Source organism: Marinococcus sp. LNHM4E3-1, from assembly GCF_056034405.1.
In genome coordinates, this window is sequence record NZ_JBQLID010000004.1 from 111,985 (window position 1) to 169,655 (window position 57,671).

Consider the following 57,671-nt stretch of genomic DNA (forward strand, 5'->3'; position numbering starts at 1 on the left):
TCAACTCTTGCAGCGGATTCAATATTGGGGTCAATTGAACCGTAGCCGGTTTTTGCCGACTGAAACATTAAAGGAAACGCCACGACCGCAGCGGCAACAACAGCGGCGACCGGCGTGAAAATAATCGAATTTTGAAATACTTGTTCATACACGCTGCCAATCCAGCTGCTCGTTCCAAAGACGACGATAAGTAAAAAGCCGGTCACCGAAGGAGGCAGCACGAGCGGAAGCATCAGGAACGTTTCTGCTGCCAGCTTCCCCCGGAAATTTCTGACGGCAAAAACTCTCCCGAGCATCGCCCCGACAATGAAAACAAGGACAGCTGCGATGCTTGCTGTCAGCAGAGATAACTGTATCGGAAACCAAAACATCAGGCACGCTCCTTTTATTCCGGGTCTGAAAAGCCGTACGAACGCAAAATATCCTGGGCTTCACTGCTTTGCAGGTATTCCATAAATTCCCGGCTTTCTTCTTCGTTCCCGCTTCCTGCCACAGCCCCGCCGTAATAGTGAATGGGGGAGTACAGGGAAGGATCAATTTCTTCAAGCACCCGTACGTCAGCTTCGCGCGCGTCTGAAGCATATACAAAGCCGACCGCTGCATTGCCTCTTTCGACAAGAGTTAACGCGTGCCGCACATCTTTAGCAAAAACCACCCGCTCCTGCACGCGCTCCCATTCCTTCATGGAAGTAAGTGCTTCCCGGGTATATCTTCCGGCGGGTGCTGCCTCCGGCGTTGCCACCGCTATCCGGCCGCTTCCATTGAGCACGCTCTGAAGCTTTTCTTCCGCACTGTCTTCAGGCACCACCGCCACCAGCTTATTTTCTGCAAAGGCAGGATCCCCTGTATCCACCATTATATTTTCCTCTTCAAGATCGTTATAGTGTGAAGCGGAGGCTGACAAAAAGACATCCGCCGGACCGCCCCGCTCAATCTGCTGCTTCAGTGTGCCGGAGCCGCCGTAGTTAAACGCCAGGGAAATATCCGGATGCTCGTTGGCGAAGCTTTTCTGCACCTCAGTAAGAGCATCCTGCAGACTGGCTGCCGCTGAAACCGTCAGCTCGGGCTGCTCTTCGTTCTGTTCTGCCTGCGGACCGCCGCTGCAGGCCTGCAGGAGAACAGCCCCGGCCCCTGCCGCTACGAAGGGTTTCCAGTTCATGTTGTCCTTCATCTCCCTTCGATGGATTGGTTTCAGGTTATCCGAGCAGCTGTGCATACCACCGCTTGGCTTCCTGGACGTCGCTCGTGCCGTGGATGAGCGCCCGCCCGTCCTGAAATAAAACGATACGCCGCGTTTCAGTCTGCACCGACAACAGATAAGGATTTTTGCGCACGCTCCAGTTCCTGCTTTCCCAATCGCGCTCCAGCCGTTCGAAGTTCAGCTGTTTGCTTTCCCCCGGGCGGATCTGCACTGTATCCCTGCCGCACAGTACGCTCGTTTTATTTGAATGTTCATATGTTAACGCCGGATATTCCGCTTCTTCACCACATGAGAGGCATCCAGGATCCTTACTGCTCTGCAGGCCGATGGAAAACTGCTGCTGGTTCCAAAGATCAAAATAGTCCAGAGTCACCGGGAGACTTTCTCCGTCACCGACCAGTATTTTTAAGGCTGCGGCCGTCTGCTTTGCCGCTACTGACTGCACAGCCGGAGCGATTACTCCTACTGTGTCGCACGTCTGCCCCTGCGAAGGGATCTTTTTCCATACGCAGCGAAAGCAGGGGCGCTCTCCCGGAAGAAACGGGTGCACCATGCCGATACTTCCCACACAGGCTCCGTAAATCCAGGGCTTACGGTATTTTCTCGCCGCATCGTTAATCAGCAGACGGGTATCAAAATTGTCCGTCCCGTCAACGATAAGATCTGTCTCTGCAGCCTTTGCTTCGATCCATGTAAAATCGACATCCACCACTTCACCTTGCACATGAACCCCGGAGTTAATCTCACGCAGCCTTTTTTCTGCCGCGGCTGCTTTAGGCATCTGCTCTGCGGCATCCTTTTCCGTATACAGCTGCTGGCGCTGCAGATTGCTGTACTCCACGTAATCACGGTCTGCGATCGTCACTGTACCAACGCCGGCACGCACAAGCATCTCCGCTGCCGAAGCCCCGAGCGCTCCTGCACCGACAATCGTCACAGAGCTTTCGTTTAATTTTTTCTGGCCCGCTTCACCAATCGGCGAAAACAGCTGCTGTCTCGAATATCGCTCATCCATGCTTTCTCTCCTTTTCTTCAACTATTTATAGCTGCTTCTGTTTTCTTTCTCTGCATATGAATACGTGTCCGCGAAACGGTAAACAGCGTAAGCCCCGCCCAGACAATTAAAAAGGCTGTGAACTGCTGGAAGGAAAAAGGCTCCCTAAATAAAAAAACACCCAGCACCAGCATAATCGTCGGCGCAATATACTGCAGAAAGCCAAGCAGGGAATAGCTGATCTTCCGCGCCCCCGAGGCGAACAGCAGCAATGGAACAGCCGTAGCTGCCCCCGCCCCGAAGAGCAGTGTCCACGTGCCTGAATCATAGGTGGAAGCCGTTTCGCCCGAAAAGAACATTAAAAAAATCAGGGCAAATGGAGCTGCCAGAAACGATTCCAGCGTCAAACCTGCCCATGCGCCGAGTGCTACAGTTTTTTTAATAATACCATAGCACCCAAAGGATAATGCCAGGATAATCGAAGCCCACGGAAACTGCCCGTAGGAAATCGTCAGCACGAATACGCCGATAAACGCGAGCACTACCGCAGCTATTTCCATACGTGCCAGCCGTTCTTTTAAAAATACCGTCGCCAGAGCTACGTTCACAAGCGGGTTAATATAGTAGCCAAGGCTCGCCTGGATCACATGGTCTCCGTTCACTGCAAAAATAAAAGTAAACCAGTTGATCGTAATCAATAAAGCGGCACCGGTGATCGCCGCCGTCGTTTTCACGGAATGAAAAGCATGCGTTATTTCATTCCATACTCCTTTGTAGCGCCCGATCAGCACAATAAGTACAGCCATGAATAAAAACGACCAGATCACCCGGTGGGCGAGCACATCGATCGCCGGGACCTCGTTAAAAAGCTTCCAGTAAAGCGGAAGAAATCCCCAAAGTACATAAGCTGCCACTCCTGCTGCAATGCCTGTCTGCTGCTCTCTCATCTGCATCTCCGTCCTCTCTCCCCGTCTATTATAGCGGACAATGGTCCCCCACTGCCAAACAAGAACGGCTGAAGCCATTGGAATTTTTCCACACACAAACAAAAAAACAGCTTCGAAGGGTCTCGAAGCTGTCCACTGTTACTTTTTACGCTCTCTGTTTTTCCATAAAATGATCGTAAACGCGGAAACGACTGTCAGGCCAAGCGCTCCCATAAACACCATGCCGGGAATATTCGCGCCTGCTTCTTCTGCTTCCCGCTCTTCTTCCTGTTCTGCTTCTGTAAGAGCACTTTCGCCTGTCCGTTCTTCCAGGTTATCCTGTCTTTCTTCGAGGGAAGTGTTGCTGTTAATACTGAAATTAATGCCCTGCTGTTCAGACTCCCCTTCCGCATCAGTTACGGTGTAATTTAATATATAGTTTCCATTTTCCAGAATGCTCTCGATCTCTGCGGAGACTGTCATTCCGTCTTCGCTGATCACTGGTTCTTCTATATCAATTTCATCGCCGGTTTCTACAAGCAGATACATATCTTCTACACGGTCAATCTCTGTATCAAAGTTGAGTTCCACCCGCTCGGGTACTTCCAACAAAGAATCTCCATTTTCCGGACTCGAGGATTCCAGTACGGGCGCTGCAACCGCCTGGTAAGGGGAGGCAATGAAAAATAAAACCGCGAGAAGACCAAAAATTCGATATTTCATAGGACTTCTCCTTTCAATAATAGATCACTCTACTCTTTATATCATGATATAAAGCCAAATTCGAACCATATCATTTACGTTTTTGTGTCAATTTTATATTTCCCGGGAAATATCCATCTCTCTATCCTTCCACCTGGTACAAAAAACCCGGACGCGGCAGGCGCATCCGGGGAAGGTGCTTATATTCAGCTTTGTTCTAAACGGCGGATCCGGTCTTCAAGCGGCGGGTGCGACGAAAAGAGCATCGCAGCTGCCGACGGCTTATTGTTGATTTTCAGCGTCTGCATGGATGACTGTTCCGTATCCACCCGGTCCACATAATTTTGCAGTGAGCGGAGAGCATGGGCCATCTTGTCTTTACCGGCAAGATCTGCCCCGCCGCGGTCGGCGTGATACTCACGGTAGCGGGAGTAGGCAGCCACAACAATACTTCCGAGAATCGAAAAGAGGATCTGAAATACAATAATCGCCAGAAAGTGAATAATCGGGCGCATATTTTCGTTTACGAACCTCGATACCGCAAAGGCGACGACCCGTGCCAGGAACACCACGAACGTGTTCACGATTCCCTGCAGCAGGGTCATAGTGATCATATCGCCATTTGCCACGTGGGCAACCTCATGGGCAATAACGCCTTCAACAGCATCATCATCCATCGATTGAAGCAGACCAGTTGAAACGGAAACAAGCGATCTCTTTTTGGTAGGCCCTGTCGCAAAAGCGTTCACTTCAGCGGACTGGTAAATCCCAACCTCCGGCATATGGGTAAGCCCTGCGCGCCGGCAGAGACGGTGTACTTTTTCAACGACCATTTTTTCAGCCTGGCTTCCCGGATTATCCGGGTCAATTACTTTGACGTTCATCGCTTTTTTCGCTATGAATCTCGACATAGCCAGTGAAATAAATGCTCCGGCAAAGCCGATAACGGCACTGATAATCAACAGCGGCACCAGATTCAGCGTACCGGCACCATAGTCATAAGCACCCAGGTTAACACCAAACAAACTTAGTATTGAAAACACGATGACAATTGTTAACAACACCATCATGTTCGTTAACAGAAACAGCATGATTCTTTTACCCATGGCTTTCTCTCCTTTTTTTACTCTTCATTTTCTTTTACACGAGTATTTATACGCAGGTGTACCCCGGAAGGTTTCATCCTTATTTATATTATTACACATTAAAATTTACACGAAAAGAAAGATCCCTCGTATGTTTACAAGTTTTTCTTAACAGGTATAAATATTAAGAGCATGTTTTCATTCAGAAAGAATTAACACAATTGGAATTCTGACGAAGGAGGACGCCATTTATGGCACGAAACGTTGCACAAAAGCTAATCGAAGAACACCTCGTCTCCGGGGAGATGACTCCAGGCGAAGAGATTGGAATGAAAATCGACCAGACACTCACCCAGGATGCCACTGGAACAATGGTGATGCTTGAGCTTGAAGCGATGGGGGTTGAACGGGCTCAGACAGAAGCTTCCGCCCAGTACGTAGACCACAATATCATTCAGGAGGATAATAAAAACCCGGATGACCATCTGTTTCTTCAAACAGCAGCAAAACGCTTCGGCATGTATTTCAGCCGCCCGGGTAACGGTGTCAGCCACCCGGTACACATGCAGCGCCTTGCCCGTCCCGGCCGCACCCTTCTCGGGTCGGACTCCCATACATGTGCCAACGGCTGTATGGGGATGCTTGCCATGGGAGCAGGCGGTATCGAAGTAACGATGGCAATAGCTGGAGAGCCATTCTTTGTTAAAATGCCCCAGGTTTGGGGAGTAAAGCTTACCGGCAAGCTTCCGGACTGGGTCAGCGCCAAGGACGTTATTCTTGAGCTTCTCCGCCGCCATGACGTGAAAGCCGGCGCTAACAAAGTCATTGAATACTACGGACCAGGCCTTGAAGATCTGAGCGCTATGGATCGTCACGTTATTGCGAACATGGGAGCCGAGCTCGGTGCCACCGCAAGCGTATTCCCATCGGACGATGAAGTGAAGCGTTTCATGGCAAGCCAGAACCGCGAGGACGAATGGCAGGAGCTGAAAGCTGACCGCGGTGCCCAGTACGACATCGATGAAGAAATCGATTTGTCCTCTCTTGAGCCGCTGATTGCCAAACCGTCGAGTCCGGGCAACGTTGTACCGGTACGGGAAATCGCCGGCGAACCTATTTTCCAGGCGTATATTGGTTCATCCGCAAACCCTGGATACCGAGACTTTGCGATTGCTTCTGAGATCGTCAAAGGGAAAAATGTGCATGAAAATGTAAGCTTTGATATTAATCCATCTTCACGGCAAATGCTGACAGACCTCGTGTCCAACGGCCATATTGCCAATCTCCTGAGCGCTGGCGGCCGGCTGCACCAGGCAGGCTGTAACGGCTGTATCGGCATGGGACAGGCACCTGCCACCCACAAAAACAGCCTGCGGACGACTCCGCGGAACTTCCCGGGACGCTCGGGTACGAAGGAAGACCGCGTATTCCTGTGCAGCCCTGAAATAGCTGCTGCTTCTGCGCTTTACGGTGAAATTACCGACCCGCGGACCCTTGATATGGACTATCCTAAGGTAGGTGAACCTGATGAGCCAACCGTTGATTTCCGGCTGCTGCAGGAGCCGCTTCCTTACGAAGAAGCAAAAAATATAAAAATTGAAAAAGGCCCGAACATTGCTACCCTTCCGGAAATGGAAGAGCTGCCGGACCGCATCGAAGTACCAGTACTGCTGAAGCTTGGCGACAACTTCTCCACCGATGAGATTCTTGCCGGCGGAGCGCGCGTGCTTCCGTACCGCAGTAACCTGCCGGAAATCAGCAAGTTTTCATTTGAAATTACCGATGAAGACTATTACAACCGGGCAATGGAAATTAAAGATGATACCGGTCACGCTATTGTCGGCGGATCCAACTACGGCCAGGGCTCAAGCCGTGAGCACGCAGCCCTTGCACCCCGCTACCTCGGTCTGCGTGTTGCCCTTGTCCAGGACTTTGCCCGTATTCACTGGCAGAACCTTGTGAACTTCGGCGTGCTTCCGATCACGTTTGAAGACACTGAAGACTATATGAAAATCGACGCCGGCGACACTATTGTGCTTGAGAACCTGCGTGAAAATATCCAAAATTACAACACGTTTGAAGCCACTATTAAAAACAAAAATGAAACCATTACCGTGCGCCATGAAATGTCAAGGCGCCAAATTGACATGATGCTTCGCGGCGGTTTGATCAACTGGGTACGCGCAAAACAATAACAGTACCGGCGGGGCAGACGCTTCTTTTCAGGAAGCGCTGCTCCTTTATGTTTGATGATTAAGGGAGGCCTTCATTGATGGAAAACAAAGTAGAAAATCAAAGAACTATCCTGCTGACCGGCGCCACCAACGGCATCGGCAGAATCGTCGCAGAAAAACTGGCAGCTGAAGGGCACACCCTATTGCTGGTGGGACGCAAGGAATGGAAAGGCGAAGAGCTGATTACCGAATTGGAGCAGAAAACCGGAAACACAGGACTTCATTTTTATCAGGCTGACCTTTCCCTGCTGCAGGAAATCGAGACACTTACAGAGAATATAGCACGGGACTACGGCCAGCTTGACGCCCTGATTAATAATGCCGGCGCCGTCTACTCTTCCAGGGTTTGGACGGAGGAGCATCTCGAGCGCACTTTTGCCCTGAATTACCTCGGGGTATTTTATCTTACTGAGCTTCTCCTCCCTCTTCTCCGGAAGAGCTCTGACGGCCGGATTGTAAACGTTTCTTCTGCTGCACATGCAATATCCAGGATGAACTTTCAAAATCTGCAGGGGGAGCAGAAGTATAACGGCCTGAAGCAATACGGTCTGGCGAAGCTGTCCCTGCTGCTGTATACGTATGACCTTTCCCAAAGGCTACGCTATGAAAATATTAAAGTGAACGCTCTCCATCCCGGCAACATTTCCACCGGGTTCGGATTGAATAATAAAAATGCCTTTTACCGGGGACTGAACAAATTCACCAGTATGTTCGGCGACTCCCCGGAGGAAGGAGCTGACCTGGAAGTGTCGCTTGCTTCAGGTGCCCGCGGCTCTCAGGTAACCGGTAAATACTTCACGAAAAAAGGAATTACGAGCTCTTCGAGTGATTCCTATTCCACAGCCAATCAAAGAAAGCTGCGGGAAATCAGCGAAGAACTCGTTTATCACTACACTGGAAGAGAGCTTCAGAAAGAAGCCTAAAAAATATCAGCCTCATGGAATGCCTTCGCGGGCATTCCTTTTTTCGCTTTTCTGTCTTTCCGCCTTGTTTTGCCCTGTTTTGAAGCGGGTATTTAACCTTCATGTGCATGTACTTATGCACCATTCTATTTACCTGAGGAGGAATTCCCCATCGTACAGGCGAAGGCAAATGCCGCAAAAGCTGACTTCACCGAACGTTTTACGTCTCTGCGTCAGCAGACGATGAAGCTGACCGAACCGTTATACACCGAAGATTTTATGATTCAGGCGCATCCTGACGTCAGTCCGGCGAAATGGCATCTGGCCCACACGACCTGGTTTTTTGAGCAGTTCATTCTCAAGCCGTACGCTGATCATTATGAAGAGTTTTCAAAATTCTCCAACGGCTTGTACAACTCCTATTACGAAACGCAGGGAAAACCGTTTCCCAAGCAGTACCGCGGACTGATTTCCCGTCCGACGACTGAAGACACCATGGAATACCGGCGTCATGTGGAAGCGGCGATGGAACGTTTTCTCAAAGAAGGGCCCTGGAACGATGAGATCGCTGAATTAATGGAAACCGGCCTGCAGCACGAGCAGCAGCACCAGGAGCTGTTAGTCACCGACACAAAATTCAACTTTTCGATGAATCCACTTAACCCTGCCTACCTGGAAAATGATTCTTTTGCTGAAAAGGGAGAGACTCCTGAATTGGAATGGCACGCCTATGAAGACGAGTTAACGACTATTGGCACAGATAATCTGCATTTTTCCTTCGATAACGAACGCCCGGAGCATAAATTTTATCTGCACGCCTTCTCTATCGCCTCCAGACCGGTGACCAACGAAGAATATATTCGTTTTATTGAAGACGGCGGCTACGAAGATCCTGAGCTGTGGCTTTCCGAAGGCTGGGGTATTGTCCAGAAGCATGACTGGAAGGCACCGCTCTACTGGCAGAAACAGGGCGGGATCTGGTTCTACTTTACGATGAACGGCCTGAAAGAAGTGCGCCTTCATGAACCTATTGCCCATATCAGCTACTACGAAGCAGATGCCTATGCCCGCTGGGCCGGAGCGCGCCTCCCTACCGAACAGGAATGGGAGTACGCTTTCCGCAGCTCCGAAGCAGACGGTACGTTTCTTGAATCTGAAAGCTATCATCCGCAGCCACTCCAATCGGCTCCCAATGCCTACGGAGACGTATGGGAGTGGACACGCAGTCCTTATTCCCCGTATCCAGGCAACCGTCCGCCGGAAGGGGCCATGGGAGAATACAATGCAAAATTCATGAGCAACCAAATGGTGCTGCGCGGCGGTTCGTGCGCAACTCCGCAGTCACACATCCGCTCCACCTACCGTAATTTTTTCCCGCCGGAAAAACGCTGGCAGTTCAGCGGACTGAGGCTTGCCAAGGACGGAGTGCAGAAATAGCCATGGCTGACTATACTGTATTGGATTTAAAGCCTTCGCTCTCCTCCCTGGCTGAAGACGTTCGCACCGGACTGGCTGCCGAGCCTAAGAGTATCCCCCCGAAACATTTCTACGATGAGCAGGGAAGCATGCTATTTAATGAAATTACCCGGCTGCCGGAATATTACGTGAGCCGGACCGAGGCGTCTGTTTTATCCGACTACGGGGAAGAAATTGCTGAAAGCATTGGAGCCTCCTCCCTTATTGAGCTTGGAAGCGGAAGCTTTGATAAAATCCGCTGCCTGCTTCCCTTCCTATCGGAGGCAGTGAGCTATACCCCCGTCGACATTTCGCTTAGTGCCCTGCACGATACCGCCGCCCATGTAAAGGAAGCCGTGCCGGCCATGCAGGTCTCAGGCGTATGTGCAGACTATACAAAAACGATGTCGTTTTTTAACAGCAGCAAAGACCAGCCCTCTGCTGTCTTTTTTCTCGGCTCCACTATTGGAAACCTGGATCCGAAGGAGGCTTCCGAATTTTTACAAAAGCTCGCTTTTCATATGAATCCCGAGGACAGCCTGGTGGTCGGTGTCGATTTGAAGAAGGATCCGGTCGTGCTTCACCGGGCGTATAATGACGAGGCAGGCATTACCGCTTCCTTTAATAAAAATTTGCTCCACCGCCTAAACCGCGAGCTTGACGCCGGCATCAATACCGGCCATTTTGCACATGAGGCTTTTTACAACGAACGGCTCGGGCGGATCGAAATGCATCTGCGCGCCGAAAAGCCTTCCCTGTTCTCGATCGGTGGAGAAACGTTTACGATGCGTGCCGGCGAGACGATCCATACAGAAAACAGCCGGAAGTTCACTCCCGAGGAATTCATAAATCTGGCCCGCCAGTCCTTCTGGGAAACCAGCGACTGGTGGACGGACGAAAATGAATGGTTTGGCGTATTTACGCTTTCCCCTCAAATATAAGCAGAGCTCCCGGTCCTCCGGGGGCTTTTCATGTCTGCGGCCAGCCTTCCAGCCGGTACGCCATTTCCCAGAACAAATACTCAAACCGGGTAGTCGTTAAAAATATATTTTCAATCTTTCTTTTTTCCTCCGCGGGTTTGTTTTCTGCCAGGCGGTCGAGCATGCTGATGCCCCAGTCCGCCAGCTGCTGAAATTCGTCATCGCTGTACATCTGCACCCATTCGCCGTACAGCTCATGCTCGAGGGCCCCCGGCCATGAACTGAGCTTTCTTCCGATTTCTGCGTAGCTCCACATGCATGGAAGCACAGCCGCAAGCAGCTCAGCCAGACCTCCGTTCTGCCCTTCATGCAGCATATACCTTGTGTACGCAAGTGTAGTTGGTGCCGCTTCTGCCTGTTCGAGCTCCTGTTCGGTGATGCCAAATTTTTTTGCATACTGGCGGTGCAGACTCATTTCTTCATTCATGGTAACGTCCATTACCTTCGCAAAAGCCCCCATCGTTTCCACGTCTTCGGCTTTAACAGCACCAATCGCAAACAGTTTCGCATATTGCATGAGATAAAGGTAATCCTGAACCATGAAATAACGAAATTTTTCCTTATCGAGGGTCCCCCGCCCAAGCTCTTCCACAAACGGATGCGTATGATTCTGCTCCCACACCGGCAGCAGTTTTTCCTTTAAATCATGAGTGAATGACATTAACCTCTTCCTTTCCTTCATTAAGAATCAAACCGGCCCAATCCCAGTCGGAAATAGGAATTTCCCATATTCAAACACAGTTTCCTCCTGCGGGCAACACGTGCATGAGGCAGCCTTTCGCAGGGTATACTACAAGTATACCGAAGGGAGCGTGATGAATTCATGAAAACAACGAATACCGATGTATGCATTGTTGGGGCGGGCCCCGTAGGCTTGACTGCCGCCAACACATTAAGAGCACTCGGCATCCGCGTCCGTATTTTAGACAGAAAAAGCTCGATTTCCCCCTTTTCCAAAGCATTCGGCATCCAGGCGCGCACCCTCGAAATGCTCAGCCTGATCGGTGCGCTCCGCCCCTTCTTAAAGGAAGGGTTCCCAATCACTGATGCGGCTGTTCAGCCTGAAGGCAAACGTGCTTCCAGGGCCTCCTTTGCTTCGCTCGATACGCCGTTTCCCTTCATGCTTATGCTGCCGCAGTCAGATACGGAGCATATTTTAAAGAAACAGCTTCGGGAAATCGGCCAATTTATCGATTGGAACACCCACTGTAAACGGATTACCCAGTACCGGGACTACGCAGAGGTGGAATGCTCCACCGAAAATGGGCACGAATTAATCCGCGCCTCCTATGTGATCGGCTGTGATGGTCCTCACAGTACCGTCCGTGAGAACATGAACGTTTCCTTTCCGGGCGGCAAGCATGAAACAATCTACTTTTTAGGGGACGTGACGGTGGAAGGAATTCCGCTTTCCAACGATATATCGACATTTATTACCGAACGCGGTGTAGCTGCTTTCTTTCCCTTCCGTGATGAATCGTACCGGGTAATCACTATCGACCATGCCGAACAGAACCGTGAACACCAGGACGACCTCCCTCTTGAAGATCTCGAAAAAAGCGTACAGCGTATTACCCAGCAGCCAGTACGTTTGACCAGCGCCTCCTGGCTGTCCCAGTTCGGCACCTCCCATCACCAGGCTGATGCCTACCGGGACCAGCGGCTGTTTCTTGCCGGGGATGCTGCCCATCTGCACAGCCCCTTCGGCGGCCAGGGGATGAACCTCGGCATGCAGGACGCGGTTAACCTCTGCTGGAAATTGGCGTGGGTGCTCCGCGGCCATTCGGATCCTGCTCTGCTCGATACGTATGAAGAGGAACGGTACGAGGTCGGACGCAAGACCATTCGAATGACAAATACGGCCATGCAGGTGATGACCCGCTCCCATACCCTTATTCCACGCCTTCTGGCGAACCCTGTCAGTATGCTGAGCAAAAGCAGTTCATTGCAGCGCCAGCTGACCCAGCGCCTCGCCAATATTGATATCAGCTATCAGAACAGGGCTTCGTTTGCGAAATTCCAGCACCAGGGGCCGATGATTCCAGCCGGATCCCGGGCTGCGCCGGCACGTGTTCTTACCGAGGAAGGAGAACACGCAGACGTAATGGATTTTCTGCACATCCAGCAGTTTACCTGCCTGTTTTATATCGAAGACGAGCAGGAGCTTCATCAGCTCGATGAAAGCATCCAGGAGGTGCGCCGGCAGTACGGCCCTTCTATTCTCATTCTCGTTGTTCAGCGTAAAGGCATACTCCGGGCCTCCAGACCGAATATCCACCATCTGTTTGATTACCGGCGCGATCTTGCCGTTAAATGGAAGCTGCCGGCATTTTCAGCTGTACTCATACGTCCGGACGGCTATGTTGCTTTTGCCGAGCACCCGGTCCGTACCGGGAGATTGATGAGAAAAATTCACACCGCTTTATATCAGTAGCTTCTTTCATCCTCGCTCCATTTTCCAGCCGGCTGTGGATAATTTCCGAAAGCACTTCAAAGACTGTCCACAAGCCGGCGCTTCATTTCAGTAAATTCTCTGTCATCAATGCCTTCAATCGAAGCAGCCGCTTCGATTATTTTTATGTCCTTCCCTTATCTCAGCTGATAACCATCCCCATTGTGTATATGTCTGTGGACGGTTTTGTCAGTTTTTCAAAAACCACCATTTTCTCCTTCTGTTCGTTTCCAGAAAAGAGCCTCCTGTTCGAGCCTCTGCACGACAGTATGCTTTTCTTCCATATATCCAGACGGACTGTGTGGGTGCCTCGCTGCAGCCTGTTTTTTAATGATTTCATATTCCTTCGCCTTTGCCGGGAAAGAGCGTAAATAATCGCGGAAGGCAAGGTGACGTCCGCTCCCTTCGCTTTCTTTTTCGAACACGTGCACGTGAAAACGGTGGACATATTCGCCTTTATAATAAAAAGCCCTTCCTTCAATACCATGCTCTCCTTTTCCCCTATATCCGAGTCCTTCAAGCCGGTCTTCGGACCACATAGAAAGCTTCGGCGTTTCGATCAGGATATCGATGATGGGCTTTGCCGAAAGGCCCGGAACGCTCGTGCTTCCTATGTGATAAATATGATCTCCCGGACCGCCGGCTTCAAGCTCGAGCAGCTTTTGTTCATGGTAAAAATAGTGCTTCCACTCCTTTTGCCACGGCACGACCTCTATTCTCCGCATCGGATCACTCCTTTTCAAAAATCTTTACTTTTCTCAAACTTCAGCATAAAAAACTGTCCTGGAAGCCTCCAGGACAGCTGCTTAATTTTGTTATTCGGGAATATACGGCAGATCCCGCATTTTCGGTACATTGATGACGTGAGGGGTTACGTAGCCGAGAAGGCCTTCCTTTCCGTATTCGCGGCCGATGCCGGACTGCTTGACTCCGCCGAATGGATAACGGACGTCAAGTCCCTGCACAGCAGCGGTATTGACCATCGTAGTGCCTGCTTCAATACGGGCTGCAACTTCGATGGCATGGTCCTCTTCTCCCCATACCGAGCTTGTGAGGCCGTAAATGCTGTCGTTCGCCATTTTCACCGCTTCATCCACCGTATCGTAAGGCACGATCGGAACGGTCGGTCCGAACTGTTCCTCCTTCACAATGTCGTCCTGCTGGTCCGCGCCGAGCACCAGAGTCGGCTGCAGGAAGTACCCCTGTTCAAACAGCTCCTTATCCACAATGTGGCCGAGCGGGATAACGTCCGCTCCTTTTTCAGCCGCATTATCCACAAGGCTTTTCACAAAATCCAGCTGCTGCTTGTTATTGAGCGGTCCGGTCGTGACCTGTTCATCAAACGGACTGCCGATTTTCACCCATTTGTTGGCTGCTTCCTGATACTTTTCCACAAAATCATTGTATAGGGTGCGCGGTACATAAATGCGTTTGGCGATCATGCATATCTGGCCGGCGGTCAGGAAGTTGGAGATAACCATGCGGCGCATCGCGCGCTCATCATTTACGTCAAAGTCCGGCAGCACTACGGCAGCATCATTGCCGCCAAGCTCAAGCGTCATATCCTTAATTGTATCCGCGGCCGACTTCATAATTTTCTTAGCAGTTTCCGTACCTCCCGTGAAAGCAATTTTATCCACATGTGTATTGGAGGTAAGCTCCACGCCGACCTCAGCTTCTCCGTGGACGAGATTCAGCACCCCGTCCGGAAATTCTTTGGCAATCATTTCAACTACCAGGCTGACCGCATGTGGAGCAAACGGGCTCGGCTTTGAAACGACGGTATTTCCTGTCAGAATCGCCGGAGCAATCTTGATTGTAGAGAGCGCAATTGGATAGTTCCACGGGCTGATGGCAGACACTACGCCTATCGGCTCCTGACGGATGATTGTTTTGCCGCCCTCGCCTTCGTCTACCTGATCAGCGATTGTCTCTTTTACTGTCTGGCAGGCGTACTCCATCCACATGATTGAAACCGCCATTTCTCCCTCTGCGTCGTAAACCGGCTTGCCGTGTTCTTCCGCGAGCGTTTCAGCAAGCTCCGGCGTGCGGTCCTTCATTGTTTGGATGGCGCGTTCCATCCGCTCGATCCGCTCTTCCACCGGCACTTCCTTCCACGCAGGAAAAGCAGCACGGGCTGCTTCAATAGCTTCCGCTGCCTGCCCGGTCGTTGTTTTCGGCACGTATGCCACGATTTTTTGCGGGTCTGCCGGGTTTTCCCGTTCCATATATTCGTCGGCGTCCACTCGTTTTCCGTTAATCCATGCATATAATGTTACTGACTCGTCTGCCATTGCTGACTCCCCCTTAGAAACATTAGTATCTATCAATTCATCGTAGCCTGCTGCACGTGATTATTCAACTAATTTGCTGAGCCGGCTGCGGCAGTTACTTTTTAATAACCTGTTTAGTGCCGGGCACCATTTTCCCTTTGCACATCGGACACTCTTTTTCCGTTTCATCAGGTGCTTCCGACAGACGTATCCAGGCCGGGCACATCGCTTCTTCACAGACGAGCGCCTCGATGGTTTCCGTTTCCTGCTTTTCCCCTGTATGTGTTTCTCCCGGAAAGGCTTCGAGCAGAAAGCGTGACACTTCCACCTCCTTGCCGCGGTAAAAGGCCGGCGAGCTGATGCACAGCTTCTGCTTCGCCCGCGTAATCGCTACATATGCGAGCCGGCGCTCCTCCTCCAGAGCCTGGGTCTGCTTATTTTCTGCCTTCTCTCCGTATAAAAGGTCCTTCATCCGGTCGGCCTTTAAGGCAGAATCATGCGGCATGATCGTTTCTGAAGCCCCGATCACATACACGACCGGAAACTCCATGCCCTTGGCCCGGTGGATCGTCATCAGCGAAACGTGGTTCGCATCCGGGTCCTTCTCCCGCTCCTTCATCTCGCGGAATGTCCGCAGCATATCGTCGACAAAGTATACAAAAGACGACACACTTTCAAACCGTTTGGCCGAGGACTCCAGTTCATCGAGGGTTTCCTTTAACGTTTCCTTTTTCATGCTTACCTGCTGTTCATCGGCCTCCAGGTAGCCGTCGTAAAACTGGCGCCGCATCTGGCGGATGGCCGTTTCCGGGCGTTTTTCCTTCAGCTTCTGAATCATGCTCTGCCGCTCCTCCACCTTTTTACGCTGAAACGGGCGAATGCCCGGCATGTCTGTTAAATGAAGCAGCGGTTCGCTGCGGGGAGAAAATATTTCACGGTCTTTAATGTGCCGCATGCCGCGCTCCCGGGAGATGAATAAAGTCGGCACAACCTCGGGCATCGCTTCCACGAGCGTCGGATTCAGGCTCAGCCGCAGATAGTCCATCATCGCTTTCACCGGCCACTGCTCATAGAACATCTGGTTGCCGAGGGAATGGTGCACAAACGGCACATCCTGGGCCGTCAGCTGCTCAAAGATGGCACGGCTCACACTGATCGTCCGGTGCAGCACGGCCATATCACGCCACTCGCATTCTCCCTCTGCCACGGCACGCTTCATATCTGCCACCACCTGCTCCGCTTCTTCGTCGGTAGACGCAGCGCGGAAATAAAACGGAGACGAGGCTTCTGCATTCATCACCTGGAGGGTTTTCGTTTTCCGCTGCTTGTTGTGGCGCACCACTTCATTCCCAAGGCCGGCAATAGCTTTATGGGAGCGGTAGTTGACGTCGAGCACAATCGTCTGCGCTTCCGGATACTTCTGGTCAAACTCCAGAATAAATTCGTGCCGGGCCCCGTTAAACGAATAAATCGTCTGGTCGTCATCACCCACCACAAACAAATTGCGGTGCTTTTCCACGATCATCTGCACCAGCCTGTACTGAAGATAGTTGGTGTCCTGAAATTCATCGACCATGACGTACTCAAACCGGTCCTGCAGCTGCTGCAGAAAAGCCGGGTCCTCGTCCATCAATGCTTTGGCCTTCATTAAAATATCGTCAAAATCAATATAATTGCGTTCAAGCTTCCAGTCTTCATACGCCTCGCAGATACGTTTCAACTGCTTTTGGCTCGTCTCTTTTTCAGGAAGATCCGCAACAGCGGTGTCATTCATTTTATGATAGGACAGAAAGGATAAGACCGCCTCGGGCTGATAGACATCTTCAAGGCCCATGTCCTTCATCAAAAGCTTCACGGCCAGCTGCTTTTTCCGCTCGCTTGAAACAATTTCCTGTCGGATACCGTGGCGCCGGAGCAGAAGCAGGAAAAAGGCGTGGAACGTGCGCACCTGCAGATTGCTGGCTGTTTCTCCGACACCCGGCAGGTTCATCACTCTCGTTTTCATTTCCTCCGCTGCTTTTTTTGTAAATGTGATCAGTAGAACGGATTCTGCCGGCACCTGCTTGACCGCCATTAAATAGCCCGCCCGGCAGACGAGCACCGACGTTTTTCCTGATCCGGCACCTGCAAGCGCCAGCAGCGGCCCGCTGCCAAAGCGTACGGCTTCAATCTGGGCTTCGTTCAAAAAAATACCGTCCGCTTCAAGCGAACGAAAATAAAAGGCATCGGATTCCTGATCCGACACGAGCTCTCTGCTTGTTGTGGCTTTAGCAATTGCTGCATATGGTACTTCTTCTCCGCTTACACCGAAGGGAGTCGAATAAAAAGAAAATTCCCGCATAAGTTCTCACCGTTTCTGTTGGATTGAGTATGTTTATTATAAATCGGCACAGCCCCTCTTGTATAGAGCAGGCAGTCACGGGACGGCGAGCATTATTTTTCCACCGCCGCTGAAGCTTTTGCTCTCATAGTCCTGTAACGCCTGTCGTATCTGAACGAGAGGATACGTATGCCGGGCGCGCGGCACCACGAGCTGCCCGCTTTCCACCAGTTGAAACAGCCTCCTGAATACCTGCTGGAAGCGCGCATCGGAAACTGAAGCATTCCAGTGCCTCAGATGAAACATCGCCCCCTTCACTCCCAGTCTTTCCGTAATATAAGCCCAGTCGAGCGGTCTGCCGGAGAGCAGGCCGAGGGCTATAAGCGTTTTTCCCGGCTTAACGGTGAGCGCGAGAGCGGCTCCGGCTTCTCCACCGATCATATCCACGGCGGCTTCTGCTTTCTCCCCCTGCAGGGCAGCTTTCAGCCCGTTCTCTTCTTCTCCCTCCCCGGCTGCCACTATTTTTTCTGCCCCCAGCTGTACCAGCTCGTTTATTACTTCATTTCGTCGTACAAGGCCCACCACGCGAATATTCATCCAGGAAGCCAATTGAATCAGAAGCCTTCCCATTACAGAATTAGCCGCGTTAACAACAAGCATTCCACCGGAAGGAATATCCAGCTTTTCAGTTAAAAGGACGTACGCCGTCACCGGGTTGATGTACATCTGCGCAGCTGTCTCATCGGAAAGACTGTCCGGCACCGGTACGGTCAGGGCTCCCGGCGCATGCACAAGCGACTGCCAGGTGCCTTCGCCCCGCAGCGGCAGCACGCGCTTTCCTATCAATCCTCTGCTCACTCCTTCTCCAACCCGCTCAATAACGCCCACACCTTCGTAGCCGGGCACGAGCGGCAGCGTTACCCGGTGGGCATAACGCCCGTATACAGGAATGAGATCCGAAGGATTAACCGGGGACAGACGCATCCGTACTTCCACGCGGCCGGCTTTTAACTCCCCCTTTTCTTCCTCCCTGATATGAATTTGCTCGGACGGTATTCCAAACGCACCGACGTCTGCTTTTATGTTGATACGTCCCATCTTTTCCCTCCTAATATGCAATTGCCGCTCTGTCTGCGATATGCTACTCTTTGAACAACCCGTATATTTAAATAGGAGGATATAGTCCTACACTTTCTGAAAGCGTTATCCTGGAAGGAGGGAGCCCATTATAAGAAAGAACATGAAGATGCAGACAAAAATTATGTTTCTCGTCGTCGGGCTTGTCGCTTTTATTACGATAAGCTCCTTCGGGGTGTTTGCTTATTTAGAATATAATGATATCGAAGAAGAGCTTGGAGATAAAGCATTAAGCACAGCCACCTACATAGCGAGCTCCCCGGTCGTTCAGGGAGCGTATGCCTCCGAGGATCCAAGCTCCGTGCTTCAGCCCTATGCTGAACGGGTCCGTAAGCAGGCCGGCGCAGAGTTTGTAGTGCTCGGTGATACCGACGGAGTCCGTTACGCACACCCGGACGAATGGAAAATCGGCGAATCCATGGTCGGCGGCGACAACGCCCGCGCGCTCGAGCAGGGGCAGTCCTACGTCTCCACTGCCACCGGCACCCGGGGCCCCTCTCTTCGCGGTAAGGCACCGGTTCGTGATGAAGACGGGGATATTGTCGGCATCGTTTCTGTCGGCTTTCTGCTTGAGGATGTGCGGGCGGCCATCTGGGAACGCTTCGGGCTTCTGTTTATGCTCGCGCTCGTTCTTCTCGCTCTAGGCGTAATCGGCAGTATGGCGGTCTCAAGAAATATCCGGAAAGATATGTTCGGCCTTGAACCTCATGAGATTGGTCAGCTGTACCAGGAAAAAGAAAGTGTACTTACTGCTATCCGGGAGGGCATTATTGCAATTGACACCGAAGGGCGGATCACGATGATGAATGAATCAGCCCGAAACATGCTTGCTATTAACGGTGTCATCGAGGGGCAGAATATTCATCACGTGCTGCCGGACTCGGAAATGCCAAAAGTACTGAAGCACGGACAGCCGGAATACGACCAGGAATTAGTGCTCCGAGGGGCTCCTTACATCGTCAACCGGGAGCCGATCACTATCGATGGCCGGCTCGTCGGCGTCGTTTCTTCGTTCCGTGATAAAACAGAAATGATGCAGATGGCTAACACGCTTTCTGACATTCAGCGCTATTCGGACAGCCTGCGCTCACAAAATCATGAATATCTGAATAAGCTATACGCATTGTCCGGGTATCTTCATCTCGGGAAATACGACGAGGCAGCCCAGCTTGTCGAAGAAGAAACGTCCCAGCAGCGCAAAACCCACTCCGTAGTCTTTCAGCAGATTAACGACCCGACCGTTCAGGCGATACTAACCGGAAAAGCGGCAAGGGCTTCCGAAAAAAAGACAGCTTTCCACATCGACAGCGAAAGCCGGCTGGGAACACTGCCGGACCACATTCAGAAGGTTCAGCTTGTATCTATTTTAGGCAACCTTATCGATAACGCCATTGACAGTGCCTCAGGCTGTTCAACGCCCGAAGTAGCATTTTTCGTCACCGAAATGGAGGAGGAAATTATGTTTGAAGTTGTCGATAACGGGCCCGGACTTCCGGAGGGGATAGACATTACTTCCCAGGGAGCCTCCACAAAATCCGGTGACCAGCCAAGAGGATACGGACTTTCGATCGTAGAAAGAACGATTCAGGAATTAGAGGGTATGCTTGAATTTGGCAACAATGAAAACCAGGGCGCCTACTTTACGGTTTACCTGCCCAAAACGTTGCCGCAAGGGGGTAGTTGATGATTTACGTTGGTATTGCCGAAGACGACTTTCGGATCGCAGATATTCACCGGCAGCTTATTGAACAAATTGAAGGGTTCTCATGCCGGTTCACCTCCGGCACCGCAAAGGAACTGCTCGAGACGATGGAGCACACGCCGGTTGATGTACTGCTGCTCGACATTTATCTGCCCGATCAGCTTGGAACAGACATTCTCGGGCAAATACTGGACAGCCATGATGCGTACATTATTATTATTTCAGCTTCAAATGATCTCACTCATGTGCAGAAAGCCTACCGATCGGGTGTGATCGATTATATTATTAAACCAGCTTCTCCTAAACGGCTCGAGGAGTCGCTGAAAAAATTCCAGGCTATGCAGGCGGCCCGCCCTGAAGGGGATCTTACCCAGGAGGAGATTGATCGTTACTTCTCCCCTCCTGCGTCTCCCGGCACGGCGGAAACCAAATCAGAATTGGATCTGCCAAAAGGTATTGATGCCTTCACACTCGATCAGGTAAAGGATCAGATCCATCAGGCAGAGCACGGAGTAACGGCTGATGAAATGGCTTCGTTTCTCGGTGCTTCCCGAACTACCGCGCACCGATATTTTAAATATTTGTTATCCGCAAACGAAATCGAGGTCCGTCCGATCTATGGAATTGTCGGCCGCCCTGAACGCAGATATTTTAAAAAATAATTCCTTCACCGGCTGCAGCCAGTACATGCAGCCGGTTTATTTATGCCTGTGACATTTATGAAATAAATACAATAAACGAAAGATATACATTTTAAATTGTAAACGGTTACATTTAAGCGTTTTTTGGTTACGCTTACATCAATATAAAAAAGGGGGCTACATATTATGAAGCATTCAAAATATTGGATCGGTGCCGGAGTACTTTCGCTTAGCGTTTTAAGCGCCTGCGGAGGAGGCGGCGGGGACAGCTCGTCAGGTGGTGATGACGGTGACGGCGGCGAAGAAAACTACGAGCCGGATTCCTCACTTGAAATTGTTGCACCGGCCGGAGCTGGCGGCGGCTGGGATACAGTGGCCCGTTCCGCTGCTGAAGGTCTTGAAGAAGAAGGCATTGTCGATCAGGGCATCGGTGTCGTTAACCGGGAAGGCGGCGGTGGAGCCAACGGCTGGTCCTACATTCATAACCAGGAAGGCAATCCGGAATACTCTTTTGTGGCTTCACCTCCACTTCTGCTCGTGCCGCTGAACGGCCAATCGGAATACAGCTATGAAGATTTCACTCCTCTGTCGAATATGATTGCCGACTACGGCGCGTTTGCCGTTACGGAAGACTCGGAATGGGATGATTTGAACGACCTGTTTGATGATATGAAGGAAAATCCGGATGATATCACCGTCGTCGGCGAATCCTCCCCGGGCAGTATGGACCATATGCAGTTTGCCAAAATTGCAGCCGGTGCAGGCGTTGACCCTTCTACGATTAAATACGTATCCGCACAGGACGGCAGCGCCCTGACAAACCTTTTAAACGGTCAGGCTGATGTTTATTCAACAGGTATCACCGAGACGGTCGAGCAGGTGAGAGCCGGCGATGTTAAAGTGCTCGGCATTACTGCTGAAGAACGTCTCGAAGGTGACACGGTCAGTGAATTTCCAACCGCGACAGAACAGGGCATCGAAGAAACATTCGTCAACTGGCGCGGATTCTTGGGACCGCCAAACATGAGTGATGCTGAAATTGCTTATTACGAAGAGACGTTTAAAGAACTCAGTGAATCTGACTACTGGCAGGAAACCCGGGAGTCCTACGCCTGGGAAGAAAACTACATGGACAGCGAAGAATTTGAAGAGTTCTTAGCCGAAGAAGAAGAATCCATGCAGGACCTGCTTGATGAGGTGGGTATTGACCGGGGCGGCGAGTAACACCGTACGAAGGAGCTCTGAACGTTCTGCGTCCAGAGCTCTCTTATTTTAAAAGCAGTTGAAAGAGGTGATACGTCATGTTTCGTTCCGCAAATAAAATTATCAGTATGATTCTCATTGTCATTGCTATTTTCTATTTGTACCTGGCTTTTCAGATCCCCGCTTTTGCTACAGGCGTGTTTACCGCTTCCACCATGCCAAAAGCAGCCGGCTTTTTATTAATCCTGCTCAGTATCTTTTTGTTTTTTATTAAAGAAGGCGAGAGTGAGGAAGATCAGGAAAAACGAAAGGAAGCCGGACAGCATATTTTTTACTTGGGCGGTGTAGGCATAATGATTCTTTTATACATTACTTTGTTAGAGCCCGTTGGTTTCATTTTAGCCTCCACTGTATTTATTTTTCTGTGCAGCCTGTTTATGGGCTACCGGAAACATATCGTCAACGCTGTGACCTCGGTTGTTTTTCCGTTATCTCTTTATTTAGTTTTTACTCAGTTATTAAATATAAGTCTGCCTCCGGGCATTCTGCCGCTGTAGAAAGGAGGTTAAGCTCATGGGAACATTTGATGGAATTTTAAGCGGGCTCAGTGTCGCTTTCAGCGTCCAGGGAATGCTGTTTGTGCTGATCGGCGTTTTCGCCGGAACATTTATCGGAATGATGCCCGGGCTCGGGCCGATCAGCGCGATCGCTATCATGATCCCGCTGACATACAACATGGAGCCGACTGTGGCTCTCGTACTTATGGCCGGCGTGTATTACGGGGCCGTGTTTGGAGGCTCTACCTCCTCAATTCTTTTGAATGCTCCGGGGATTTCCGGCACGGTGGCTACCGCTTTTGACGGCTACCCCATGGCCCAGAACGGCCAGGCGGGAAAGGCACTTGCAATTGCGGCCATTTCTTCCTTTGCCGGCGGGACCGTGAGTGTCGTTCTGCTGATGCTCTTCGCTCCGCTTCTGGCAAGCGTCGCCATTGTATTCGGCCCGCCCGAATACTTTGCCCTGATGCTGCTCGGCTTAACCGCGATAGCCAGCTTGTCTGACGGCTCGACGATTAAGGCACTTATTTCCGCAGTGCTCGGCCTCATGTTTGTCACTATTGGCATGGACAGCCAGACCGGGACGACGCGGTTCACCTTCAATAATCCGAACCTGCTCGAAGGCATTGATTTTCTCGTAATCGCTCTCGGCTTGTTTGCAATTGCTGAAATCTGCAATCTGATTGTAAACCGCAAAAAGACAATTAAAAACCAGGGCAATATTGGAAGCCTGAAGCTTTCCAGACAGGACTTCAAGGATATGAGCGGTCCAATGACCCGCCAGTCCTTCCTAGGATTTATTCTCGGGGTTCTCCCGGGCGCCGGTGCCACAATCGCTTCATTTATCGGATACATTACGGAAAAAAAGATTGCCAAACGTCCCGAAGAATTCGGAAAAGGCGCAGTGAAAGGTATATCCGCTCCCGAAACGGCCAATAACGCCGCTACGAGTGGTGCCTTTGTACCTCTTCTCAGCCTTGGTATTCCCGGTTCCGGAACGACGGCCGTCCTGCTCGGCGCCCTGCTTGTGCTGAACGTGCCGCCGGGGCCGCTGTTAATTGAAGAACAGCCTGACCTCTTCTGGGGCGTTATCATCAGCATGTATATCGGCAACGTGTTTTTGTTAATCCTGAACCTGCCGCTTATCCCATACATTGCTAAAGTACTGTTGATCCCGCGCCCAATGCTGATTTCGCTTGTGATTATGTTCAGCATGATCGGAGTTTACTCCATCAGCTTCAGCACATTTGACCTTTATTTACTGCTTGCTTTTGGCGTAATCGGCTATTTGATGAAGCTGTACAATTTCCCGGCAGCTCCGCTGATCCTCGCATTTATACTCGGCGGGATGATGGAGGAGTCCTTCCGTCAGGCCATGACCATTGCCAATGACGATTTAACGGTGTTTTTCACCCGGCCGATTGCCCTCAGCATGCTGATTGTCGCGCTTCTTTCCTTCCTCGTGCCAATTATTCGCCAGAAAAAAGCATCCTCCGCATAATAAAAAACCCGGGCCCCCGGGTTTTTTTGCGTCATTTTTCATACTGATTTAAAAAATCGTCCAAACTTCGTAAACCATTTTTAAATTCCAGTTGACAAATGACTGATTTCTTTCTATCCTTAGAAATCAGTGAGGTGAACATAGATGCGTATACAAAAAATTATTTATACGGCTTTATTTGCAGCAATTATCGCAGCTTTAGGCATTGTGCCGCCAATTCCGCTCCCATTCAGTCCGGTGCCAATCACCCTGCAGACCCTCGGTGTCATGCTTGCAGGCTCTCTGCTCGGTGCGAGATATGGCGGGCTCAGCATACTGCTGTTTGTCGTACTCGTAATGATAGGACTGCCACTGCTAGCCGGCGGTCGCGGCGGTGCCGGTGTATTATTCGGCCCAGGTGGCGGCTACATTCTGAGCTGGCCGATCGGGGCGTTTATCATTGGCTGGATCGCCCATTCCTTCAAGAAACCTTCGTTTCAAAAGTATTTGTTTGCCAATATCGTTGGCGGCATTCTCGTCATTTATGCCGGCGGGGTCACCTACTTATCGTTTTTAATAAACATACCGTGGACCACTGCCGCGATTCAGGCACTCGCTTTTCTGCCTGGGGATATTTTTAAAGCAGTTGTTGCTGGCTTTGTAGCAGTCAGGCTGAACAAGCAGCACAAAATCAGACTTTAGCGCCGAAAGGGGGGAGGACTTTAAATGATCGGCCAGGCTATCACCCGGCATGCTGATTCTAACCCTGCCGGGACGGCGCTCTCATACTCAGAACGTTCCATCAGCTGGCGGGAGCTGCACGAAACCATTAACCGCCGGCGGGGTCAGCTGCACGCTGCTTTCGGTCCATTTTTTCAAAAGCAGATTGCTTTTGCGCTTCAGGATCCTCTCGAACAGCTGTATATGTTTTTTGCGGTCGTGTCTGGAGGCGGGATTGCTGTGCCAGTGGATGAAACGCTGGACATCGACACGAAAGCTTCTCTTCTTTCCTCCTCCAGATCCAGTCTTTTTATCACAGATACTGAAGCAGCCGGGCCGCCGGTGCCTTCATTAATTCTTGCAGACGTTACCGGCACTGAGGCGTATCCGTCTGCACCCGCTGCCTTCTGCGAAGAGACCGATTTGTTTTACGGTGCCTGCACATCAGGGTCCTCCGGGGCCCCGAAAGTATGTTTGCGGAGCCATCGTTCCTGGCTGAAAAGCTTTGAAGCGGACGAGCAGCTGTTTCCGTTTCAGGAAGGCGAACGCGTACTGATTACCGGAAAGCTCTCCCACTCTCTCTTTTTGTACGGTGCCGTTCGTATGCTCGAAAACGGGCACACCGTTGTGCTGCCCGCACGACAATCGCCCCGGGCGTTTGACCGGATGGTGGACGAGCAGCAGATTACAGTATTGTACGCTGTACCTACCACGCTCCGCTGGATTCTCAGCCACTCCTTTCCTCCTTCTCCCACCGTCAGACTTATCATTACGGGAGGAGAAAAATGGTTTCCTGCCGATAATCAAAAAGCATTCGCCCGATTTCCTTCGGCGGATCTGTATGAATTCTATGGCAGTGCCGAAACCAGCTTTATCAGCGCCTTAAACCATCGCGCGGAACAGGTCAGCTCTTCCTGCACCGGCCGCCTGTTTCCTATGGTGGAAGCCGCATCTTCCCGGGCATCCGGGGAATTAATCGTAACAAGCCCGTTTTTATTCAGCGGCTATGCCGGAGATAAATGCTTCCACTCCCCCCATTCGGTTGCCACCGGAGACATTGGCTGCGTCGATAAGGAAGGCTTTCTTTATATTACCGGCCGGCGGAGTGGAAAAATTGTCAGCCGCGGACGCAACATTTATGCCGAAGAAATCGAACAGGTACTTATGAGTCACCCGGACGTTGAGCAGGCAGTCGTTTTTGGCATGTACGACGCTCTTCAGGGGGAAAAGATTGCTGCACTGTATACTGGAAGGGCTGCCCACAGCGAATTGCGGTCTCACTGCCGGAAGCAGCTGCCGGCTTATAAAATACCTGCATGCCGGCATATGGACCATCTTCCGGTGCTTAGCAGCGGAAAAATCGACCGGGAGCGGGCACAGAAGTATTACGAAGCTTCATTTAAAGGAGAACGGTAATGATGACTGAGCCTGTCTATATTATTGATGCCAAACGGAGCCCTGTACATCATGTGAACGGAGCTTTTTCCCAATTGGAGCCGGAGCAGCTGACGGCGCCGCTGTACAAGTATTTCCAGCTCCATCACGGGATCAATGACCGGGTCCTGGCGGACGAAGTTTTTATGGGAAATACAGTTGGTCCGGGCGGTAACCTTGCCCGGCTCAGTCTGCTTGAAGCCGGATATGATATGTCTGTTCCCGGCGTAACAGTGGACCGCCAGTGCGGCTCCGGCCTTGAAGCTGTGCATCAGGGATTCCGGCATCTGCAGACCGGCGCCGCGGATACCGTTCTTGCCGGCGGGGTGGAAAGCACAAGCCGGGCCCCGAAGCGCTCCTTTTTCGCCTCGGAAGCCTATCCGGTCTCCTCCACGCAGGAAAGAGCCCGCTTTTCTCCAAAGGTTATCGGCGATCCTGATATGGGAGAAGCCGCGGAAACGGTAGCGGAGGCCTACAGCATTTCCCGTGCAGACCAGGACGCCTTTGCCGAACGAAGCTACAGGCTTTCGTGGGAGGAAGCAGCAAAACCGGATATTTCCCGGGAAATCATTCCCGTAAGCCCCATTCAGGCAGACGCAGAGCTTCGTTCTCCAGATAAAATGAATAAAATTATCCGCCGGGCGCCCCCGGTTTTCCAGGAAAGCGGCACGGTCACTGCTGCCAACTCCTCCCGGATCAGTGACGGGGCGGCACTCACGCTGATGGCGAGTCGCTCCTCCTGCCGGCAGCATGGGCTCGAGCCTGCGCTTGAAATCATCGACGCCACCGCAGCGGGTGTTAATCCGAACATGCCGGGCATCGGGCCGGTGCCTGCTGTACGCCGACTGCTTGAGCGAAACCATTTGTCTGTACAGGACATTTCCGTATGGGAATGCAATGAAGCATTTGCCTCCCAGGTGCTTGCCTCCGCCTTTCAACTCGGCATTCCACCTGAGCGGCTGAATACAGCCGGAGGAGCCATCGCCCAGGGGCATCCATACGGCGCGTCGGGGGCGATTCTTATTGCAAGGCTGATGCGGCTGATGCAAAACGGCGGCCTGCCGCTCGGCGTAGCTATGATCGGAATCGGAGGCGGACTTGGGGTCGCCAGTCTGTACCGGCTTTTATAATAAAAACAGCCTGCATTCATCAAAGGATGAATGCAGGCTTATTTTTTATGACGAAGCCTACTTAGTTATTGAGAAACGATTCCGGTACAGTGGTTAAGTCAATTCCCCAAAGGGTCGGAAGAACAAGATAGACTAATGCCGTAATTAGTATTATCGCAATTATATTCAGGAAGAAGCCGTTTTTCACCATGTCGATGATCCGTATCTTCCCACTCCCGAAAATGATGGCGTTTGGCGGTGTACCAACCGGCAGCATAAACGCACAGTTAGCAGCCATCGCACACGGAACCATCAGCGCAAACGGGTGCACCTGAATCGCAATCGCAAGGGAAGCAACCAGTGGAATAATCATCGTGCCTGTCGCTGTGTTGGACGTGATCTCTGTCAGGAACAACACGAGCGTGGCAGATACAAGGATAACGAGAATGATGTTTACCCCTTCAAGGATAGTTAAGCTGTTACCGATCCACTCGGCAAGGTCGGTGTTACTAAAGCCGGCAGCAATCGCCAGTCCGCCCCCGAACAACAGCAGAATGCCCCATGGTATTTCTCTGGAGTCTTTCCAGACCAGCACCCGCGGGTCCTCCTGTTTTTTCGTGGCAGGCACTAAAAATAAAAGCACCGTAGCGATCATGGCAATACCGCCGTCACTGAGGCCGGTTACTCCAACGATTTCCTGCCAGAAAAAGGAACGTGTAATCCACATGACAGCGGCAAATACGAATACTGCCATGACAATTTTTTCTTCGTATTTCATTCCTCCGAGCTTCGTTCTTTCCGCCTGAATCATGTCACGGCCGCCCGGAATGGTCGAAAAGCCGATATTATAGACAAAGCGTGTCAGGTAGAACCAGACCATCAATAAGAAGACAGCTACGATCGGTGCGCCGAACATAATCCACTGTGCAAAGGAAATCTGCTGGCCAAACAGCTCTTCCGACTGCGCGGCCAGAATACTGAGCGGCGGTGTCCCGATCAGTGTACCGAGTCCGCCAACCGTTCCGGCGTAACCAACACCGAAAATAAGCGCTTTTTCGAATTTTTTCACTTCTTTTTCGGAATCCTGTTCTCCTTTGAGGGCTTCCGACACCTGGTACGTAATCGCAAGCGCAATTGGAAGCATCATCATGGTTGATGCTGTATTGGACACCCACATTGATAAAAAGCCTGTCGCTACCATAAAACCGAGAATAATCCGATTGGTGCTTGTACCAATCACCGCGATGATAAACAGCGCGATTCTCTTATGTAGGTTCCATTTTTCCATTGCATAGGCAATAAAGAAACCACCTAAGAACAAGAAGATAATATCGTTACCGTAAGCAGAAACGACAGTGTCCCCGTCGAGCGCTCCGGTAATCGGCAGAAGGACAATCGGCAAAAGCGAGGTTGCCGGAATCGGGATCGCTTCTGTAATCCACCAGGTGGCAATCCAAAGTGTGGTGGCAAGTACTGCTTTTCCTTCATAGCTGAGCCCCGAAGGATCCAGAAATAGCATTGTAATGAGAAATAATAATGGCCCTAAAATAAGTCCAACGAGCTGTGGACGTTTGTAGGAAGGGTCCTGCCCTCCGCTGTCTCCTCCGTCATTTCCTCCTCCGTCATCGCCGTCGCGGTTTTTGTTACGGCCAGCGGTAGAAGGATCCTGTATTTCTTCTTCCTTGTGACGCGTTGGTGACCGGTCCGTCTGAAAAACATTCAGCAATTTTTTCGTCTGCCGGTGGGAATGCCATAATGATTTCCAACCGGAAACAACCGTATTCTTCATCCTTCTCACCTCTTACTTTTCAGATTATTGAAAGCGCTTGCTAACTAATATAATAAAGTTTTGATTCTTTGTATACATTTTGTAAGTAAGCACATACTTTTGTAAACAAAATAACCAAAACTGTCAGCCTTTTTCCTTACTTTTCCATCCAGTCTTTAAGTATTTCCACCTGTTCCGGAGGCATCGTGTACTGCTGCAGCGGCCTGCCGCTTCCCGCATAGTTCATCGTTATTTTAAGCACCCCTTCTCCCTCCAGAAAAGCGAGATACTTCCGCACGGACACTCTCGATATGCCCGTACTTTCTGCGAGTCCCTGCGTCGTAAAGGTACTGCCGGCATGCTGCAGAATTTCTTCGCCGACAATCCGGAAGGTTTCTGTCGTCAGACCCTTGGGCAGCTCGGGCTCCTCCTGCGTACCCTTATTGGCTAAAAACAGCTGATCCACATCCTCCTGTCCCCATTCCTTTGTCGTTCCCGATGCTTTCTGCCATTCCTTTACATTGATTAACGCTTCCCGGAAGCGCTCAAAGTGAAACGGTTTAATCAAGTAATCTGTACAGCCAAGCCGCTTAGCCCGCTGCAGGGACGAGGTATCATTGGCCGACGTAATTGCAATCACATCCACCGGGATTTGTTCTTTTCGCAGCTCCTCCAAAAGATCAAGACCGTTTTCTTTATTTAAATACACGTCCAAAAGCACAATATCAATCGCTCCTGCACGAAGCATCTCTTTTGCTTTCGACAGGTTTTCCGCATGCCCCGCTACGTCAAACCCCGGAACCCGTTCGACATACATACGGTTAAATTTAGCTACCATCGGGTCATCTTCGACCATTAATACTCTCATTTCAGTTCTCCCTCTCTATTGGTATCTGTACATCAAAGGCTGTCCCTTCTCCCGGTTGGGAATCGATAAACACTTCTGCTTCCAGCGTATCGAGGGAACGCTTCGTATTGTACATGCCAAAGCCCCGACCTTCACCTTTTGTCGAGTACCCCCGTTTAAACAGTTCTGCCTGGGTCTTCTCGTCCATTCCCCGTCCGTTATCCTCGATTTGAAAACCAAGACAGCTGTTCTCTTCGTAAATATGCATAAACAAATGAGGGGACGGCGTATGCTTCATCGCGTCACGGGCATTGTCGATCAGATTGCCGATAATCGTGATCATATGGTCGGTCCATTCAGGATCAGCCATCGCTGGCCACATCCCGCTTCCCGACAGCTCCACTTCGATGCCGTTTTCCTGCAGGTTGGATATTTTATTCATTAAATACCCGGCAAGCACCGGATCCTTTACATACGCGGTCACCCATCCGACCTCCTGGCGGTAGTTGCTTGAAATGCTCATCACATAGTCGTCAAGCTCTTCATACGACTCCGTCTGGATCATGGCCGAAATGACGTGAAGCTTGTTCATAAACTCATGGGACTGGGCCCTGAGCGTCTCCGCATAGGTTCTGGCCCCGGACAGCTGCTCGACGAGCCGTGTCAGTTCATCTTTGTTGCGGAAAGTAGCCACCGCTCCAAGCAGGGTCTCATCCGAAACCACCGGCATGCAGCTCACAATAATTTCTACGTCTTTCAGCTGCTGGACCTGGTCAAGCTCCTGCTCTTTAGTCTGCAGTACCCTTTTCAGGAGGGAGTCGGCAAAGAAATGGGATATATCTTTTCCCATCGGGTCTTCTTCGGCGCCGGCTTCCGTGAACAGCTCCCTGGCCGCATCGTTGGCCAGAATCACCGTGCCGCTGCTGTCGACAGCAAGTACACCCTCCCGCACCGAGGACATAATCGCCTCCCGCTGTTCAAGCACCTGCGATATTTCAAGCGGCTCGAGTCCGTGCATCGTTTTTTTGATCCGGCGTGCCAGCCAGAAAGCGCCAATGACACCGGCTGCCAGACCAATACCGCTTCCGAGAACCAGCGTCTGCTGGTCTGCCCAGATGTCTTCCTGAATACTGTCAGTCAGAATGCCCACGGAGGTGACACCAATCTGTTCGCCCCCGTCCATCACCGGTACAAATGCCCGCATGGAAACGCCCAGCGTTCCCTCAGCCGTCGATACGTACGTTCTCCCGTTTAAAGCCTCCGTCTCGTCTCCACCGGCGAATTGCTCCCCGATCCGGTCCTCGCGCTGGTGCGTATAACGCACGCTGTTCATATTCATGACGACTACATATTCCATATTCGTTGCTTCCTGAACTTCCTTTGTATATTCCTGCAGGCTTCCTCCCTGTTCGCCGGCCCGCAGCGCTTCAGCTGCTTCCGGCGAACGGCTGACAGCTTCGGCAATGTTCAATGCTTTTTCTGCCTGCTGGTCCCGGACGTCGTCAGCAGTATCTACGGCAACGATGATTCCGGTAATGCAAAGTGCAATCAGCATCACTGCAGAAATCAACAAGGTAATCCATGTTACAAGCTTTAACGGTTTTGTTCGCTTATCCCCCACCATATCCCCCATCACTGCTGCAAATACTTATGTTTAGTAACATGTTTATTATGCAGGGAGCAGTTCGTTTTTTCAAATGAAGGTCATGGCAGTCTTTTCGTTTATTTTTGCTGGCAGGTCGGGCAGTAATAGCAGCGTCTTGAACCGGCAGTGAAACGGATAATTTCCGTACCGTCCACCCGGCATGGCTGTCCGCCGCGGTTGAACACCCAGTGCCGGTACTCGCTGTAAGTTTTTCCTTCTGCCTTTGCCCGCTCAACGACGGAATCATCAGTTGTTATTCCTTTATGTTTATAGGACCGGTCCATTAATACCAGCAGCTCTTCCGCCACCTTCCGGACCTGGCTGTCACTTAAATCGGCGGGCCGCTGATCCGGATAGACACCAGCCGCAAACAGTATTTCGCTGCGCAGGTAATTACCAATGCCCCCGATAAAATGCTGATCAAGTAAAAGTGACGTCAGGCGCCGGTTCCGAAACTTTTTATCCATGGTGCGATCCACAATCATATCCGATGTTACTTTCTCGCTGAGCGGATCTGGTCCGACCTTCGAGACAAACGGGTGATCCCGGATTTCTTCTGTTGGCATAATTTCCACATCCGAAGCGCTGTATAACAGTGCGGACTGCTTTTCATTATGCAGGGCCAGACGGAGCTTGCGGTTTGTTTTTGGGTACGTGTAGCTGCTTTTAACATACCATTTTCCGTACAGCTGATTGTGGGAATAAATGGTATAGCCGCTGCTCAAGTGAATGAGCATTGCTTTTCCTTTTGTCGCCACCTCGTTGACCTCTGATCCTGAAAGCAGATTTTCGTAAGTCTTTAATCGTTCAAACGCCGTGTACACTTCGATAACTGGCCCTTTTCGAAGGGCTTTTTCCACTTTATCCGCTTCCCGCCGTATCTCTGGTCCTTCAGGCATATCGCTGTTCGCTCCTTATTCTTTTTTATCTTTTCGGCCCATTCGTGACATCGTCTGTCCCCGGGAGATCGTTTCGGTTTCCAGCCCGTCTTCGACGGCCTGTTCCGGCTTTTTTCCATTCGTATGCAAAGCTGCTATCTGGCGAAGACCTGCCTGGATCATCGTCAAAATCAAATACCAGGCTACAGCGATCAAAATCAGCTGCACAAAACGGCTGTCAGGGAACAACGTAATAGGCATATCCCATACTGCGTGCAGCAGCACCGGAATAATAAAGATTTTTAAAAACTGCCGGTCCGCCACATGCTTTCTCTGCAGCGGCTCGTCCCGCTTCACGAGCAGTAGGGCAGCGCCGATGATGGCACCCCATACAACATGCCCTCCAATCGACAGCCAGCCGCGTTCGAAAATAACGTCGATCATTACGCCGGTGCCGTACTGCAGGCCGAAATTAAGTGCATAGCCGGCGGATTCAAAGGCAGCGAAGCCTGCCCCGACAGCAGCACCGATTACGAGCCCATTCAGAATATACTTTACCTGCGTTTTCTTTATTAAGTATGCGATGATAATCAGCTTTCCCACTTCTTCGACCACACCGATGACGATAGCGCTGAAAAACCCAATTTCACCGATGGGGATAAAGGAATACAAAATCAGCGTGACAAAAATCGACGCTACCCCGCCCACGAAAAACATCTGCAGCAAACGAAGCATACTGATGTTTCTCGGCGCATTCAGTTCATAAAAAAACACAACGAGCGCAAACGGTGCAGCAAATGAACCGATGGCGATCATGCCGGGAATTGTCAAAACATTGCCGAAAAACAGCGTGCATCCATATAGAATCAAATATGTGATCACAAGCACCAGAAGTACACGCGAAAACAGCCACGGCTTTGGCCACGAAAGTGGAATCTCCTTCTCATTGGGTGTTGTCAGAGGGGTACCGGAAATAAACACCAGCTCTGCTTCATCCCTTGTATGCCGCTTAAACACGTTGGAGAACAAATTTTTTAGATGAAAATCTGCAGAGCCTTCTTCTCCGACATATTGATTAATCCGGGTCGAAGCCCGGATAAAAGCGCTTCTCGCCTGATCTCCCGGATGTTCTTCATCCTCCACCAGTGCTTCAACGAGGACCGTACGACTGAGTGGAAGCCATCGCCCGCCGGTGGCTTCTGACCACACCAGGGTTTTGGCACCGATTTGTTTTTCATCAATTAGCGCCCGCATCTGCACACTCGACAGCGGTCCGTGCTCTTCGTCATGCTGTGTGTAGTACCAGTAATCCATAGACCTTCCCTCCTGCCTGACTTTCTCCAATTACTCTCATTTTACCCGAAAGCCATGAATCATAAGCTATCCATAAAGAACATAACACCCGAGTCCTGCAGATTGGAATACAAAAAACCAGCCTGTTTCTCTACAGGACTGGCTCTTCGGTTATTTTATTGTCTTTTCTTTTTCGTAACGAACTGCTGCCGGACGGTCAAGCTCATAGAGCCTCTGATACCGTGGGCTTGTATGCATTAAATCTTCGTGAGTACCGCGCATTGTAATCCGCCCCTGATCCAGAAAGCAGATTTCATCTACCTGCTCCAGTCCGCTTAAATGGTGAGTAATCCAAATTACCGTCTTACCCTCTAATGCCTGCAGCACGTCGTTCATTAATGCTTGCTCCGTCCGGGGATCAAGCCCGACCGCAGGCTCGTCCAAAACGACTATTGGTGTATCCTGCAGAAGCACCCGCGCCAGTGCTATGCGCTGGCGCTGGCCGCCGGAAAAACGAGCGCCCGCTTCCTGCATATTCGTATGGAATCCTTCCGGAAGCGAGTTTACAGCGTCATAAATCTGCGCCTGTCTTGCCGCCTGCTTTACTTCTTCCATTGATGCGTCCGGGCGGCCAAGCCGTATGTTATTCTCTACCGTAGTCGAAAATAAATACGGAGATTGGTTCAATACAGCAATCTTTTCCGTAATTCTCTCGCCCCAGGCAGAAGCCGGCCGCCCTTCCACAACTACCTCTCCGTGAAAAGGCAAGCACACGCCCCGAAGCAGGTTTAGCATTGTTGATTTCCCGGACCCGCTTGGCCCTAAAAGAGCTACCCGGCAGCCAGGTCTCCATTCTGCCTGCAAATGTGTCAAGACGGGCTGAGAAGCTTCATAATGAAAAGAAACATCATCAAAGAAAATATGCTTTTTTTCGTGTTCCGGCTTCCACGACTGCGGCTCCTGCAGATTCTCTTCCGCTTCGAGCCTGCTCAGGCGTTCTGTCGAATGCGTGTAACTCGGCAGCTCGCCCACCGCATCAGAAATTGGGATCAGCGTTTCTGTGAGCGGAAAAATAAATAATACAAATGCCGCCACGAGCGTTGGAGCAAGCGATCCCTCTTCCGCCCCGGATCCGGCCCACACCAAAACAATGAGCACAAGCACCGCTGTCACTGTCTGTAAAAGTATCCCCCGGGTGCGAATAAACCGGCTGTATTTCCACTCCACTGAACGCATGGCCTCGTCCGCCTGGCGAAAACGTCCGGCAAGCTCCATGAAACGACCGCTCAACAGCCATTCTCCTATACCGAAAACTGCCTCTGATGTTTCTTTATACAGCCCTGCCCGTTTTGGCTTCCACTCCTGCACAAATGAGGCTGTGCGTCTGTAGGACCAATACGGAATCACAGTCATATAGATGAGCGTATATACAGCTGCCAAAGCGGCCATTTCCCAGGAAAAAAACCCAAACCAAAGCGCTGACAGCAGATACAGAGCGAGCGCGCTTACTGCTGGCATGACGGTTTTAATGTAAATATCCTGCAGGCGCTCGATGTCCTCAGCCAGAAGCCCGAGCATATCTCCAGCATGAAGCAGATGGGACCCTTTTTCCACCACCGGGAGCAGCCCTCTGTATAATCGAACTCTCATATCAGATAAAATCTTTAGTACTGCCTGATGTGCTGCCAGCCTTTCTGCGTAACGAAAGACGGCCCGGCTGACTCCGAAAGCCCTGACAGCAACAATCGGAATGTATACCATTAGAATATTTTCAGGCTGTGTGGCCGACTTTGTTAACAAAAAGCCTGAAACAAACAGCAGAGCCACGGCTGATACAGAGGCAAGAAGCCCAAAAAAGGCTGTCCAGGCGATACCCCGCTTATATTTTTTTACGTAAGGCAGTATCCATTGCCCCTTCATTCTGCTTCTCTCCTCTGCATCCGAATCCATTCCTGAAAAGCCGCGCTGTTTCTCATCAGACCCTCCGGGCTCCCGTCTCCAGCTAATCGGGTCTCTTCCAGAAAAATTACCCGATCGACATCATTTAACCAGTGCATCCGGTGTGTCGCCATAATGACTAGCTTACCTTCAAACAGCTGTTTTAACCGCTGTTTGATATCATATTCCGTTTCTATGTCCAAATGCTCGGTGGGTTCATCCATCAGCAGAATCGGCCGACCGCTTAAAAACGCGCGTGCGATCGCTATACGCTGCGCCTGCCCGCCGCTGATACCGCGGCCTCCTCCGCCTACAGCTGTCATTTCTTTCTTCGGAAGGCTTTTTATCCATTCACCAAGGCCTGCCTGCCCAGCTGCGTCATTCACTTCTTTTTTTGAGGCCCCCGGCTTATTCATTCGGATGTTTTCTTCAATGGTGCCTGCAAAAATATGCGGGTGCTGCGGAATGTAAGCAATCTGCTGCCGCCATCCTTCCTGCTGTAAATGGGTGCGCCACTCTCCGTCTATGATCATCGCCCCGTTTGAAGCCGGCAGAAACCCGGCCAGCAGATGAATGAGCGTAGATTTACCTGAACCGCTGTCTCCGGCAATCATGATTTTTTCGAACCCACCTAAAACTGCGGAAACCTCGTTAAGTGCATTCGCTTCGCTTCCGGCATGAGTCACAGAAACGTTTTTCAGCATTAACCGGCTCTGCTCTGTCCACTCGTGCTGAAGCTCAAGCTCGTGGTTCTTCTCTTTTTCCGCCAGCCATTTTTCGGCAGCAGCCCCAGCTTCCTTCCCGTCAAGCGTGGCGTGGAAATCACTCCCCAGTTCACGTACCGGCATGAAAAATTCCGGAGCCATAATAAGAACAAATAGTGCCGGAAGCAGCTCCCCCTGCCCTTCAATCAAGCTCAAACCAAGAAAAACGGCTACTACCGCTACTGAAAGCATTGCAAAAAAATCGAGGGCAAACGAGCTAAAAAATGCTACCTTCAGTGTGCTTATCGTCGCTTTCCGATACTGCTCGCTCACCTTACGGATGTTATTTTCATGGCCGCGTGCCCTCCCTAGGTACACCAGTGTTTTCAGTCCCCGCACGGAGTCGATAAAATGGTTGGATAACATCTGGTAGGAATGCCATTGCTTGTTCGCTTTTGCTTTCGCCGCCACTCCAAGAAGAATCATAAATACAATTAGAATAGGAAAAGTGGTAAATAAAACCACCCCGGAACGTATGTCCTGGCTTAATACCACCACTCCAGTGACGACCGGAATAATAAGCACACCGGGAATTTTCACAAGCGACAGCTCAACATAGCGCTGAAACTGACTCATTCCTTCCACAAAAGTTGTTACTGTGCCTCCCGTGCCCCGGACAGTATTGTCCGGGCCGAGCCGGCCGATTTTTTGAAAGAGCGCATCGCGTTTTTCCCCCGTCAACCTGCTGGCATAGGAAGCAGCCAGAGCCTCTTTCCAGGACTGCAGAAGATAGCGTAAAACCAGTGCAGCTGTAAACCAGGCAGCAGGCGCTAACGCAGACGACACGCCCTGTTGTTCAAATAACGGCACAATAGCCCGGGCGAGCCAGTACGCCTGCATCACAATCATGCCTGCCTGAATGAGCGTCAGTACAGTCATCCAGCTGAAGCAGGCCTTTGCGCCCCGGTAAGCCAGTAAGTCTTTTCCCATTAGTAGGTCAGATCCTTTCCAGTGACCCGTTTCCGGAACACATAATAACTCCATATTTGATAGCCGAGCACAAACGGCAGAAGCGTAATGGCTACGATCGACATGACCCGCAGGGAGTAATCCCCCGAGGAAGCACTGTATACTGTTAAGTCATTTAATGATGAAAGAGAGCTCACCATAACTCTTGGAAACATAGCCACAAAAACCGAAGCGATAACAGAAGCTATCCCGAAACCTGAAAAGATAAACGCCCAGCCGTCTCTTCCCCGCAGGGAGAAAAGAAATGCAGCGGCATAGCTTACTACAGCAGCAACGGTAATGGCTGCCACCCATCCGCCTTTAACCACATACATATCAGTATTAAAAACAGACAGCACCACGAAAACAATCAGCGCAGAGAAAACAGCCGCTGCGGATCTCCGAGCATGTTTACGCGCCCGCTCCTGTACTTCTCCGACTGTTTTCAACGTCAAAAACATCATACCGTGCAAGTAGCATAAAATTACGAGCGTGAGGCCGCCGGCCACCGAGTATATATTGACAAAATCGGTAAACCCCGCCCTCATTGTCATCGTTTCATCAATTGGCATGCCCTTGAGCATACTCGTAAACAACACGCCAAACAAAAATGGCGGCATAAGGCTTCCAAGAAAAATGCTCCAGTCCCACGTTTTTTTCCAGTACATGTGACGGCCCTTTCCCCGGAACTCAAACGCCACGCCCCGGATAATCAGAGCGAGCAGGACGAATACAAATGGGATGTAGTAGCCGCTGAACATAGTAGCGTACCAGTGAGGAAACGCAGCGAACACCGCTCCTCCGGCCGTGATCAGCCATACTTCGTTGGCGTCCCAGAACGGGCCGATGGTATTGATCAGCACCCGGCGCTCCTGGTCGTTTTTTGCCAATACCCTCGTGCCCATGCCGACGCCGAAATCAAATCCTTCCAGGAAGAAAAATCCAACAAACAAAACAGCCACCAGCAAAAACCAAAATTCACTGAGCTCCATGTTCATATGCCTCCTTGTCAAATGGATCTATCACCGGCTCCTGATCTTCATCCTCCGGGTCATGCTCAGTGCCTTGTTTGATTTCTTTAATGTATAAATAAACCATCACAAGGCCAAGCAGCAGGTAAATTGTAGTAAATGTAATGATGGAAAATAAAAGCGACCCCACTGAAACATTTGGAGAGACCGAAGCAGCAGTCGTCATCAAGCCAAAAACGGTCCACGGCTGCCGGCCAATTTCTGTCATGATCCATCCGGCGGTGTTTGCTATAAACGGGAAGGCAATAAGTGCCATCATCAGCTTTAAGTACCAGCGGCGTTCAAGAAGCGTTTTCCGGAATAAAAACCAGAGACCGAGCATTGAAGCTGTAATCATAACCATTCCAGCACCAACCATAACCCGGAAACTCCAAAAGGTTGCGTTTACCGGCGGGATGTAGTTTCCCGGGCCATACTCTTCTTCGTATTCCGCCTGAAGTGTCTTCATTCCTGGCACTGAGCCCTCAAATTCTTCATAGGCAAGATAACTGAGCAGATACGGAAGCTCCAGCTGTGCTTTATTTTCCTGCGCTTCGACATCCATCCAGGCAAACAGGTTCCACCCGGCCGGGTCTTCACTGTCCTCCCAGAGAGCTTCACTGGCTGCCATTTTCATCGGCTGTGACTCCATCAAATGCTGCGCCTGCACATGGCCGCTGAATGCTGTTCCCATACCACCGATCAGACCAAGCGCCATCGCCAGGGCAAATGATTTCCTAAACAGGGAAACCTCTTCTCCCTTCAGCATTTTATAAGCACTTGCGCCGCCTATAACAAACGCTCCTGTCGCAAAAGCACCGAATATAACGTGCGGAAATTCCACTAAAAACTGAGGATTGGAAAGAAGAGCAAAGAAATCATTCATTTCCGCCCGGCCGTTCTGCAAAATATAACCGACCGGCTCCTGCATAAAAGCATTGGCTGCGAGAATCCACATGGCTGAAAGAATCGTTCCAAGCGCCACCAGCCAGATACACATCAGGTGAATGCCCTTTGGCAGACGATTCCATCCAAAAATCCACAGCCCGATAAAGGTCGATTCCATAAAGAAGGCCAGCAGAGCCTCTACTGCTAGTGGCGCCCCGAACACATCGCCTACAAAACGGGAATATTCCGACCAGTTCATACCAAACTGAAATTCCTGAATGATACCAGTCACCACCCCGATTGCAAAATTAATTAAAAAAAGATGGCCCCAGAACTTCGTCATTTTTAAATACACTTCTTTACCGCGGAAATAATATAATGTCTGCATAATTGCCACCATAAAAACAAGTCCGATCGATAAAGGCACAAAGAAAAAATGAAAAATCGTCGTCGATCCGAATTGAATTCTGGCTAAAATCAACTCATCCACTGTAGAAACCCCTCCCCTGTTCACTATTTCACAAATTCAAGTGAAATTATTCACATGACTCGATATTATTATGCTCCTGAACGTGATAAAAATCACATACTATTTATGACAAAGCTATTAACATATTGTGGCAAAAGTATGGCAGATATTAAAATCGTTCCAGGTCTTATCCTCCCGGAACGATTTTGAATTTTATTATGTCATATGCCAAAAATGATTAAGGAGCTTTAACAAGCGACTCCGGAAGCGCGTACCGATACATATACACCGGGTCCTCGTGACGGTCCAGGACACTCAGAAGCTCTGCCGGCGGTTCCGCGTATATTCCCGGGTAGTCCTGCTCGTCCTTTGCCTCCTCCACGTTAAAGGCCAGCTGTTCTTTATCGGTAAAAAATTGTGCGTCAATGCCGGGTTTATTGCCCCTTGCGTCCAGCCGCACCCATCTGTCTTCTTCGTGAAGATAGACGGCATTTAAAGCATGAATGCAGTAGCCGTCTGACGATTCTTCGAAGAGAGTTAGCCGCTGGTAGCAGAAGCCGCATGGTATCCCTTCCGAGCGGAGAAGCGCCGCCAGCAGATGAGACTTGGACCAGCAGATCCCCTCGCGGTATTTCAGCACCTCCGAGGCTCTCCGGGTAACTGTTTTACCCTGAATATCCCACGAATGGCTGACTTTATCACGCACAAATAAGTAGGCAGCTTCTATCTTTTCTTTTTCATTCATTTCCGGAAAAAACAATTCCGCCGCTTTCTGCTGAATACTTTCCGCCGCGTAATCGATGTCATAGGTTTCCTGTAAAAATTCTATAAGTTGCACCATCGCCCTGCCTCCCTTTATGTATAATTATACTAAATAAAGAATTTAAATACAAAAAGAACAGGCAGCTGCCTGTTCTTCATTTCTTCTTATTATTGCTTTATCCACTGGGGCTCCGGTTTTTCGTTCATTGTCTCTTCTTCAATGAAGCTTTGATTCATGCCCTCCTGGACATAGGGTTCGTGCCCTGCAATCCAGTATTTCATTAATACAGTATAAAGAAGCAGTGCCGGCAGGCCGCCGATAAACCATGAGCCGTCAATATTAATAAAGGAAACGGCAGTACCAACAACAATGGATATAATAGCTGCGGGATTCCATCCTTTAAAAGCCTGGAACAGCTTGCTTTGTTCGTACAGCGCTGCTACGTTATAATTCCGTTTATGCACGAAAAAGAAGTCTGCAATCATTACACCGAATACCGGCCCCAAAAAGGCGGAAACAATGGCAATGAAGGTTGTAAAATATGCAGCATTCATCAGCCACCACGGGCATGTGAACGTAGCGAGTATACCAATGATGATGCATGACTTCGCCCAGGAAATTTTAAAAAGGTCCATTGCTACTAGCGCCGGTGGCATAATGTTAGCCATCAAGTTCGTCGTCACCTGGGCTATCGCAATAAAAATCAGTACGATAATGCTTGCCACGGTAGAAGGAATATATTCGGAAATAACATCAATCGGGTTCCAAATTCCAACCGCAGCCGCTCCGAGCATGCCAATAAATGGAAGCAGAATGCTCGGCGGCACCATACCAACCAGATGAGCATTAATATAGGTGGATGTTTTTGTCTTTTTCGGGACGTATCTTGTGTAGTCTGACACGTTAATCAGAAGGGCTGCAAACTGTCCCACCAATACGGTCATTGCAAGCCAGAGCGGAATGCCCCAGGATCCGTCCACATTCGCGGCTGCCTGCACCTCAAATCCAAACGTCGTTAAAAACAGGAAAATTAAGTAGATGATACCGCCCATTATGATGACAGAACCGATAATTTCCACCCATTTGATGGATTCAATACCTTTAGCCGAAAGAAAAATCTGCAGGGCCTGAAAGCCAAAAAACCACACCCATACATTTTCAAAGCCTATAAAGCTCGAGGCAATCTGATTCAAAGCCTGCGCCCCGAGCCATGTCTGTATCCCGAACCAGAACAAAGCCGGAATACTCCGTAAGAGAGCGGGGATTCTAGAGCCAATCGGTCCAAAGGACGAACGAAGCTGAACAACCATCGGAATACCGTGCTTCCATCCTACATATCCATTTAATGAAAACAACAGAGCGGCCATAATATTTGCGAGAAGCAGTGCCGCGCCCGCCTGGTAAAGGTTCAGGTCACCAAACGGCGGAATCAGGCTCGAACCGAGCATGAATGTACCGATCATGATGGTATCCCCCCACCACATCGCCACATAAGCCTTCGGCCCAAGGATTCTTTCTTTCTCACTAGTAATTGGTCTCAGATCCTGCCGTGCCTGCATGATGTTTCCCTCCTAAATAAAAAACGAACAATTCATGAATACTTTATTTATTCATTCGTTAAATGATTAATTTTATTTTATCGGAGAAACATGCACTGGATCATTGTTTATCATCACACAAATTTATTATGTTCTCTGTGCATTATTGCTAAAAACAGCTGATTTATTCCAGTTGAAGTGTACATTTTCTTACATTGTAAAAATTTAGTCATTTACATTGATTTTTGGAAACGTTTTCATTACACTGTAGGTATATCTTCTTACTTCATTACCGAACGTACTTTGATACTATTAGGGGGGTTTCCATGCTAGAGGGTAAAACAGCTTTAATTACAGGCGGCGCCGGTGGTATTGGCAAAGAGACAGCTCAGCTGTTTCTCGATAATGGAGCGGATGTCGTTCTCGTGGATGTGAACGAAGAAGCTTTAACAAATGCTAAAAACGATTTAACGAGCGGAGAAAAAACAGTCACTGTTATCCAGGCCGATGTAACAAAGGAAGAGGACGTCGAAAACTATATCAGGCAGGCAGCAGAAACATTCGGGAAAATAGACATTTTCTTTAATAATGCGGGCATTAACGGCCCAGTTGCACCAATTAAAGATTTGGAGAAGGACCAATTTGACTTGATCATGAATATAAACACGACCGGTATTTTCCTTGGGCTGAAGCATATGATACGTCACATGGAAAAACAGCAATATGGCGTGATCATTAACACTGCTTCCAATGCCGCCTATATCGGATCAGCAGGCATGGCCGGGTATATTGCCTCCAAACATGCTGTAGCCGGTTTGACAAAAACCGCCGCTCTGGAAGCAGCTTCGGCAAATATCCGGGTGAATGCTGTGGCACCAGCGGCTATCGACACGCAGATGCTCACCAGCATTCAACAAAATCTTTCGCCGGATGATCCGGAACAGGCGGCGGCTGCAATTCGTCAAGGAATACCCGCCGAACGCTTTGGCACGCCAAAGGAAGTAGCAGAAGTCGTACTTTTTCTTGCTTCCGACAGGGCCTCCTTCGTTACCGGATCATTGTATAACGTTGACGGAGGCATGCAGGCCGATTAATTTGTTACACCCTACTAGTTTCCTCTTTCATGCGCGTTCGCTCTCAATCATGATACAATCAAACGAGCGAACAAGGTCTTCATACGGCCTTCATGAAGGAGGTTCTTTTTTTTGAAATTAATTATTGGCATAACCGGCGCCACGGGAGCCATTTTTGGCATCCGTCTGCTCGAAATATTAAAATCCACCGACATTGAAACCCACCTGATTTTATCCTCCTGGGCAAAGGCTACTATTCCACTTGAAACTTCGTATACAGCGTCCCAGGTAGAGGCGCTTGCAGACGTTTCGTATTCCTCAAAGGATCAGGCCGCCCGCATATCAAGTGGCTCCTTTCGTACCGAAGGCATGATTATTGCTCCCTGCAGCATGAAAACGACTGCCTCCATCCGTCACGGCTTTGCGGATAACCTTATTGCCCGCGCAGCCGACGTGGTTTTAAAAGAGCGCAAGCACCTGCTTTTAATGACCCGGGAAACGCCTCTTAACACCATTCACCTGGAAAACATGCTCGCCCTTTCCAAGCTCGGCGTAACCATTGCTCCACCGATGCCTGCTTTTTACAATCAGCCGGCAGATATCAATGAACTTGTCGACCATATTGCTTACCGCACGCTCGACCAGTTCGGCATTCATATGGAAGAAGCTGATCGCTGGGAAGGCATGCCTTCATCAAAACATAAATAGAAGCGGGCGCCTATTAATGCCGGGCGCCCGCTCCTATTTCACAGATAAGATCCCTTTCAAGCTTTATTATGCCAGCCAGTCGCCCTTCATAACAGTGACTGCCCGTCCACCGATGTGACAGCGGCTGCGGTGCATTTCCACCTCTACAACACCTTCCCGCTTACTGACCTGTTTGGCCGTGAAGCTCTGCTTTGCCATACGTTTTGCCCAGTACGGACCGAGTGCACAATGCGCCGAACCTGTTACCGGATCTTCATCCACCCCAATGGCTGGGAAAAAGCAGCGTGACACAAAATCGATTCTCTCTTCTTCTGATAGAGAAGTAACTAAACATCCGCGCGTCGTATGCTGGGCTAATGCTTTCATATCCGGCACGAGGTCCCGGAGCGTCTGTTCGGAATCGACTTCTACAATAACATCCATCCGGTTTTGCTCTACCGCAGGTGCCTCCACCCCGAGAGCCTCAAGCAGTCCTTCATTTAAAGGCGCAGGCTCCGGCGGCTCTGATGGAAAGTCGAGCCAGATGGTTCCCTCCTTTTGAAAGGCAGCCAAAGGTCCGCTCGCGCTTTGAAACGTAATCGTCCCCGTTTCCGGAATCTTTTCTTCTTCCCACAGCACGTGCGCTGAGGCAAGCGTCGCATGACCACACAAATCCACTTCAGCGGACGGGGTAAACCAGCGTATTCCGTATTCACTTTCTCCTCTTTTAACCAGAAATGCGGTCTCAGAAAGATTCATTTCTGCAGCTGTCTGCTGCATCCATGCCTCAGACTTCTGGTCTGTTTCTTCCAGCAGGCAGACGCCTGCCGGATTTCCGTAAAAAGCCTTACTCGTAAAAGCATCCACCGTGTATATTTTCATTCTTTTTTCTCCTTATCATCATAATACTTGCATTGTAGCATATGATAAAAAAAGGCACTGGGCTTCTTCCAGCCCGTGCCTTTTAGTCAAACTACGCCTGCTCTGATTTTCTTTTTTTGATCGCAGTCAGTATGAATGGAACACTTATGGATAAAATGATCATAATTATCAACACAACACTTATAGGAGAAGCAAAGAATACCGAAGCACTGCCATCAGACATAATTAAACTTTTGCGGAAATTTTGTTCCATATCATGTCCAACGATTAAAGCCAAGATCAATGGGGCGATCGGGAAACGCAGCAGTTTAAATGCTAAACCGAGCACCCCAAAAGCTAATAAAATATAGAAATCGATGGTACTGTAACTGAGCGTATATGCACCGACAAACCCGAGCATTAGTATTAATGGATAAAGAATGTGCGACGGCGTATCCAGTACTTTAATTAAAAGACCTACCAGCAGGATATTAATAACAACTAAAAATAGATTTCCAATAAACATGCTGTTAATCAATGTCCAAATGGTTGTTGGTTCACTTTCAAACAACAATGGACCGGGCTGAATACCCAGCATAACCAAAGCCCCTAATAAAACAGCTGTGGTCCCGGAGCCCGGTATCCCCATACTTAATAATGGAATCAAGGCACCTACCGAAGCACTGTTGTTTGCTGACTCTGGCGCAGCTACACCTTCAGCCGTTCCCTGTCCGAATCTTTCTGGAGTTTTAGATAACTGCCGTTCAGTAGTATAACCAAGCATCGAAGCAATAGATCCACCTGCCCCAGGCAATATCCCAATTAAAAAACCTAGCGGAGCGCTTCGAATGATTGGCATTTTGGAAGCCTTCCACTGTTCTTTGGTAAACCACAGGCTTTCCACCTTGTTTTTCTTTTCCGGAGGTCGATTAATGGCAATAAAGTTATACAATACTTCTCCGACAGCGTAAATACCGATGATAACAATGAGAAAATCAATGCCTTCAGTTAACTGGGGCAGACCCATTGTGAAACGATAAACACTGCTTTGTGCGTCTACCCCGATCGTACTCAGTACTAATCCGAATAACATAGAAATAAATCCCTTCAGCATATCTCCCCTCGAGAGTGAGACAATAGCTGAAAGTGTAAAGAGCATCAATAAAAAGTATTCGGCCGGACCGAAGCGTATAGCAAAATCAGCCAGCGGCCCTGCCAGGAAAGTAAAGCCCACAACAGCCACGGTCCCCCCCACCAGGGAAGCTATCGTAGCTATTGCTAAGGCTTGCCCGGCCTGACCGTTTTTAGCCATCGGGTAACCGTCAAATGAGGCGGCAATCGCCGAGGCGTCTCCGGGTGTGTTTAATAAAATGGAACTCCTCGAGCCCCCATACATAGCTCCGTAATAAATGGCAATTAATAAAATCATAGCACTGATCGGTTCCATTCCGAAGGTAACCGGTATCAGCACCGCTACACCTGTAGCTGGCCCCAGTCCGGGAAGCATCCCTACAATTGTACCTAGAAGCCCTCCTAAAAAGACAAAAAGCAAATTAAGGGGAGTTATTGCATTCATTAGACCGTCTATAAAATATCCGTAATCCATTTTTCTTCCCCCTGTTCGTTATGGCAGACTGATATTAAGCAATTCAGCAAAAATGTACCAGGACATAAAAGTGAAAATAAGTGTTGTAAGTATATTGATTAACCATTTGGATTTACCGTTAATAATGAACATAAGCACTCCCAAATACAGTAAAGTTGCAATAATATAACCCGCAAAATCGAATATAAGCGCATACATTACCCCGAAAATCAATGTCCCCCCAATAATATATGGAGTCCGGCCACGGGCTATTGCCTCTATATCTGCGTCTTCTTTGTGCTCCTGATGACGCTCTTTATAGGAACGAATTAAATAAAAAACACTCAATATGAGAAGTAGTACAGATACACCCATCGGAAAATAATGCGGACCAAAAGCATTTCCAAGCTGAGCCTGCGCCAAATTTAATGTCGCAATGATAAAAACTACTGCCGTTAATACAAATACTGCCGGCAGTGATAGTTTAACCAATGTCATGTAAAACACCTCTTTCTATTCTGTCAAACCAGCATTCGTCAGCAGTTCCTCATATGTCTGCTCCTGCTCATCCATGAATTGATCTGTTTCTTCCGCATCCATGTAGTAATCGTCCCACTGGTTGTTTTCAAGGATAGTCTGCCATTCCTCTGTTTCGACCATCTGTTGCAAACGTTCATCCCAATAAGCAATTTCCTCTTCTGTCATATCAGGTGGGCCCATCACTCCACGCCAGTGAGGGAAGACCAGATCTACACCCTGTTCTTCGAACGTTGGTACTTCAGGCAATTCATCCAGACGCTCTTCTGAAGAAACCCCGACAATGTCGAGCCGGTCCGCCTTATATTGTTCACTCGCCTCGGATACAGACATCGTCGCGACATCGATATGACCTCCAAGTAAGGCAGTAACTACTTCCCCGCCACTTTCATAAACTAAAAAGTCCAGCTTCGATGGGTCTATACCATATTCCTGAGCCGCTTGTATAAATGAAAGATGATCATCGTTTCCAAGCCCTGGAGCTACTCCTATTTTTAATGACTCCGGATCTTTTTTCAGCTGCTCCATCACAGATTCTAAATTTTGATAATCAGAGTCCGGGCCAACCGCGATTGACTGCCACTCAGTAGCTAAAATAGCCAGCGGCGTAAAATCTTCCTGGGACAGCTCACTCAGCCCCAATGCATTATTTGTAAATAAAAGACTTGAATTGACAGCCAGAGTATTGCTGTCTCTGTTATTTAAGTATTGAAACCCTACCTCTCCCCCGCCGCCGGGTTTATTCACAACATTAATATCAGCTTCAACTAATTCGTTGTTATTTAAGGATCTCTGCATCGAACGGGCAGTCAGATCCCAGCCGCCTCCCGGGGTAGCCGGAGCCACAAATTCAATTAAATCTGGCGGATAATCGCTTTCTTCGCCCTGGGACTGCTCTGAAGAACATCCACTAATAAACGCAACAGATAAAAATAACAGCAGTATTCTTTTCAATGGTTCCCCTCCTAACGCATTTCGTTATATTATTGACAATCTTAAAGATTTTTCTGTAAATTGTAATCGTTTTCAAAATTATTCAATTTTAATTTTTTTGGTGCTTTTTGTTCATTTTGTGCACAAAAAAAGAGCTCTTAGATGAACTCTTTTAAATTTCATAATAGTGCCGTTCCGGTCGCCCTACAATTCCATACTCCAAGCGGGCTTCTGCTTCTCCTTCGGAAATCATAAATTCTAAATATCTTCTCGCTGTAGTTCTGGAAGCACCTATTCTATTAGCCGCCTGTTCTGCAGTAAGTCCACCACAGGCTTCGCTCAAAACCTTTTCTATCCTTTCAAGTGTCAAATAGTCGATACCGGTGGGAAGCTTTCGTTTGTCTACAGTAGGTTTTGATTCATCCGGCTGTGACATATAATCATCAATGAATTGTTGATCCACATTTTGTACAGCATCGAGGGTTTCTTTTTTCGATAAGTAATTCTTTATTGTCTGTTCAAATTTTTCAATGGTTACAGGCTTAATCAAATAATTAACAACACCCCCGCGCAAAGACTTCTCCAGATATTCCCTGTCCGTAGCTGCGGTAATAATAATGATGTCTATATCAGGATAAAAATGACGAAGATCTTCAAGTAGATGTATTCCCATACTATCCGGCAGATATATGTCAAGCAGCAGCACATCAGCTTGCTTTTCCTGAAGCAGCGTCCACATTTCCTTCGCATTCAGGGCGTGACCCGCGGATTCTATACCATTAATATTTTCTAAATATTTTTCATGCAGCATGCCTATACGGTAATCATCCTCCACGATTAACGCCTTACGCATCGCGCAACCCCTCCTTATTTCTTTCTTTAGGAATAAACACACTTATAATTGTGCCCTCCCCCGGATTTGAATATACTTCAATCATTCCGCCCAATTCATCGACTTCATCTTTAACATTTGCCAAGCCATAGCCTCGGCCCTCTCCTTTCGAAGAAGCACCCTGCTGGAAAAAATCTGTTTGAAGATCCTCAGGCATCCCAGGCCCATTATCTCTTATCTCCATTACAATATCTTTCCCAATATCCGTTACGAAAAAGCTTACCTCCCGTTGCTTTTGAGCATTCACTGCTTCAATCGCGTTATCGATTAAATTCCCGGCAATAATAATTAATGAAGTTAAAGTGACATGCTTTGGCATAATAGATAAGAAGGATTCAGGATCAATAAAAAAATCGGTCTTTTTCTCTGAAGCAGCAGCTGCTTTTCCGAGGAGTACAGCCTGAAGCTTTTCATCATGGATCTGGTCCATCACCATCTTCGTATGTTTTTGCTGAGTGTTGGATTCATCCATCAGCATTTGTTCTGCTTCTGTATAATAGCCAAGTTGCAGCAGACCCATTAACGCGTAAAGCTTATTCGTAAATTCGTGGGATTGAGCTCTCAGGTCATCAGAATATTTTTTTACATCAGAGAACGCTTCTATCATCTGCTTCATCTCCGTTTTGTCCCGGAATGTGAACACTCTTCCCACCCTCTGTCCATATTGGGCGATTGGACTTTCATTTACAATTAAGGCTTTCGAAGCCGTTATTATTTCTTCGTTTCGAATTATGGAACGGCTCTTTAGCAATTTCTTCTCCCGGGAATAGGGGAGCACTTCGTCAATTAAAAGTCCTTCTCGGTTTCGTGGAAGCTGCAGGAGCTCTTCCGCAGCTTTATTAATCATCGTCACCCGGTCATTATTATCTACCGCAATAATCCCTTCATGTACAGAGCCGATAATGGCCGCCCGGTCCCGGTATAGATCAGCAATCTGGTAAGGCTCGAGTCCCAGCGTATCTGAGCGGATACTTTTAGAGAGCAATATGGTACAAACAGCTCCAATCAACAGAACAATTAGTGAAATGGCAGATGTCCGACCTGTCTGTTTCCATACATCTGCCCCAATAGCAGCTTTAGAATATTCAACAACAGCAGCCCCTTCTACTGAAGTATAATCTCCGTAGTCGATCGAAACAGGCGCATGACTTCTAATTATTTCTTCATTCCCAGTGTCAGCCTCTCTCACATAGCTTCCGCCGAATACTAAAGCTGTATACGCATCCCCAGAATCAGGATCAAGCTCGTTGCCATCCCCTGCAATAACTTCGTTATTTCTGTTAATTATGTATACCCGGTCTGCATCCACCTGCGTTCGTATCTGTTCACTGATAACCTCAGCTTCCTGTCCTTCCCCATTCTCGAAAGCATCTTCCACTGCCGGGAATCCCGCCACAGATCGACTGGTCTGCAGGGCAAGCTGCCTGGCATCATTGGTTTCCTGACGGAATTCATTCCAGGCATAGACACTGTTCGCTAAAACGATAACCATCAATACAAGCAGGAATACCAGGACTCCAATTTTCGTCTGCAATTTATATTTTTTGCGATGCAATTTGTCCCTTCTTTCCCGTTTTCAATTATTTTTTTAAATGTGATGTATCTTTTATCCTATCATAGGAAAACATGTATTTAGGAAACAAGGATTAATTCTCCATTTGATAGGGAATGGGGTATCACACATACTTCCTGCCCCGGTAGTTGTGACTACAAGCAGAAAGGAGAAATACAACTAAATGAAATGGATATGGAAAAAAGATACTTCTCTGCCTTTTCAGGACGTTTTCGGCCCAGTTGAATCGACAATTACTCATGTCACTTATGATTCCCGGAAAGTCCAGGAAAATGGCTGCTTTGTCTCGATACCGGGCAAAAACATGGACGGCCACACGTTTATTCCAGATGCTGTCCGCAACGGTGCATCCACCATCGTAGGAAGCGACCGCGATACACTCACCCATTATGCTGCTTCATTTCCAGCCGTCACATTCGTTCTCGTGGAGGACAGCAAAATAGCGATGGCTGACTATGCAGCGCATCTGCACCACCACATTCACAAAAAAATGAACCTTTTCGGCGTAACAGGGACCAACGGAAAAACGACTGTTACGGCTTATATACGGTCAATGCTGAACAATTTAGGAGAGCCCGCGGGCATTATAGGAACAGCTGGAGTATGGTCCAAAAACAATAAGCAATCATTTAAGCCCACCACCCCGACGACACCGGAAGCGGCCGATCTGCATGATATTTTCGCTTCCTTTTATGAAGAAGGGACACGCACAGTAGCAATGGAGGCGACCTCTATTGCCATTGATTTAAAGCGTCTGCACGGCCTCGAATTCGAGGTGGGCGTTCACACTAATCTCGTATCTGAGCATATGGAGTTTCACGGCACGATGGAGAACTATAAACAGGCAAAATTAAAATTATTCAGGCAGTCCCGCCAGGCCGTGGTGAATCTTGATGATGATGGTATGGCCGAGGACATTTTAAACATGTTCGACGGCCCGGTCTGGACATACGGCATCCGGCGCTCTGCAGATATTATGGCCAGCAACATCCGCACGGATACAGGCGGATCAAGCTTTCTGCTGACGGTACAGGGGCGCTCCTACTTAGCAAGGGCTCCGGTGTTTGGTGAATATAATATTTCCAATACCCTGGCTGCGGTAGGTTCGTGTCTCGCTGCCGGCTATTCGGTATCCGAAATTCTGTGCTCGCTTCCAGATATTCAGGGTGCGGAAGGGCGTTTCCAGATTGTCTCCGATTATCCAGGAAAGCAGATTATCCTCGATTACGCCCATACGCCTGACGCATTGGAGCTGGTGGTGGAGACAGTTAAAAGCCTCCCTCATAAAAGGCTTATCCTCATGATTACCGGAATCGGCCTCCGGGACCCGGCCAAACGTCCGAAAATGGCAGCGGCTGTAGAGGGAAAAGCAGATCATATCATCGTTTCTGTCGATCACCCCGGCCCATACAACCGCCAGCGCATTGTCGATGACGTTGCTTCTGGTTTTAGCGATCCCGGTGCAGAAAATATATACAAAAGAAAACACCGGGAGGACGGCATTCATAAGGCTCTCTCGCTGGCGGAAAACGGCGACCTTATCGTCATTACCGGTCTCGGCTTCGGTGGCTACCAGGTCATTAACGATCAGCATGTTCCTTACGATGAACTCGAAGTGATTGACTCTTATTTTCAGGAAAACCGGCAATTATCATAAATAATCTATAAAATGACCAGGAAAGTAATATACTTTTCTGGTCATTTCCTTCATAACAATTGTATATTTTATCCATAAATAGAAATTGATTACTTAATACCACTTTGCTATAATTCAATTATATAAGAAAAAGAGCCTACATATACCCCAATAATATACAGGCTCCTTTTCCTCTCTGCCTTTTCTTGATTAATAAGTCTTGTGTTCATTCTATTATGTATAACAGAAAAAACTTTCACTTTCTTAACATTTTTTTCGTTATATTCATACAGTTTGGATGATTAAGCGGCACAGGGAGGAATGAAGGTATGGAAATTTCGAAAGACAAGAGGGACAGAATTATTCATCAGCTTACACTTTTTTATCATACTACGGGGCTTCCCGCTTCTTTTGCCTTTGCTGATGGCTATTTATATCACAGCGTCCCCACTGTTGAAGCAAGCGACAAGCCGTGTTTGTACAAAGCAGTAACGCAGACTGCAGTGTGGGCCTCGTTTCATGCGGACAAAAGCTTTCTCTTTCATGAGGATGAATACCACCGCTGTTATTTGATTGCCACCCAGATTTCTTTTACTGGAGGCTTCATCATTGTAGGACCGTTTGTTACAGAAGAATTTTCTTCCCATTCTGTACGAAACCTATTAATTAAGCACCAGCTTCCTATGGAGCAGGAAACAGAGTGGCGCCGGCACCTTTCTTCTCTTCCTAAAAGAAACAGCCAGCAGATTAATTATTTAATGGAAAGTTTGTCTCTCTCACTTACTGTTTCTCCAACAAATGTTTCTTCACTAGAAAAGCAGGAAGAAGAATGGCAGCCTCCTTTAGATAGTTCAGAATTTTTTGAAGAGGAGCTGTCGGTACATTATCCTTACGAACTGGAGCGGGAATTCCTTTATCATTTAAAAAAGGGGGATGAACGTGCTTTTACACTGTTAACTGAATTTGATTCATATTCTCCTTACAGATTGGGAACCAGCACGAGCCGGGCAAATAAAAATTCGTTAATTATTCTAGTTTCCCTGTTGGTGCGTGCCTCCATTGAAGCTGGAGCGGAAGCCTGTAAAATGATGAAAATTGGTGAGCGGATCGTTCAGGAAGTTGAAAGCGGTGCCCGTTTACACTCCTCCTATACGCTTAAAGAAGAAACCATCGATATTGTTTCTATCTTTTTACGTGAAATTAAAGATGTGCTGGCTAACTCCTATTCACCGGTAGTAAGACAGATTATCAGCTACATCGAAATGAATATTTGCGAAAATGTTACTTTAAATGACATTGCCGAACAATGTGGTCGCCACCCTAATTACATTTCGGGCCTGTTTAAAAAAGAGACCGGACAGACCTTACAGGAGTATCTGCTGAATGAACGTATTAAACGGGCCAAATATTTTCTCGCCCATTCCGATCATTCTCTCATAGATGTCTCCCACTACAGCGGGTTTCAAAGCCAAAGTTACTTTGCCTATCAATTTAAAAAATGGACGGGGACAACTCCCCGCAGCTACCGCAATAAGTATCAGGGGGTAACCCGCCACTGACGCTCTTGCATGAAAAAACGATCCTTGGGCGAAGGATCGTTTTTTATTCCTTATACTTTCATTAAGCCACTAGGAGCATACTGCTCCGCATAGTTTAAGTATCCGGAAATGTTATGCTCAATGTCATCGATCCGCACCCGAAAGGAATGATGGCGGATAAAGAAGGCTCCAAGAATGGCTTCCGGCTTCCGGAAATACATCGCAATCTCCGGATAGAAAAATCCATTTAATTGATGTACTGCCCGACGTTCAATAGTTTGATATACTTTTTCTTCATCAAACCCTTCAAGCAGATACTCCTTCCCCTGCGCTTTCATGTTTTCTATCATTTGATAGCTTGCCATTAACAGCTCCAGAAAGGTTGGATAAGCCGTAATGCGGTGATAGATAAAGTCCAGCTTTTTTTCTACGTTTTTCAGTCCGAACTGATAATATTTATCTTCCGGCCTGTATTTGGTCAGTTCATCCGTACAATAGCTTAACCAGTGGTCGTGATGCTTCCAGTGGCAGTTTTCAATAAAATAATCAAATGCCCGGACGACTGTCTGAATCCAACGTTCATCAGGGTCAAGAGCGTACAGGCGCATGAGTGCAAAAGCAGCCTCGCCGTCATAATACACGATACGAAAACGTTCTTTCTCTAACAGCTCATCGCCTTGCAGCACGTGTATAAACTGGCCGCTCTCCAATTGCATTTCACATATTCCCCTGGCCAGACATCTCGCTTCTTCCATATAAGTGTCATTATCGCAGACCGAGCTGTATTTCGTGATCGCAAGTATGGCAGCAGCATTCGCTCCGAGCTTAATTTCTTCATAGTTTTCTTTATCTACAACGTACAGACATTTTTCTCCCCGGCTGGTTTCGCCTGTAACAGTAGCTTCACGCAGCATATAACGAAGTGCCCGTTCGCAGCTGAGCTTTAAATCGTGATCTTTTGTATACGAATACGCTTCAAGCATCGAATACAGTGTGCTACAGTGACGAAGAATATTATACCATTTAATTTCCTTGTGGAAGCCGGCAAAATAACCATAGACAAATCGTCCGTTCCGTTTCACCTGCTGCTGCAGAAAACGGGAGGCTTGCGAAACAACATCGAGTGCCGTTTCCTGGTCTACATAATCTATCTTTCTTCTTCCATTGTCGACCCCGCCGCTTTCAAGCTCATACATTTTCTCTTCATTCGAGTCGTAAAAACAGCTGATGGTGTCAAACAGGATTATATTACGCATATGGTTGGGGCGGATCGGATATCGTTGACCGCGATAATTTTTAGCATAGAGATTTAAGTTTTTAATATTCCATTCGTCAGCGCTTACTCTTTCTGTCTGGTGAAGAAAACCGTTCGCATGAATTTCCTGTTCCAGAAACGCAAGGCGAAATTGATCATCAAAGGAGATACCTTTGCGCAAATAGTTTTTTTTGGTCTCAGCAGAAAGATCGAGCAGTTGGTTCCATGTACAGCGTTCCAGACGGATAGGCACGTCCACCTTCACCCATTCAATATTCTGCTGCTTTAAGACACTCATCCCTTTTTGATGAACTTTTTTTAAAGCGGTCTCCAGTGTATTTCCGTGTAAGGGATATACGCGCGCCCGCTGTTTTCGATGACCCAGGGTTAAAAATAAAGGAACAGAAGCTTCCGTCTCGTAAAAAGAATTATGTGTTTCCTGAATGAAGATTTCCTGCTTCGAAAGGTACGTTCTTATATCCTGCATGGCATGCTTCCATTGTTCTTTATTCATCGAAAGCTCCCCCTCTTGACGTTAAGTATAGAAAGGAAAGCCCCCTAAAAAGTACAGGGGGCTTCTTTCATGTTGCTTTTTATCAGTTATTGGTGACGTCTTCTTCTTGTGAATAGAAGGAACCCGACACCAAGAGCTGCCACGGCTGCGCCGGCAAGACCAATAGTAAGGGTATTTGTTGCTGTAACTGGAAGCATACCGCCATCTTCATCGCTGCTTCCTTCACCCATACCATCCTGGCTGGAATCATCATCCGTACCCTCTTCACTTCCACTGCTGTCTTCGTCAGAAGCATCCTGTACCGTGATCGTTTCTGGATCGCTTTCGTTGCCTTCTTCGTCCTCGAGCACTGCTGTAATTTCTGTACCTGCTGCCTGAGGTGTAATAGCAACGGACCAGGATCCGTCTTGATTAATCGTTCCAGTGCCAATCATTTCTTCATCTGCCATGAGCATTACTGTTGCTCCTGGAGTTCCACTTCCGCTTACTGACTGACTTTCGTCTGTTACAGGATCAATAGACGGAGCATCCAGAGTCATATCGGCATCCGCATCTCCGTCGGCATCCGCGTCTCCATCCGCATCCGCGTCTCCATCGGCATCTGCATCGCCATCAGCATCCGCGTCTCCATCCGCATCCGCATCGCCATCCGCATCCGCATCGCCATCAGCGTCCGCATCTCCGTCAGCATCCGCGTCGCCGTCAGCATCCGCGTCGCCGTCAGCATCCGCGTCTCCATCCGCATCCGCATCGCCATCAGCGTCCGCATCTCCGTCAGCATCCGCGTCGCCGTCAGCATCCGCGTCTCCATCCGCATCCGCATCGCCATCAGCGTCCGCGTCTCCATCCGCATCTCCGTCAGCATCCGCGTCTCCATCGGCATCCGCGTCTCCATCCGCATCAGCGTCCGCATCTCCATCAGCGTCCGCGTCTCCATCCGCATCCGCATCTCCATCAGCGTCCGCGTCTCCATCAGCGTCCGCGTCTCCATCAGCGTCCGCGTCTCCATCCGCATCCGCATCTCCGTCAGCATCCGCATCTCCATCGGCATCCGCGTCTCCATCGGCATCTGCATCGCCATCGGCATCCGCGTCTCCATCCGCATCCGCGTCTCCATCCGCATCGGCATCTCCATCCGCATCTGTGTCTCCGTCAGCGTCCGCGTCTCCATCGGCATCCGCATCGCCATCCGCATCCGCGTCTCCATCGGCATCCGCGTCTCCATCGGCATCTGCGTCTCCGTCAGCATCCGCGTCTCCATCGGCATCCGCATCGCCATCCGCATCCGCATCGCCATCCGCATCCGCATCGCCATCGGCATCCGCATCGCCATCAGCATCCGCATCGCCATCCGCATCCGCATCGCCATCAGCATCCGCATCGCCATCCGCATCCGCATCGCCATCCGCATCCGCATCGCCATCAGCATCCGCGTCTCCATCAGCATCCGCGTCTCCATCAGCATCCGCATCGCCATCGGCATCCGCATCGCCATCGGCATCCGCATCTCCGTCGGCATCCGCGTCTCCATCGGCGTCGCCATCAGCATCTGCGTCTCCGTCTCCGTCATCAAGAGCTGGGACGGTTACATCTACGGAAGCTTCCGAATTTGCGAGAACGTCTGCATCTACTAGAGCATCATCCAGCTGGGCCCCGTTCACAGTATAATCACCAGCTTCTGGACGCTCGTTATAAGCGACGGAAACATTAACGTTTTCTTCACCAAGCACCCCAAGGTTTAACAGACTTTCTGTCGATACAAATATACTGTCACCTTCGACAAAAGCGTTTTCGCCTTGATCATTGAGATCTAATGAAATAGTGTCTCCGCCTGCAGCACTGATTATGATTTCCTGAATGTCTGCTTCTGAGAGAAGCGCTGGTGGAAGATCAAATCTGTAATAATCTTCATCGAGCAGCCCAAGGTCTGCTGCATAATCAACTGTATACTCGAAATCCAATGTTTCCGGGTCAGCTGCTTCATCATAAGCACCGGTCATCGCCGCATCTTCGATGACGTCAACGTCAACATCTGCGTCGCCATCTGCGTCGCCATCCGCGTCCGCATCACCATCGGCATCTCCGTCACCCTCATCAACAGCTGTGACCGTAACCGTCTCGGGATCACTTTCATTTCCGGCTTCATCTGTCTGGGTAGCAGTGATGTCAGTTCCTGCTTCCTGCGGATCAATATCTACTGCCCAGGTGCCATCTTCATTTACCGTACCCGTACCAATAGTTTCACCATCAACAGTTAAATTAACCTCTGCTCCTGCTTCCCCGTCACCTGTAACTTCAGTATCATCACTATCCACTGGGTCAACGCCAGGT

At 49.3% G+C, this 57,671-nt stretch carries 47 protein-coding genes (2 of these 47 only partly in view); 17 read left to right on the top strand and 30 right to left on the bottom strand.

The annotated features are described in order from the left end of the window. From modB to htpX, 6 genes are all read right to left on the bottom strand, one after another. Window positions 1-371 carry the 5' portion of a molybdate ABC transporter permease subunit gene (modB, locus tag ACTRXI_RS05755; protein ID WP_474261502.1) on the bottom strand. Its footprint begins 283 nt before the window's first position, so the window shows 371 of its 654 coding nt (coding positions 1-371); the start codon lies at window positions 369-371; its stop codon lies beyond the left edge, outside the window. A 14-nt stretch (window positions 372-385) separates the two neighbouring features. Continuing rightward, a complete protein-coding gene (modA, locus tag ACTRXI_RS05760; protein ID WP_474261503.1) occupies window positions 386-1,159 on the bottom strand; it encodes a molybdate ABC transporter substrate-binding protein in 774 nt (257 codons plus the stop codon). Between the two features lie 37 nt (window positions 1,160-1,196). Further along, on the bottom strand, window positions 1,197-2,216 hold the full coding sequence (locus ACTRXI_RS05765; protein ID WP_474261504.1) for a ThiF family adenylyltransferase: 1,020 nt from the start codon (window positions 2,214-2,216) through the stop codon (window positions 1,197-1,199). Between the two features lie 17 nt (window positions 2,217-2,233). Beyond that, complete coding sequence (gene rarD, locus ACTRXI_RS05770) at window positions 2,234-3,220, bottom strand: EamA family transporter RarD (protein WP_474261505.1); 987 nt, start codon at window positions 3,218-3,220, stop codon at window positions 2,234-2,236. 60 nt (window positions 3,221-3,280) lie between these two features. Continuing rightward, window positions 3,281-3,844 (bottom strand): copper resistance CopC family protein, encoded by a 564-nt coding sequence (locus tag ACTRXI_RS05775; protein WP_474261506.1) that lies wholly within the window; start codon window positions 3,842-3,844, stop codon window positions 3,281-3,283. A gap of 185 nt (window positions 3,845-4,029) precedes the next feature. Beyond that, window positions 4,030-4,929, bottom strand: a complete 900-nt coding sequence (gene htpX, locus ACTRXI_RS05780; RefSeq protein WP_091612608.1) for a protease HtpX — start codon at window positions 4,927-4,929, stop codon at window positions 4,030-4,032. Window positions 4,930-5,159: 230 nt separating this feature from the next. Between htpX and ACTRXI_RS05785 the strand changes: the two genes are divergently transcribed. The 4 genes from ACTRXI_RS05785 (at window position 5,160) to egtD (ending at window position 10,440) form a co-directional block, all read left to right on the top strand. After that, window positions 5,160-7,103: an aconitate hydratase gene (locus ACTRXI_RS05785; protein WP_474261507.1), complete on the top strand. Its 1,944-nt coding sequence runs from the start codon at window positions 5,160-5,162 to the stop codon at window positions 7,101-7,103. 77 nt (window positions 7,104-7,180) lie between these two features. Beyond that, window positions 7,181-8,065: an SDR family NAD(P)-dependent oxidoreductase gene (locus tag ACTRXI_RS05790; RefSeq protein ID WP_474261508.1), complete on the top strand. Its 885-nt coding sequence runs from the start codon at window positions 7,181-7,183 to the stop codon at window positions 8,063-8,065. A 150-nt stretch (window positions 8,066-8,215) separates the two neighbouring features. Beyond that, window positions 8,216-9,481: an ergothioneine biosynthesis protein EgtB gene (gene egtB / locus ACTRXI_RS05795; RefSeq protein WP_474261670.1), complete on the top strand. Its 1,266-nt coding sequence runs from the start codon at window positions 8,216-8,218 to the stop codon at window positions 9,479-9,481. 2 nt (window positions 9,482-9,483) lie between these two features. Then, on the top strand, window positions 9,484-10,440 hold the full coding sequence (egtD, locus tag ACTRXI_RS05800; RefSeq protein WP_474261509.1) for an L-histidine N(alpha)-methyltransferase: 957 nt from the start codon (window positions 9,484-9,486) through the stop codon (window positions 10,438-10,440). 28 nt (window positions 10,441-10,468) lie between these two features. Here the strand turns inward: egtD and tenA are convergent, their stop codons facing one another. Beyond that, window positions 10,469-11,140 carry a thiaminase II gene (gene tenA / locus ACTRXI_RS05805; RefSeq protein WP_474261510.1) on the bottom strand — a complete coding sequence of 224 codons (672 nt, stop codon included), beginning with the start codon at window positions 11,138-11,140 and terminating at the stop codon, window positions 10,469-10,471. Window positions 11,141-11,302: 162 nt separating this feature from the next. On the opposite strand from tenA, the gene ACTRXI_RS05810 reads away from it, so the two are divergent. Next, window positions 11,303-12,913, top strand: a complete 1,611-nt coding sequence (locus ACTRXI_RS05810; RefSeq protein WP_474261511.1) for an FAD-dependent monooxygenase — start codon at window positions 11,303-11,305, stop codon at window positions 12,911-12,913. A 215-nt stretch (window positions 12,914-13,128) separates the two neighbouring features. Here the strand turns inward: ACTRXI_RS05810 and ACTRXI_RS05815 are convergent, their stop codons facing one another. The 4 genes from ACTRXI_RS05815 to ACTRXI_RS05830 all read right to left on the bottom strand — a co-directional run bounded on the left by ACTRXI_RS05815 (window position 13,129) and on the right by ACTRXI_RS05830 (window position 18,622). Continuing rightward, entirely contained in the window at window positions 13,129-13,656 is a 528-nt protein-coding gene (locus ACTRXI_RS05815; protein ID WP_474261512.1) for a GrpB family protein, read from the bottom strand. Window positions 13,657-13,746: 90 nt separating this feature from the next. Then, a complete protein-coding gene (locus ACTRXI_RS05820) occupies window positions 13,747-15,225 on the bottom strand; it encodes an aldehyde dehydrogenase family protein (protein WP_474261513.1) in 1,479 nt (492 codons plus the stop codon). A 94-nt stretch (window positions 15,226-15,319) separates the two neighbouring features. Continuing rightward, on the bottom strand, window positions 15,320-17,545 hold the full coding sequence (locus ACTRXI_RS05825; RefSeq protein WP_474261514.1) for an ATP-dependent helicase: 2,226 nt from the start codon (window positions 17,543-17,545) through the stop codon (window positions 15,320-15,322). Between the two features lie 75 nt (window positions 17,546-17,620). Beyond that, complete coding sequence (locus ACTRXI_RS05830) at window positions 17,621-18,622, bottom strand: zinc-dependent alcohol dehydrogenase family protein (RefSeq protein ID WP_474261515.1); 1,002 nt, start codon at window positions 18,620-18,622, stop codon at window positions 17,621-17,623. A 148-nt stretch (window positions 18,623-18,770) separates the two neighbouring features. Here ACTRXI_RS05830 and ACTRXI_RS05835 point away from each other — a divergent pair, with 148 nt between their 5' ends. The 8 genes from ACTRXI_RS05835 to ACTRXI_RS05870 all read left to right on the top strand — a co-directional run bounded on the left by ACTRXI_RS05835 (window position 18,771) and on the right by ACTRXI_RS05870 (window position 27,528). Beyond that, complete coding sequence (locus ACTRXI_RS05835; protein ID WP_474261516.1) at window positions 18,771-20,345, top strand: ATP-binding protein; 1,575 nt, start codon at window positions 18,771-18,773, stop codon at window positions 20,343-20,345. Beyond that, the gene (locus tag ACTRXI_RS05840; protein WP_474261517.1) at window positions 20,345-21,025 is read left to right on the top strand and encodes a response regulator; all 681 of its coding nucleotides are present in this window, start codon (window positions 20,345-20,347) and stop codon (window positions 21,023-21,025) included. The genes ACTRXI_RS05835 and ACTRXI_RS05840 overlap by 1 nt, the downstream gene beginning before the upstream one ends. Before the next feature lie 165 nt (window positions 21,026-21,190). Continuing rightward, the gene (locus ACTRXI_RS05845) at window positions 21,191-22,228 is read left to right on the top strand and encodes a tripartite tricarboxylate transporter substrate binding protein (protein ID WP_474261518.1); all 1,038 of its coding nucleotides are present in this window, start codon (window positions 21,191-21,193) and stop codon (window positions 22,226-22,228) included. Window positions 22,229-22,305: 77 nt separating this feature from the next. Next, window positions 22,306-22,764 (top strand): tripartite tricarboxylate transporter TctB family protein, encoded by a 459-nt coding sequence (locus ACTRXI_RS05850; protein WP_474261519.1) that lies wholly within the window; start codon window positions 22,306-22,308, stop codon window positions 22,762-22,764. Between the two features lie 16 nt (window positions 22,765-22,780). Continuing rightward, window positions 22,781-24,265: a tripartite tricarboxylate transporter permease gene (locus ACTRXI_RS05855; protein ID WP_474261520.1), complete on the top strand. Its 1,485-nt coding sequence runs from the start codon at window positions 22,781-22,783 to the stop codon at window positions 24,263-24,265. Between the two features lie 144 nt (window positions 24,266-24,409). Then, window positions 24,410-24,946 carry a biotin transporter BioY gene (locus ACTRXI_RS05860; protein WP_474261521.1) on the top strand — a complete coding sequence of 179 codons (537 nt, stop codon included), beginning with the start codon at window positions 24,410-24,412 and terminating at the stop codon, window positions 24,944-24,946. Between the two features lie 24 nt (window positions 24,947-24,970). Continuing rightward, a complete protein-coding gene (locus ACTRXI_RS05865) occupies window positions 24,971-26,380 on the top strand; it encodes an AMP-binding protein (RefSeq protein WP_474261522.1) in 1,410 nt (469 codons plus the stop codon). After that, on the top strand, window positions 26,380-27,528 hold the full coding sequence (locus tag ACTRXI_RS05870) for a thiolase family protein (protein ID WP_474261523.1): 1,149 nt from the start codon (window positions 26,380-26,382) through the stop codon (window positions 27,526-27,528). The genes ACTRXI_RS05865 and ACTRXI_RS05870 overlap by 1 nt, the downstream gene beginning before the upstream one ends. Window positions 27,529-27,589: 61 nt before the next feature. Here ACTRXI_RS05870 and ACTRXI_RS05875 read toward each other — a convergent pair whose 3' ends face one another. From ACTRXI_RS05875 to ACTRXI_RS05925, 11 genes are all read right to left on the bottom strand, one after another. Continuing rightward, window positions 27,590-29,296, bottom strand: coding sequence for an SLC13 family permease (locus tag ACTRXI_RS05875; protein ID WP_474261524.1), 1,707 nt, complete (start codon window positions 29,294-29,296; stop codon window positions 27,590-27,592). 136 nt (window positions 29,297-29,432) lie between these two features. After that, window positions 29,433-30,143, bottom strand: a complete 711-nt coding sequence (locus ACTRXI_RS05880; protein ID WP_474261525.1) for a response regulator — start codon at window positions 30,141-30,143, stop codon at window positions 29,433-29,435. A 1-nt stretch (window position 30,144) separates the two neighbouring features. Next, on the bottom strand, window positions 30,145-31,743 hold the full coding sequence (dcuS, locus tag ACTRXI_RS05885; protein ID WP_474261526.1) for a DcuS/MalK family sensor histidine kinase: 1,599 nt from the start codon (window positions 31,741-31,743) through the stop codon (window positions 30,145-30,147). Window positions 31,744-31,844: 101 nt separating this feature from the next. Continuing rightward, a complete protein-coding gene (nei, locus tag ACTRXI_RS05890) occupies window positions 31,845-32,666 on the bottom strand; it encodes an endonuclease VIII (protein ID WP_474261527.1) in 822 nt (273 codons plus the stop codon). Between the two features lie 15 nt (window positions 32,667-32,681). Then, window positions 32,682-33,959, bottom strand: a complete 1,278-nt coding sequence (locus ACTRXI_RS05895) for a PrsW family glutamic-type intramembrane protease (RefSeq protein WP_474261528.1) — start codon at window positions 33,957-33,959, stop codon at window positions 32,682-32,684. Between the two features lie 150 nt (window positions 33,960-34,109). Continuing rightward, window positions 34,110-35,858: a thiol reductant ABC exporter subunit CydC gene (cydC, locus tag ACTRXI_RS05900; RefSeq protein WP_474261529.1), complete on the bottom strand. Its 1,749-nt coding sequence runs from the start codon at window positions 35,856-35,858 to the stop codon at window positions 34,110-34,112. After that, window positions 35,855-37,570, bottom strand: a complete 1,716-nt coding sequence (gene cydD, locus ACTRXI_RS05905) for a thiol reductant ABC exporter subunit CydD (protein ID WP_474261530.1) — start codon at window positions 37,568-37,570, stop codon at window positions 35,855-35,857. Before cydD ends, cydC begins: the two co-directional genes overlap by 4 nt. Next, window positions 37,570-38,580 (bottom strand): cytochrome d ubiquinol oxidase subunit II, encoded by a 1,011-nt coding sequence (gene cydB / locus ACTRXI_RS05910; RefSeq protein WP_474261531.1) that lies wholly within the window; start codon window positions 38,578-38,580, stop codon window positions 37,570-37,572. Before cydB ends, cydD begins: the two co-directional genes overlap by 1 nt. Then, window positions 38,567-39,976, bottom strand: a complete 1,410-nt coding sequence (locus tag ACTRXI_RS05915; RefSeq protein WP_474261532.1) for a cytochrome ubiquinol oxidase subunit I — start codon at window positions 39,974-39,976, stop codon at window positions 38,567-38,569. Before ACTRXI_RS05915 ends, cydB begins: the two co-directional genes overlap by 14 nt. 217 nt (window positions 39,977-40,193) lie before the next feature. Beyond that, window positions 40,194-40,796 carry a transglutaminase-like domain-containing protein gene (locus tag ACTRXI_RS05920; protein ID WP_474261533.1) on the bottom strand — a complete coding sequence of 201 codons (603 nt, stop codon included), beginning with the start codon at window positions 40,794-40,796 and terminating at the stop codon, window positions 40,194-40,196. Window positions 40,797-40,885: 89 nt separating this feature from the next. Beyond that, a complete protein-coding gene (locus tag ACTRXI_RS05925) occupies window positions 40,886-42,277 on the bottom strand; it encodes an NCS1 family transporter (RefSeq protein ID WP_474261534.1) in 1,392 nt (463 codons plus the stop codon). A 305-nt stretch (window positions 42,278-42,582) separates the two neighbouring features. On the opposite strand from ACTRXI_RS05925, the gene ACTRXI_RS05930 reads away from it, so the two are divergent. Together ACTRXI_RS05930 and ACTRXI_RS05935 are read left to right on the top strand one after the other, a co-directional pair. After that, on the top strand, window positions 42,583-43,350 hold the full coding sequence (locus tag ACTRXI_RS05930; RefSeq protein ID WP_474261535.1) for an SDR family NAD(P)-dependent oxidoreductase: 768 nt from the start codon (window positions 42,583-42,585) through the stop codon (window positions 43,348-43,350). Window positions 43,351-43,461: 111 nt separating this feature from the next. Beyond that, window positions 43,462-44,037 carry a UbiX family flavin prenyltransferase gene (locus ACTRXI_RS05935; RefSeq protein WP_474261536.1) on the top strand — a complete coding sequence of 192 codons (576 nt, stop codon included), beginning with the start codon at window positions 43,462-43,464 and terminating at the stop codon, window positions 44,035-44,037. A gap of 66 nt (window positions 44,038-44,103) precedes the next feature. Here ACTRXI_RS05935 and ACTRXI_RS05940 read toward each other — a convergent pair whose 3' ends face one another. The 6 genes from ACTRXI_RS05940 to ACTRXI_RS05965 all read right to left on the bottom strand — a co-directional run bounded on the left by ACTRXI_RS05940 (window position 44,104) and on the right by ACTRXI_RS05965 (window position 50,379). Beyond that, on the bottom strand, window positions 44,104-44,898 hold the full coding sequence (locus ACTRXI_RS05940) for a PhzF family phenazine biosynthesis protein (RefSeq protein ID WP_474261537.1): 795 nt from the start codon (window positions 44,896-44,898) through the stop codon (window positions 44,104-44,106). Window positions 44,899-44,989: 91 nt separating this feature from the next. Continuing rightward, window positions 44,990-46,483 (bottom strand): tripartite tricarboxylate transporter permease, encoded by a 1,494-nt coding sequence (locus ACTRXI_RS05945; RefSeq protein WP_474261538.1) that lies wholly within the window; start codon window positions 46,481-46,483, stop codon window positions 44,990-44,992. Between the two features lie 18 nt (window positions 46,484-46,501). Next, window positions 46,502-46,960: a tripartite tricarboxylate transporter TctB family protein gene (locus ACTRXI_RS05950; RefSeq protein WP_474261539.1), complete on the bottom strand. Its 459-nt coding sequence runs from the start codon at window positions 46,958-46,960 to the stop codon at window positions 46,502-46,504. A gap of 15 nt (window positions 46,961-46,975) precedes the next feature. Beyond that, a complete protein-coding gene (locus ACTRXI_RS05955) occupies window positions 46,976-47,953 on the bottom strand; it encodes a tripartite tricarboxylate transporter substrate binding protein (RefSeq protein ID WP_474261540.1) in 978 nt (325 codons plus the stop codon). A 151-nt stretch (window positions 47,954-48,104) separates the two neighbouring features. Continuing rightward, a complete protein-coding gene (locus tag ACTRXI_RS05960; protein ID WP_474261541.1) occupies window positions 48,105-48,785 on the bottom strand; it encodes a response regulator in 681 nt (226 codons plus the stop codon). Further along, window positions 48,778-50,379 (bottom strand): sensor histidine kinase, encoded by a 1,602-nt coding sequence (locus ACTRXI_RS05965; protein ID WP_474261542.1) that lies wholly within the window; start codon window positions 50,377-50,379, stop codon window positions 48,778-48,780. Before ACTRXI_RS05965 ends, ACTRXI_RS05960 begins: the two co-directional genes overlap by 8 nt. 181 nt (window positions 50,380-50,560) lie before the next feature. Between ACTRXI_RS05965 and ACTRXI_RS05970 the strand changes: the two genes are divergently transcribed. Further along, window positions 50,561-52,054 (top strand): UDP-N-acetylmuramoyl-L-alanyl-D-glutamate--2,6-diaminopimelate ligase, encoded by a 1,494-nt coding sequence (locus tag ACTRXI_RS05970; protein WP_474261543.1) that lies wholly within the window; start codon window positions 50,561-50,563, stop codon window positions 52,052-52,054. Between the two features lie 308 nt (window positions 52,055-52,362). Then, window positions 52,363-53,592, top strand: coding sequence for an AraC family transcriptional regulator (locus tag ACTRXI_RS05975; RefSeq protein ID WP_474261544.1), 1,230 nt, complete (start codon window positions 52,363-52,365; stop codon window positions 53,590-53,592). A 50-nt stretch (window positions 53,593-53,642) separates the two neighbouring features. Here ACTRXI_RS05975 and ACTRXI_RS05980 read toward each other — a convergent pair whose 3' ends face one another. Then, the gene (locus ACTRXI_RS05980) at window positions 53,643-55,340 is read right to left on the bottom strand and encodes a hypothetical protein (RefSeq protein ID WP_474261545.1); all 1,698 of its coding nucleotides are present in this window, start codon (window positions 55,338-55,340) and stop codon (window positions 53,643-53,645) included. A gap of 86 nt (window positions 55,341-55,426) precedes the next feature. Next, a protein-coding gene (locus tag ACTRXI_RS05985) for an Ig-like domain-containing protein (protein ID WP_474261546.1) crosses the window boundary here: on the bottom strand, window positions 55,427-57,671 show its 3' portion. It continues 1,748 nt past the right edge of the window; 2,245 of the gene's 3,993 nt are visible here — the last part of the coding sequence; its start codon lies off the right edge, out of view; its stop codon occupies window positions 55,427-55,429.

Coding starts and splice junctions, on each gene's coding strand:
- modA (WP_474261503.1), bottom strand. CDS start 1,159: ATGAACTGGAAACCCTTCGTAGCGGCAGGGGCCGGGGCTGTTCTCCTG.
- ACTRXI_RS05765 (WP_474261504.1), bottom strand. CDS start 2,216: ATGGATGAGCGATATTCGAGACAGCAGCTGTTTTCGCCGATTGGTGAA.
- rarD (WP_474261505.1), bottom strand. CDS start 3,220: ATGGCTTCAGCCGTTCTTGTTTGGCAGTGGGGGACCATTGTCCGCTAT.
- ACTRXI_RS05775 (WP_474261506.1), bottom strand. CDS start 3,844: ATGAAATATCGAATTTTTGGTCTTCTCGCGGTTTTATTTTTCATTGCC.
- htpX (WP_091612608.1), bottom strand. CDS start 4,929: ATGGGTAAAAGAATCATGCTGTTTCTGTTAACGAACATGATGGTGTTG.
- ACTRXI_RS05785 (WP_474261507.1), top strand. CDS start 5,160: ATGGCACGAAACGTTGCACAAAAGCTAATCGAAGAACACCTCGTCTCC.
- ACTRXI_RS05790 (WP_474261508.1), top strand. CDS start 7,181: ATGGAAAACAAAGTAGAAAATCAAAGAACTATCCTGCTGACCGGCGCC.
- egtD (WP_474261509.1), top strand. CDS start 9,484: ATGGCTGACTATACTGTATTGGATTTAAAGCCTTCGCTCTCCTCCCTG.
- tenA (WP_474261510.1), bottom strand. CDS start 11,140: ATGTCATTCACTCATGATTTAAAGGAAAAACTGCTGCCGGTGTGGGAG.
- ACTRXI_RS05810 (WP_474261511.1), top strand. CDS start 11,303: ATGAAAACAACGAATACCGATGTATGCATTGTTGGGGCGGGCCCCGTA.
- ACTRXI_RS05815 (WP_474261512.1), bottom strand. CDS start 13,656: ATGCGGAGAATAGAGGTCGTGCCGTGGCAAAAGGAGTGGAAGCACTAT.
- ACTRXI_RS05820 (WP_474261513.1), bottom strand. CDS start 15,225: ATGGCAGACGAGTCAGTAACATTATATGCATGGATTAACGGAAAACGA.
- ACTRXI_RS05825 (WP_474261514.1), bottom strand. CDS start 17,545: ATGCGGGAATTTTCTTTTTATTCGACTCCCTTCGGTGTAAGCGGAGAA.
- ACTRXI_RS05830 (WP_474261515.1), bottom strand. CDS start 18,622: ATGGGACGTATCAACATAAAAGCAGACGTCGGTGCGTTTGGAATACCG.
- ACTRXI_RS05835 (WP_474261516.1), top strand. CDS start 18,771: ATGCAGACAAAAATTATGTTTCTCGTCGTCGGGCTTGTCGCTTTTATT.
- ACTRXI_RS05840 (WP_474261517.1), top strand. CDS start 20,345: ATGATTTACGTTGGTATTGCCGAAGACGACTTTCGGATCGCAGATATT.
- ACTRXI_RS05845 (WP_474261518.1), top strand. CDS start 21,191: ATGAAGCATTCAAAATATTGGATCGGTGCCGGAGTACTTTCGCTTAGC.
- ACTRXI_RS05850 (WP_474261519.1), top strand. CDS start 22,306: ATGTTTCGTTCCGCAAATAAAATTATCAGTATGATTCTCATTGTCATT.
- ACTRXI_RS05855 (WP_474261520.1), top strand. CDS start 22,781: ATGGGAACATTTGATGGAATTTTAAGCGGGCTCAGTGTCGCTTTCAGC.
- ACTRXI_RS05860 (WP_474261521.1), top strand. CDS start 24,410: ATGCGTATACAAAAAATTATTTATACGGCTTTATTTGCAGCAATTATC.
- ACTRXI_RS05865 (WP_474261522.1), top strand. CDS start 24,971: ATGATCGGCCAGGCTATCACCCGGCATGCTGATTCTAACCCTGCCGGG.
- ACTRXI_RS05870 (WP_474261523.1), top strand. CDS start 26,380: ATGATGACTGAGCCTGTCTATATTATTGATGCCAAACGGAGCCCTGTA.
- ACTRXI_RS05875 (WP_474261524.1), bottom strand. CDS start 29,296: ATGAAGAATACGGTTGTTTCCGGTTGGAAATCATTATGGCATTCCCAC.
- ACTRXI_RS05880 (WP_474261525.1), bottom strand. CDS start 30,143: ATGAGAGTATTAATGGTCGAAGATGACCCGATGGTAGCTAAATTTAAC.
- nei (WP_474261527.1), bottom strand. CDS start 32,666: ATGCCTGAAGGACCAGAGATACGGCGGGAAGCGGATAAAGTGGAAAAA.
- ACTRXI_RS05895 (WP_474261528.1), bottom strand. CDS start 33,959: ATGGATTACTGGTACTACACACAGCATGACGAAGAGCACGGACCGCTG.
- cydC (WP_474261529.1), bottom strand. CDS start 35,858: ATGAAGGGGCAATGGATACTGCCTTACGTAAAAAAATATAAGCGGGGT.
- cydD (WP_474261530.1), bottom strand. CDS start 37,570: ATGGGAAAAGACTTACTGGCTTACCGGGGCGCAAAGGCCTGCTTCAGC.
- cydB (WP_474261531.1), bottom strand. CDS start 38,580: ATGGAGCTCAGTGAATTTTGGTTTTTGCTGGTGGCTGTTTTGTTTGTT.
- ACTRXI_RS05920 (WP_474261533.1), bottom strand. CDS start 40,796: ATGGTGCAACTTATAGAATTTTTACAGGAAACCTATGACATCGATTAC.
- ACTRXI_RS05925 (WP_474261534.1), bottom strand. CDS start 42,277: ATGCAGGCACGGCAGGATCTGAGACCAATTACTAGTGAGAAAGAAAGA.
- ACTRXI_RS05930 (WP_474261535.1), top strand. CDS start 42,583: ATGCTAGAGGGTAAAACAGCTTTAATTACAGGCGGCGCCGGTGGTATT.
- ACTRXI_RS05940 (WP_474261537.1), bottom strand. CDS start 44,898: ATGAAAATATACACGGTGGATGCTTTTACGAGTAAGGCTTTTTACGGA.
- ACTRXI_RS05945 (WP_474261538.1), bottom strand. CDS start 46,483: ATGGATTACGGATATTTTATAGACGGTCTAATGAATGCAATAACTCCC.
- ACTRXI_RS05950 (WP_474261539.1), bottom strand. CDS start 46,960: ATGACATTGGTTAAACTATCACTGCCGGCAGTATTTGTATTAACGGCA.
- ACTRXI_RS05960 (WP_474261541.1), bottom strand. CDS start 48,785: ATGCGTAAGGCGTTAATCGTGGAGGATGATTACCGTATAGGCATGCTG.
- ACTRXI_RS05970 (WP_474261543.1), top strand. CDS start 50,561: ATGAAATGGATATGGAAAAAAGATACTTCTCTGCCTTTTCAGGACGTT.
- ACTRXI_RS05975 (WP_474261544.1), top strand. CDS start 52,363: ATGGAAATTTCGAAAGACAAGAGGGACAGAATTATTCATCAGCTTACA.
- ACTRXI_RS05980 (WP_474261545.1), bottom strand. CDS start 55,340: ATGAATAAAGAACAATGGAAGCATGCCATGCAGGATATAAGAACGTAC.